The sequence below is a fragment of the Meiothermus sp. genome (genome assembly GCF_025060375.1).
Lineage (GTDB): Bacteria > Deinococcota > Deinococci > Deinococcales > Thermaceae > Meiothermus.
Genome location: NZ_JANXCG010000093.1, coordinates 54,448 through 107,302 on the forward strand (window position 1 = coordinate 54,448; position 52,855 = coordinate 107,302).

Sequence of the window (52,855 nt, forward strand, 5' to 3'; positions counted from 1 at the left end):
AAACCTCCACCCCATCCTCCAACAGCCTCAGGCGGCCCCGCAGCAGGTAATGCCCCAGGCTCTCCATATGGGGCAGTATAGGCCAACTGAATTAGGCGCCTTAACTCAAAAGCGCCTCCCGGGCAAAGCCCAGGGCCATAGCCCAACCCAGCTGCTCATACACCCGCACCTGCTCAATCACCGCCCCCGCCTGCTCCAGGGAAACCCCACCAGGCAGCTCAACCACCAGGCTCCTCAGGTCGCGGGCCAAGGCTTCCAGCTCAGGGGCTGACCAGCGAAGGAGGGCCTGGTGGACCAGGCTGGGGCCTCCCTCCAAACCCTGCTCGCCAAGCCACCCCCAAGCGTCCAAAAAAACCCGCTGGCGCGCCCAACAGGCCGCCACCCCAAGGCCATAAGGCTCCTCGGCCAAGGCCCGCAGATACCGCAAATAGCCAGTCCGCAAAGGGTGTGGCGGCTCCTCAGGTGGTGCCACCACAGCCAGCCAGTCCAGCTCCTCGACCGCAAACCAAAGCCCGTTTACCCAGATCAGGCGGTGGGGCTGGGGGGCCTTGGAGAGCAGGCGGGCCTCGAGGGTCAGCAGGGCTTCCAGAAGGTGGCGTTCTTGGGACAACCAACGGACAAAAGCCCGCTCTGAAACCCGCCCTTGCCGTAGAAGCTCCAGAAAGGGCGGCTTTTCAAAGCGCAACTCCAGCACACCTTAAGCCTGGGGGCCAGACCCAAGAAAAGGTGTGCTAAAGGCCCAAATTCGGCTACGGCCTCAGCAGCCCGGAGAAAAAGCCTGACAAGGCCAGAAGCAGCGCCAGCCCCCAAAGCACCTGGGCTGTGCGGCGGCTGGCCGCTCCCTGAAGGGCCATGGCCCAGACCAACAGGCCCAGCAACCCGGCCCCCAGGGCCAGCGCGAAGAGCAAAGCGGGCAGATGGGCAAAGATAGCCTGGAACATCTAAACCCCCAGCATAGCCCTAACCTCGGCGGCCACCCGCTCTTTGGTAAAGCCCAACCTGGCGTACACGTCGGCAAACGGGGCGCTTGCGCCGAAGCGGTCCAGGCCCACGACCCGCGCCGCGTACCGCTCCCAGCCCAGGGTAACCCCAGCCTCCAAGGCCAACACCGGCAGGCCCCTGGGTAAAACGGCCTCGCGGTAGGCCTGGGGCTGCTCCTCAAAGGCCTCCCAGCAAGGGAGCGAGACCACCCGCACAGGAATTCCCTCCTCAAGGAGGAGGCGTTGGGCCTCAAGGGCCAGCGCAACCTCCGAACCGGTGGCCAAAACAACTGCCCGGGCCCCCTCTGCATCGGAAATCACATAGCCTCCCCGGAGCACCCCCTCCGGCCTGACCCCCTCCAGAACCGGCACCGGCTGGCGGGTGAGGATGAGGGCGGTGGGACCAGCCGTGCGCTCCAAGGCCATCTTCCAGGCTATGGCGGTCTCCCCCGCATCGGCCGGGCGGACCACCCAAAGGTTGGGGATGGCCCGCAGGCTCATAAGCTGCTCCACCGGCTGATGGGTGGGCCCATCCTCCCCCACTGCGATGGAGTCGTGGGTAAAGACGAAGATCGTTGGGGTCCCCATCAGGGCTGCGAGGCGGATGGCCGGGCGCATGTAGTCAGAAAAGACCAAGAAGGTGCCCCCATAAGGCCTCAGGGCCTTGCTGAGGGCTATGCCGTTCATAACCGCCCCCATGGCGTGTTCCCGCACTCCGTAGCGGATGTAGCGGCCTGCAGGATTCTCGCGGGTAAAGTCCTGCATATCGGGGGTGCGGGTGTTGTTGGAGGGGGTCAGGTCAGCTGAACCGCCCACCAGCTCAGGCAAAAGCGCAACCAACCGCTCCAGCACCTTCCCTGAAGCCGCTCGGGTGGCCATCTTCTCGCCAGGGGCGAAGCGCGGAAGATGGTCTTCCAAGCCCGCTGGAAGCTCCTGGGACATCCTGCGCCGAAACTCCGCCGCCTTTTCAGGATGGGCTCGAGCAAAAGCCTCAAACTGGGCCTGCCAGGCCGCCTGGGCTTCTTGGCCGCGCTCCCGCACCCGCCGGAAATCGGCGTAAACCTCTTCGGGAATCTCAAAGGGCGGGTAAGGCCAGCCCAGGTTTACCCGGGTAGCCGCCACCTTCTCTGGACCCATGGCGTCGGAATGGGCCTTGGGCTGTCCGGCCAGGGGGGACCCATAACCGATGATGGAGCGCACCGCGATCAGGCTGGGCCGAGGGTCGGCCTGGGCTTCCTGCAGGGCCTTGCGGATGGCCAGCAGGTCCTCCCCATCCACCCCGGGGACCACATGCCAGCCATAGGCCTCGTAGCGCTTCAAGACATCCTCGGTAAAGGCCAGCTCCGTGCTGCCGTCAATGGAGACCTCGTTGTCGTCGTACAGCACGATGAGTCGGCCCAGGCCCAGGTGCCCCGCCAGCGAGCTGGCCTCCGCGCTTACCCCCTCCATCAGGTCCCCATCAGAGGCAATCACGTAAGTGTAGTGTGCGGCAACCTCACCAAACTCAGCCACCAGCTTGCGCTCTGCAATAGCCATGCCCACCGACGTGGCAATTCCTTGGCCCAGCGGCCCGGTGGTCACCTCCACCCCAGGGGTGTGCCCGTACTCAGGGTGGCCAGGGGTCTTGGAACCCCACTGGCGGAAGCGCTTGAGTTCTTCCATGGAGAGATCGTAGCCTGAAAGGTGCAGGAGAGCGTACAAAAGCATTGAACCGTGGCCTGCCGAGAGGACAAACCGGTCCCGGGCAGGCCAGGTGGGATCGAGGGGATTGTGCCTTAGAAACTCGGTCCACAGGATGTAGGCCGCCGGGGCCATGCCCATGGGCATCCCCGGGTGCCCTGAGCGGGCCTGCTCCACCGCGTCCAGGGCCAGCATCCGAATGGCATTGATGGAAAGCTGAGCAATGGAGGTCATCTGGGTCATACCCCGCAATCATACCGCCTAGAGCTGGGCCCTAGGAAAGCGGCCGGGACATTTTTCCCTAGGACACATGTACTCTCACAAGACTCTTAGACTCCCTTTAGGGAGGAGGCCTATGGAGGAAAAAGAGCAGCGACCCATTGGGGCGGTTTTGGTGGTCACGGTGGTGGCCGTGTTCATCCTGGCCTTCTGGTTCTTTCACTTCTTCATGCACCTGGCAAGGAGCTAGATCATGGAGCACCAAGAACACGTTATTGAACGTTATGAGCGGGCCTGGATTTTCTTCGGGCTGGCCATGATTGCGGTCTTCATCATCCTGATCGGTTACATGATGATGACCATGGGCAACACCAACCCGGTGGGCGCGGGGCGAATTGACCCCACCAAGGTCCGCACCGAAGGGGAGTTTGCTAACCCTAGGGTGGAGCAAATCGGCAACGAGTACGTGGCCTACGTCCAGGCTTTCTCATTCGGCTACCTGCCCAACGAGATGCGCTTCAAGGTGGGGCGGAGGGTAACCTTCTACATCACCGCCCCAGATGTTCAGCACGGTTTCCAGGTAGAAAACACCAACATCAACGTGCAGGTGATCCCTGGGGAAATAGCCAAGGTGAGCTACACCTTTAGCCGACCCGGGGAATACCGGATCATCTGCAACGAGTACTGCGGCATCGGCCACGCCAACATGATCAGCAAGCTGATTGTGGAACCCTAGCAAGGAGTCAAGATGGCGGTCCAAACCCTTATCCGCTTTGATGCCTACGCCGACGCACCGGAGAAAAAGTACGCCCTGTACATGATGATGCTGGGCTTCTCAGCCCTAGCCCTGGGCACCTTTTTTGGCCCGCTTCAGGCCTTCAACTACGGGGGCTTGGACCTATACCCCCTCTTGAAGCCGGTCTTTCAAAACTACTACCAGGGGCTAAGCCTGCACGGCGTGCTCAACGCCATTGTCTTCACCCAGCTCTTTGCCCAGACCATCATGATTTACCTACCTGCCCGGGAGCTGGGCCTGCGCCCCAACATGAAGCTGGCCTGGGCCTCCTTCTGGATGGCCCTGGCAGGACTCCTAACCGCTGCCGTACCCCTCCTTCTGAATGAAGCCTCCGTCCTCTATACCTTCTATGCTCCCCTAAAGGCCAACTGGGCCTTCTACACGGGCGCAGCAATATTCGTGCTCTCGAGCTACATAAGCATATACGTCGCCCTCGAGCTGTGGCTCCGCTGGCGCAGGGCCAATCCCGGGAAAATCACCCCTTTGGCCACCTTCATGGCCGTCACTTTCTGGCTGATGTGGTTTCTAGCCAGCCTGGGGTTGGTGGTGGAGATGCTCTTCCTCATTCCCTGGTCGCTGGGCATTCTACCTGGGGTTGACCCTCTCCTGATGCGCACCCTCTTCTGGTACACCGGGCACCCCATCGTCTACTTCTGGCTCCTCCCAGCCTATACCCTGGCCTACGTAACCCTCCCCAGGCTAGCCGGGGGCAAGCTGGTCTCAGACCCTCTGGCCCGGTTGGTCTTCGTCCTCTTCCTGCTCTTCTCGGTTCCGGTGGGCTTCCACCACCAATTTGCCGACCCCGGCATCGCCCCCTACTGGAAGTTCATCCATACCGTGCTGACCATGATGGTAGCGGTACCCAGCCTAATCACCGCTTTCACCATCGCAGCCTCCCTCGAGGTGGCCGGACGAACCAACGGGGGCAAAGGCCTCTTGGGTTGGATCACCTCGTTGCCATGGCACAACCCCACCGTGCTGGCCTTTCTGTTGGGCTTCCTGGCCTTCATCCCAGGTGGGGCAGGGGGAATCGTCAACGCTAGCTTCAACCTGAACCAAAACGTCCACAATACGGTCTGGATTCCCGGCCACTTCCACCTGCAGGTGGGTACCCTGGTCACCATGGCGGCCATGGGCACGGCCTTCTGGCTCATCCCCCACCTCACCGGCAAGCCCTTGGTGGCCCGCGGCCTGGCGGTAGCCTCCCAGTGGCTCTGGTTCCTGGGTATGTTCCTCATGACCTTCGCCCTGCACTGGATGGGCTTCCTTTACGCCATACCCCGGCGAGCCCACATCGCAGGCAGCCCTGTGGCTATGGAGGCCTTCAAGGAAAGCTCAGCCTGGATGGCGCTCAACATCGTGTCTGGGGTGATTCTCCTGGTCGCCGCAGTCCTCTTCTTCTACGTAATCTTCGCTACCGCATTGCAAAATCGCCGTGAGCCCGAAAAGGTGTTGGGCGAGGTGCCCTTCAGCGAGGCCATTTCCAAGCCTGAGGGCAGCAGCCTGGCCCGCCTCACCGAGCGGGTAGGGTTCTGGTTTGGCCTGGCGGTGTTGCTGGTGGTGCTGGCCTATGGCCCGGTGCTCTACCAGATGTTTACCAACATGCTCCCCGTCCCTGGGGTACGGCTCTGGTAGCCCTCCCCTGTTCTAGCCCCGGCCGCTGGCCGGGGCCCCCAAAAGTGCGTCCGGGGCTCTGGCCCCGGAACGCAGCTGTGCGCAGGGCTACTTTTTGGCTTTTTTCCCGTAGGTTCCAGCGAATTTCTTCTGGAACTTCTCCACCCGGCCCTCGGTATCCACAAAACGCTGCTGGCCCGTCCAGAAGGGGTGGTTCCCGCTCCAGACTTCCACGTGTATCTCGGGCTTGACGCTGTAGGTCTGCATGATCACCTCGCCGTTGCAGATGATCCTGCAGGGAACCAGCTTGGGGTGAATCTTTTCCTTCATGGGCGCTCCTCAGCACGGACCCGGCCGTGCGGTCAACCCCTGCACTATAGCAGGTCTAGGCGAGGAGGGCAAGACAAATTAAAATCCCAGCCTATGGTGAGAGGGGTTCGCGGCGCCATCACGGTTGAGGAAGACACCCGGGAGGCAATACTAAGCGCCACCCGCGAGCTTTTGCAGAAGATGCTCGAGGCCAACCACATCACCGACTACGAAAGCATCGGAGCGATGATCTTCACCCTCACCGACGACCTAAAAGCGGCCTTTCCCGCAGAGGCGGCCCGTCAGCTCGGAATGCAGATGGTTCCCCTCATCAACTCCCGCGAAATTCCCGTACCCGGGTCGCTGCCCAGGGTAATCCGGGTGATGATACTCTGGAACACCGACATCCCTCAAAAGCAGGTCAAGCACGTCTACCTGAGGGAAGCGGTGCGGCTGCGCCCCGATCTGGAAAGCGCCCAGTAGACACCCCCTAAAAAGCTCAGCCCAAAGGGCAGAAACCCTCAGCGCACCTTGGCCCCGGGAGGGAGGTCTCCCTCCGGCGTGACGACGACCACCCTCCCGTCCGGCCCCTCCCCAGCCAGGATCATCCCCTGCGACTCCACCCCCCGCAGCACCGCAGGCTTGAGGTTGGCCACCAACACCAGCTTTTTACCCAGGAGGCTTTGGGGCGTGTAGAACTGGGCGATTCCAGAGACCACCTGCCGGGTGTGATCGCCCACGTTCAGGGTGAGTACCAGCAACCTATCGGCCCTGGGGTGCTTTTCCGCTGCCACCACCTCAGCCACCCGCAGGTCCAGCCGGGCAAAGTCTTCTAGACCAACCAGTTCGCTCCCGTTCGCCCCCTTGGCTTCCCTCTGCTTTGGCTCGCCCCCGGCCTCGAGCTTGGGGAAGAGAATCGGCGCTTCCTGGGGAATAACCGTTCCTGCAGGGGTTAGCCCCCAGGTCTCGGTCTCGGCAATGGTGTAGTCCCCCAGCCCCAGCGCGGCCCGAAGCTCCTTGGCCTTGGTAGGCAGGGCTGGCTCTAGAAGCACGCTGGCAATTCGCAGACCTTCCACCACGGTGTACAAAACGTCCTCCAGCTCCTTGCGGCGGGAGGGGTCGCGGGCCAGCTCCCAGGGCCGGGTCTCGTTGATGAGCTTGTTGAGGCTGCGCACGTACTGCAGCACCTCTTCCAGGGCCAGATGAATCCGCAAGGCCTCCACCTCACGGCGCACCTTGCCAGCTAGGGACACCCCGGCCCTGGCCGCCTCAGCGTCGGGTGGGGAAGGTTCCGGCACAACCCCCCCGCAGTACTTGAGCAGCATCGTACGGACCCGGGAGAGCAGGTTGCCCAGGTCGTTGGCCAAATCGGCGTTGAGCCGCTGGGCCACCACTTCCTCGCCAAAAGGGCTGTCCGCACCCAGGGTGGTGTCCCGCAGCAGGGCGTAGTGCACCGCATCCACCCCAAACTTATCGGCCAGCGCCAACGGGTCCACCGCGTTGCCTAGGCTCTTCCCCATCTTGCGACCGTCCATAGCCAGGATATGACCGTGGACCACCAAGCGCTTGTAGACCGGCAACCCTGCGCTTTTGAGCATGGTAGGCCAAAAGATGGCGTGGGGCTTGAGGATGTCCTTGCCAATCACGTGCCAGGCGTGCGGCCAAAACTTCTCAAAGAGCCCTCGGCTTACCAGGGAGGAAACGTAGGCCAAAAGCGCGTCAAACCAAACATAGGTCACGTGGCTCTCGTCCCAGGGGATGGGGATACCCCAGGGGACCCGTTCACGGGGCCTCGAGATGGACAGGTCACCAATGGGCTCCTTTAGGATTTCCAGCACCTCGTTGCGGTAGGCCGGGGGCTGGATGAGGTCGGGGTGCTCATGGAGGTACTCCACCAGCCAGGGTCGGTACTTCTCCATGCGGAAAAAGTAGTTGGCCTCCTTGCGCAGGACAGGGGGCTCAGAGTCGCCGGGAAGAACGCCGTTCACCAGCTCCTTCTCGGTGACAAAGCGCTCCGCCCCCACCGAGTAAAGCCCTTCGTACTCAGCGTAGTAGATGTCCCCCGCCTCGTAGACCCGGCGCAAAATTTCCTGCACAAAGCGCTTATGACGCTCCGAGGTGGTGCGGATGTAGTCGTCGTAGCTGATAAGGAGCCGCCTGTAGGCTGGTTGGAAGAGCTGCTCAGAAACGTAGTCTACGAAAGCCTGGGGCTCCTGACCCGCGTTCTTGGCGGCTCGAGCTATCTTTTCCCCGTGCTCGTCGGTGCCGGTAACGAAATTGGTCTCGTAGCCGTCTAGGCGGTGAAAGCGAGCTAGGAAGTCGCAGATGATCTTCTCGTAGACGTGGCCGATGTGGGGGGCCGCATTGGCGTAGTCAATGGCAGCGGTTTCGTAGAAAACCTTGCTCATGGGAGGTTCCTCAAAAAAGCCGGGGCGCGGCGCGCCCCGGCGGTAGCTCCGTTGGCCACCGCAAGGGGCCTTCGCGCCATTCGAAACCGGGCGCACCCGTGCATAGAGGTTATTCTATGCGCTTGCGAAAGCGGTTGGCAATATCAGGGAGCGTGCAGATGCTCGAGCCCCGCAGGGCCAGCGACGATTGCCAAGGAGGCCAGCCCCACGAACAACCCCACCTCCACCACACCAGGAATGCGCTTGAGGGCGGCCTCGAGCCCCGCCGGGTCCGGTACGGGGCCAAAGCGCACATCAACGATCAGGTTGCCCCCATCGGTCAGGTAAGGCCCCTCCCCATCCATCCGCAGCACCGGCTCACCCAGGCGGGAGAGGGCCTTTAGGGTGGCGCGGTAACCAAAACGGACCACCTCCACCGGTACCACCCCCCGCCCCAGACAAGGCACCTTTTTGGTATGGTCGGCCACCACGATAAACTGGCGGGCCGCAGCCTCCACAATCTTCTCCCGCAGGAGAGCCCCTCCCAGACCCTTTATTAAGGAGAGGTCAGGCGCGATCTCATCTGCCCCGTCAATCGCTAGGTCCACCCCTTCGGGGCCCAGCTCCACCAGGGGAATCCCCTCCTGGCGGGCCAGGGCCGCAGTGGCCTCCGATGTCGGCACCGCCACCACACCCCTGAGCTCCCCTGCCCGGAGCCTACGGCCCAGCTCCAAAACCACATGGCGGGCGGTAGAACCGGTGCCCAAGCCCACAACCATACCGGGCTCAACCCGCCGGACGGCCTCAACAGCCGCTTGGCGCTTATAGGATTCCAGGTTCTCCATCCCTCAGGCCCCTCGCCGCAGCTCGAGCAGGGCCTCGGCCACCTCAGCCGCATGGCCTTCGGGCCTCACCTTCTCCCAAACCCGGGCCACCCTCCCCTCGGGATCGATCAGGTAGGTCTGGCGCATAACCCCCTCGTAAACCTGACCGTACATCCGCTTGACCCCCCAGGCGCCGTAGGCCCGGATCACCTCCTTTTGGGGGTCGGAAAGCAGGGGAAAGTTTAGGGCATACTTGCTGTGGAAGCGAGCATGGCTCTGCACATCGTCCGCAGAAACCCCTAGCACCACCGCCCCCAGGGCCTCCAGGTTCCCCTTCTCATCCCGGAAGCCACAGGCCTCCTTGGTGCAGCCCGGGGTGTCGTCCTTTGGGTAGAAGTAAAGCACCACCCACCGGCCGCGGTAGTCCTCCAGCCGGTGTAAACGCCCCTCCTGGTCGGCCAGGGCAAAGGAAGGGGCCTGCGCACCCACCTGAACCCCCATGCTTACCCCCTTAGCATCAGGAGAGGGCCACCTTGTAGCCCAGCTTCCGCAAAAGCTCCTTCCGCCACGCCACATCCTCCTCGGCCTCCACCCCCAGGGGCTTGTGCCCATCCAGGACACCCAGGATTCCGCGCTGCTCGCCTTGTTCCACCACCACCACCGAGAGGGGGTTGGCGGTAGCGGCGAAAACCCGCACCACCTCGGGGCAGGCCTTGACCGCGTGCAGAACGTTGATGGGGTAAAACCCCTCCCCCAGAACAATCAGGAAGGAGTGGCCTGCCCCGATGGCCAGGGCGTTCTGGACCGCCAGCTCCACCAACGGCCCCGAGGTGCCGCTTTTGCGCACCAGGCGCTTTCCCGAGGCCTCGCAAAAGGCCAGGCCAAACTGAATTCCGGGGACCGCTGTGACCAGGGCCTCGTGGAGGTCCTCCACGGTTTTGATGAAGTGGGCCATGCCCAAGATCACGTTCAGGCCGTCGGGTTTTTCCACCGGGACGATTTTCAGCTCCATACCCTCATTTAGGCACACGGTAGCGAACCAGGTCAACCGTGGCCCCATCCAGCGTGGCGTAGCGGACCACCCCAACCCCAGGGACAAAGTAGACCTCCATCACCTGGCTACCTCCCTCGCTCGTCACGGTGGAGGTGCGAATCACGTAGGCGTTAAAGCGGCCTGCCGGAACGCTCACCCCCTCAATTCGCAAAACCTTGCCCACAAGGGCCACGCTCTGCCCTCCGAACCGGCTTCGCCCACCCCAGGCCTGGCCCAGCTCCAAAGGGGGGGGCGGGTAGAGCAGCAGGGGTGGCTCGTAGCGCTGCACCGCCTGGCCTACCGCAAGGCCCTCGAGCCACACCCCCTCCGGGGTGTAGCGGAGCACATCGGCGCTCACCGGCCGCCCCACCAGCCGCCGCTCCAAAAACAATGCCCCCCCCTGCTCCCGGGTGAAGACCTGCTCCATCCCTGTGGAGTAGGTCCACGAATAGCCCACCCCGTGGGGGTAGTAGCCTGGGGAGAAGGCCAGCCCTATGCAAAGAAACAACCAGGCCAAAGACCACCGTACGGCCCTCATCCATCCTCCCGGCCCAAGGCGTGCCCCCGCTGGGTGGCCGCCTCCACCGCCTCAATGAACGCCGCCCGCACCCCTCGAGCCTCCAGCGCGGCCAGGCCGTAAATGGTGGTACCCCCTGGGCTGCTCACCTCATCCTTGAGCACCGCAGGGTGCTTCTTGCGCAGCAATTCCCCAGTAGCGATGAGCACATCGGCCGCCAGGCGGAGCGCCTGCGCCCGGGGAAGGCCCTGCTTGACCCCCCCATCGGCCAGGGCTTCAGCCACCAGGGCGATGTAGGCCGGCGCTGAGGCAGACATCCCCGTAAACGCGTCAAAAAGCCGCTCGGGCAGCTCGTAGACATCGCCAACCGTTTCAAAAAGCTGCCGGGTAAAGGCCAGATCCCCGGCCTCCTCGGCCTCGCGTGGGCCGGTGATGGCGGTGGAACTCCTGCCGATGGTGGCCGCCAGATTGGGCATGCAACGCACCACCCGCCGGGTGCCCAGCCGGCGGGAGAGAATGGCCGTGGAGACCCCGGCCATAATGGAAATGTAGCCGACGTTGGGGTGGGCCACCTGCGGGGCTAAAGCCGCGATGTCCCTCGGCTGAACGCTCAGCAGAACCCGCTCGGCGTACCGAAGGTCGGACAGGCTTAGGGGCCGGGTACCAGTCTCCCCGGCCACCTCCAAGGTGCGTTCGGGGGTATCCAGGACACCAATATCCTCCGGTGCGAACAGCCCTGCCCGCAAAATTCCGTCCAGGATGCTCCGTCCCATCTTCCCCACGCCCACGATGGCCAACTTCATGGCCCCAAGTCTAAGGAGCCGCAGGGAGGCTTGGCAACACGCCGCCACCTCTCCAACACTGCTATACTCCACAAGGTGCGCGTACTGGCACTGGACACCGCCACCCCTTACCTTGTGCTGGGTCTGCCCCATGCCGAGAGGGCCCTGCGGTTGGAGCGCCGCCACGCTGAGGCGCTGTGGGCTGAGCTAAAGCGGTTTCTGGAGGAGGCCCAAACACCTCTGGAGTCCCTTCAAGGCATCGCGGTAGGGCAAGGACCGGGTTCCTACACCGGGCTTCGGATAGGCGTTGCCGCCGGGCTGGGGCTGGGCCGCGGACGGGCAATCCCAGTGGTGGGGGTGGACACCCTGGCAGGAGTGGCCCTGCGCTACCAGGGCACGGTTACCGTGGCCCAGCAAGCCCGGGGCGAGTGGGTCTACGCCGCCACCTACCGCCTGGAGGGAGGGCAGGCCATTCCCGTTGTCTCCCCACACCGGGTCCACCGGGCGAAGCTTGTCCCCCAAGGCCTGCTGGTGCTGGATGAGCCCCCTTCAGGGCAGGCCCTGGCCCGCCTGGGCGCAGCCCGACTGCAAAGCGGTGCCCGCGGGGTGGAACCGCTGTACCTATGACCCTGGAAGCCTACCACGCCCTGCGCCCCTTCTCGGCTCCTGAAGGGCATCTTTTCGTCAAGGCCGGGGCCAGAGGCCTAGACGACCCGGCCTACGAGCTGCTGGCGCAAAGCCTGGAGCCCTACGGAGAAGAAGCCCTGGACCTGAACCCCGGGGTCGGCCGGGTTACCCTAGCCCTGCTGCAACACGGCCTCCTGGTGCGGGCCATTGAGACCTCCCGGGCGGCCCTGCGCTGCCTGGAGGCCGGACTTGCCAAACGGGCCGAGATTGTCTGCGGACTCCCTTGGGAAGCCCCCAGCGAAAGCGCAGACATGGTGGCCTTGGTCCTTCCGGCCGAGCGGGGAACCCGCTACGTGACGCTATCCCTGCTGGGGGCAGCCCGGGCGTTGCGGATGGGCGGGCGGTTTTACATTGCCGGCAACAAGAGCAGGGGCTTTGACCACTACTTCCGGCTGGCCCAGGAAATCCTGGGTTTTGGTGTGGTGCTCGAGCGAAAGGGACCCCTGCGGGTGGCCGTTTTGGAGAAGGAGAAGCCCCCTCCGCCTCTACCCCCAGCCTGGGCGTCGTTTAGCTGCTGGGTCAGGGGTAGGACCTTGGAATTCGCCTACCTACCTGGGGTCTTCTCTGCAGGCGGGCTAGACCCGGGCAGCACCTTGCTGTTGGAAAACCTGGAGGGCGACCTGGGTCAGGTGCTTGACCTAGGGGCCGGTTACGGGGCCCTCAGCCTGCCCCTGGTGGGATGGGCAGAGGGCTTGGTGCTGCTCGAAGACGACTGGCCCAGCGTGCTCTCGGCAAGGCGCAACCTAGGCGAAAAGGCCACCGTGCTCCACTCCGACGTAGACGAGGCCTTGACAAAGGGGCGCACCTTCGCTACTATCGTGGCGAACCCCCCGTTCCACGTGGGGGGCCTTGTCGTGTTAGAAACCGCAGTAGCGTTCATCGAGGCCGCCTACGCCCGCCTGGAGAGGGGCGGGAAGTTTTATCTGGTGGCCAACCGCTTTTTGCCCTATGAGCCGTTGCTGCTGGAGCGTTTCGGTCGGGTGCGCACCCTGGCCGAAAACAGCCATAAGGTTCTCTTAGCCCAAAAGCTCGGTTAACCAGCCCGCTAGGAGGTGAACTGTTTGAAGTCCAAGGCTAAAAACACCCCGCAGAGCCCATCCACCGCAAGCCCTACCCCAAGGAGCAAGACCAAACCCTCTGACAAGGCCGAGAAGAGCACCCCCAAACCCCAAAACACGGCCAAGGGAGCGGCGAAGAAACCCCTGGCCAAGGCCGAGGCTGCGCCCGCTACCCAGGCACCCCCCGCTGAAACCAAGGCCAGGCTCAGCAAAAATTCCAAGGCCAGCGCACGGAAGGAGGCGGCCGAAAAACCCTTGGTGGCTGAGGAGCTCGAGGTGCCGGGGCTGGAAGGGCTGGGGGTTGAACCCGACCTGGACGACCTGGTGGCCCCAAACCCCAAGGAGGACAAGCTGATACCTCCCCTTGTGGACGAGGAGCTTGGCGACGAGATTCTAGAAGGCGACCTAGAAGACCTTGACCTGCTCGAGCCGGACTTCGAACTGGGCACCCTTCCGGTAGAGGAGCTGGAGGAGGAAATCGAGGACGACCTCCCGCTGCCCCGCATCTCCACCTCCGACCCGGTCCGGCAGTACCTCCACGAAATCGGCCAGGTTCCCCTCCTCACCTTGGAGGAGGAGATCGACCTGGCCCGAAGGGTAGAGGAAGGGGTGGCGGCGGCCCAGCGCCTGGCGGAGGAGACCGGTTTGGACGTGGAGCTCATCCGGCACGTCCTCCGCAGCCAGGTACAGGGCAACAGCCGCATCGCCCACATCCCCGGCACCGAGCTGCGGCTGGACCCGGAGACCATCCAGACCGTGGATGCCCGCCTGCGGGCCCTCCCGCGCGAGGTCAAACGCTACTTGCACATCGCCCGCGACGGCGAAATTTGCCGCCAGCACCTGATCGAGGCTAACCTGCGGCTGGTGGTTTCCATCGCCAAAAAGTACACCGGGCGGGGGCTTTCCTTCCTGGACCTCATCCAGGAGGGCAACCAGGGGCTTATCCGGGCGGTGGAGAAGTTCGAGTACAAGCGCCGCTACAAGTTCTCCACCTACGCTACGTGGTGGATTCGCCAGGCCATCAACCGGGCCATTGCCGACCAGGCCCGCACCATCCGCATCCCGGTGCACATGGTGGAGACCATCAACAAGCTCACCCGCACCGCCCGCCAGATGCAGCAGGAGCTGGGCCGCGAGCCCACCTACGAGGAGATTGCCGAGGCCATGGGGCCTGGCTGGGACGCCAAGAAGGTAGAGGAGACCTTCAAGATTGCCCAGGAGCCGGTAAGCCTGGAAACCCCCATCGGCGACGAGAAGGACAGCTTCTACGGCGACTTCATCCCCGATGAGCACCTGGCCTCGCCGGTGGACTCGGCCGCCCAGAGCATGCTTTCGGAGGAGCTGGAAAGGGCCCTGGGCAAGCTTTCCGAGCGGGAGGCGATGGTCTTGAAGCTGCGCAAGGGCCTAATCGACGGGCGCGAGCACACCCTGGAAGAGGTGGGGGCCTACTTCGGGGTGACCCGGGAGCGCATCCGCCAGATCGAGAACAAGGCCCTGCGCAAGCTCAAGTACCACGAGTCCCGTACCCGCAAGCTGCGGGACTTCCTGGACTGAGGGTGCCAACTTTCCCCTTCCAGCCGCGCGAAGCGCTTATTGGCAGGCCAATTCGGGGGATGGGCTCAGCGGGTATGGGTCACCTTGGTCAGGTGCCGGGGTGCATCAGGGTCCAACCCCCGGGCCACGGCAAGCTGGGCGGCGAAAGGGTAAAAGGCCTGGGCAGCCAGAACCGAGTCCAGCACCGGGTGAAGCCGGGTCGGCAGGGGCAGGGGGGTATGGGCTAGCGCCAGGGCCTCGGCCTCGGTGGAGACCACCAGGAGGTGACCCCCCTTGGCCCGCAGGGCTTCCAAAAGCTCGAGCATTCCGGGCAAAGGCCTGTCCTTGGGGACCAGAACCAACAGAGGGAAGTCAGGCTCCACCAGGGCCACCGGCCCATGTAGAAGCTCAGCCCCGGAAAGGGCCTCCGCATGAAAGGCGCAGGTCTCCTTGAGCTTCAGGGCCAGCTCGTGGGCCACCGCAAAGGCGTAGCCGCGGCCTACCAAAAGGCCGTTCTCGGCCGACAGAAGGGGCTCGAGGCCTACCTGCCAGTCCACCTCCAAAGCGCTGTGCATAGCCTCGGGTAGCCTTTCCAAGGCTTCTTTGAGTTCCCGGTCCTCGGTCCAGGCTGCCACCACCTGCACCAGCGTGGCCAGGGCGGTCAGGTAGCTCTTCGTAGCTGCCACCGCTTTTTCCGGCCCAGCCCACAAGGGCAAGACTACCTCGGCCGCCCGGGCCAATGGGGAGTCCACCTGGTTCACCAGGGCCAGGGTCAGAGCCCCATCGCGCCGGGCCTGGCGGGTCACCTCCACCAGGTCAGGGCTCTGGCCCGATTGGGAAAGGGCGATGAGCAAAGCCCCCAGAACCGATAGGCGCTGCCCATAGACAGTGTAGACGGAGGGGAGCACCGAGGAACAAACCAAGCCTAGACGGCCCTCAATCAGATACTTTCCAAAAAGTGCGGCGTGGTCGGAGCTGCCCCGGGCCACCGTAAGCGCGAAGGGCGGGGGGTGGCGGCGCAAGAAGGTACCCAAGAGCTCCACCTCGCTTCGGTTCTCCCTCAGAGCCCGTTCTACCGCCGCAGGGGCCTGGCGGGCTTCCTCGACCATCTGGGTGTTCGCAGCGCTCACAGTCAGGATTTTCGCACGCCTTTGGGCAGCCGTCACGTTCTCGGGACTGGCCGACCCGCTATGTAGACCTCCTCAAGGTCAAAATTCTCGTCCAGCACCAGCATATCCGCAGGCCCTCCCACGGTTAGCCCCTCAGCCAGCCCCAGGTAGCGGGCCGGTCGGAGCGCGGTCATGTCCACCGCCTCCACCAGGGAAAAGCCCCAGCGGAGCAGGTTTCGCAGGGCCTGGTACTGGGTCAGGGTGCTCCCGGCCAGAGCACCGTTGGGGAGGAACACCCCCCCAGCCCGCCGGATTACCCTAAGCCGTCCCAGGCGATACTCCCCCTCTGGCATCCCAGCAGCGGCCACCGCATCGGTCACCGCATAGACCTGGGGCAAGGCCCGGGCCAACAACCGGAGCACCGCCGGGTGCAGATGCAGACCATCCGGAATCACCTCGGCCCAAATGCCGCGCTCCAGCGCCAGACCCACCACCCCAGGGGCGCGGTGGTGCAGGGGAGACATGGCGTTGAGGAGGTGGGTAAAACCTTCCGCACCGGCCTCCAGGGCGGCTCGAGCCTCCTCATAGGTGGCCCGGGTGTGGCCCTGCTGCACCCGAACCCCCCGGGCCCGCAGGAAGGCAATCAGCTCCAAGGCACCGGGCAGCTCAGGGGCCAGGGTCACGACCCGGACGGGGGCCAAGGCCAGCAGGCGCTCCATCACCCCTAAATCCGGCAGAAGGGGGTAGGGCGGCTGGGCCCCTAGCCGCTCGGGGTGGATAAAGGGACCCTCGAGGTGCACCCCCACCACCCGAGCCTCGCCGGGGCGCGGCTCCTGCATCACCGCCCGAACTGCCAGCAAGGCGGCCTCCAGGTCCTCCAAAGGGGCCGTCACGGTGGTTGCCAGAAGGGCTGTGGTGCCGTGTTGGGCATGAAAGCGGGCCATCCGCCGCAACGCCGCCTCACCCCCCATCACATCAGCCCCACCCCCTCCGTGCACATGGAGGTCCACAAGCCCAGGCAGAATGCGACGCCCCGAGGGCCCCGAAGCCCCTAGGGGTACAATCGCCCGAACCATGGCATCAAACTCCACCCGTGCATGGAAGCACCGCCCGGCAGCAAGAACCAGCCCCTCTAAAACCCTCATTCCTCCCCTTCCCGCACCAGGCGCCACGATGGGCATAGCCCCAAAAGGTCTGGGCCGCACAGCTTAGGGGGGGCCCACTCCAGCTTCACCCCAGGCAGGCTAGGGGCAAAAAAACGCTGCCACAGCCCCTGGGCCAAAGGGGTGAGGCGCTGACCCACAAGCCGCTCGGCCACCCACAGGAAATCGTCCAACCCCCCGCCGCGAGACGGCGCCCCCAGCTCCCGGGCAAGCTCGGCCTCCACCTCCGGCCGCACCCGGCTGGCGTAGAGCCAGTCTTCCACAAGCCGAAAAAAGTGGGCCTCGGCCAGGGGCACCGGATCGTCGCCGAAAAGAGCGCAGACCCCCACCGCCAGGGCACTGCCCAGGCTGTTGGCCGCACTGCCCCAGGCCGCAAAACCGGCCAGCCCGGGTAGGCTTATGGAGGGCAGCAAGAACTGAACGAAGCGGTGTTCAGCCTGACCATAGTAGGCCAAGTCAGCCACCGCCACCATCCGGCCGGTGGCCTGGTCGGCCACCAGCCGGTCCACCAGCTCCGGCAGGTAGCGCTCGGGCGTGTCCACCCCCTCGTAATCGGGCTGACGCAGCCCCTGCCGAAGGGCTGGAGCATTCACCGCCAGGACCAGGTCAGCCTCCTCCAGCGACCCCGCCTGCACCCCCCCCAGCGCCCGAAGCTGGGCCCTAACCAGCCCCCCAAGGCTTCGGTCCTGGAACAGGAGCTCAGCCTGCTCAGCCCGCGAGCTGGGGTAGCGCAGCAGCACCTTGGTCTTCCGCCCCGCCTGCTGCAGTAGGGCTCGAGCCAAAAGGAGAAGCGGCGCCTCGGCCCCACCTGGGTAGATATCGGCCTCCCCCCAGAGCCCCAGCTCGTCCAGACGGGCCGAGAGGCGGCGGGCCTCCTGGTGGGGCAGGCCGTAGGGGGTGGGGTTGTCCAGGGTTAGGGCCAGGTACTCCAGCACCCCTGCGTGGAGCAAATCTATGGCCGCCTGGTGCAGGGCGTGGTTGCGCTCCCGCGCCTGCAACCAGCTCTGGAGGGCCTCTTTGTGCAGATGCAGCCTGGCCCGGTCCAGTTCGGTCAGGGCCTCACGGGTGTCCTTGCCCATGGCCTGAAGGCGCTCCAGGCGGTCGGCCCACTCGGAAAAGCGCGCCCGCACAGGGTCTGCTTCGGCAGAAGGGTGCCTCGCAAAAGCGACGCCGGGCTGGACCACCGCAGGCCCCACCACACCGTGGGCCAGGATGCGCAGGTGGGGGTAGCTGCGCTTGAGGTCGCGCAGTACCTCGAGCCGGGCTAAAACCTCCTCCAGCCTGTCGGCGGCACCCTGAGGGGAGCCTGGCCCGCCCAGGCAGAGGGCCTCCAAGGAGACCAGGGCCACATCCGCCGCAGGGGCCTCCCGCCACAACCACTCGGCCAAGGCCATCAGGTAGCTCGGCCCTTCCCCACGGCCCAAAAGCTCCGAGGGAGGCACGTGCAGGAGGAGCCCAGCTACCCGGGCCACCACCTGAGGGAACTCCAGGTGCACCGGGTCCGAAGGCAACAACAGCACGCGCCTCATAAGGTTCTCCCCCAATCTACAGGCCGATTCCCACCAACGAAAAGGCCAGGCCGCCCGCCTGGCAAAAATGCCTCCGCGCGAAGCCTCAGACCCGGATGTTAACCCGGGCCCCGCTCTCAAAGAGGTGAATGGAGTCAATGAAGCGCACCACCCGGGTTTTGTAGCCCATCACAATCGAGTGGGTGCGGGCTCCGCCGCCAAAATAGCGCACCCCTTCCAGAAGCTCGCCGTGGGTGATGCCGGTCGCCGAGAACACAATTTGCTGGCCGGGGGCCAGATCGTTGGTCCGGTAGATTCTACCCTCGTCTACCCCCATGGCCCGAAGCCGCTGCCGCTGCTCCTCGTTTTCCGGCAGGAAGCGCCCTTGTATCTCGCCCCCCATGCACTTGAGGGCCGCAGCGGCCAGGACCCCCTCCGGGGCCCCCCCGCTGCCCATCATGGCGTGCACCCCGGTACCCCGCACAGCCACCGCCACCGCCGCCACCACATCGCCATCGGCAATGAGCTTCACCCTGGCCCCGGCCTGCCGCACCTCCCTGATGAGCCTTTCATGTCTGGGCCTGTCCAGGATGACCACCACCAGGTCCTCCACCTTGCGCTGCAAGGCATCGGCAATGATGCGCAGATTGGCCTCCACCGGGTAGTCCAGGCTCACCTTGCCCGCAGCCGGGGGGCCTACCACCAGCTTCTGCATGTACATGTCGGGCGCGCCCACCAAGCCCCCCTTTTCGCTGATGGCAATCACCGTGATAGCGTTGGGAAGTCCCTTGGCCGTGATGTTGGTGCCCTCCACCGGGTCCACCGCAATGTCCACCTCAGGTCCGCCCCGCCCCAGCACCTCGCCGATGTAGAGCATGGGGGCCTCGTCCATCTCCCCTTCGCCGATGACCACCCGGCCCCGGATGGGCAGCTCCGAGAGAACCTGGCGCATGGCCTCGGTTCCGGCTGCGTCCACCGCCTCTTTATCCCCCATGCCGGCCAGGCGGCTGGCGGCCAGAGCAGCTTGTTCCGTGACCCGGGCCACCTCGAGCACCAAAAGCCGTTCAATATCCATGTCCACGTTGACTTCCATGCCTCGAGCTTACCAGGCCTGGCCCAGGCGCGGCCTTGGTAGCCCTTCCAAGGCGACCTCAGGGCCGGTGGCGGTGCCAGAGGGTCTGGGCCAGGTCGGAAGGCGAGACCCCCCGCTCGGCCAAGGCGAACAGCAGGTGAAAAACCAGATCAGCAGCCTCCCAGACCAGCGCCTCTTTCTCCGAGTTCTTGGCCGCAATGATGACCTCCCCCGCCTCCTCACCCACCTTCTTCAGGACACGATCCAACCCAGCCTGGTGCAGCTTGGCCACATAGGAGCCCTCGGGCAGGGAGGATATGCGCTCCAAAATGGTCTGGTAGACCCTCTCCAGCACCTCGCCCAAAGGAGGGTGGGCGGGGCCTCCCTCCTCCCCCAGGGGGTGGTGGAAGCAGCTCTCCGCCCCAGTGTGGCAGGCCGGCCCGTGGGGCACCACCCGGTACAAAACCGCGTCCTGATCGCAATCCAGGAGCACCTCCAGCACCTCCTGACCGTGGCCCGAGGTCTGGCCCTTGACCCAAAGCGCCTGTCGGCTGCGGCTGAAGAAGGTGCTCCTGCGGGTCCTCAGCGTCCCCTCCAGGGCCTCCCGGTTGGCGTAGGCCAGGGTTAGCACCCTCCCCGTGCGGGCGTCCTGGACGACCACCGGAACCAAGCCATCGGGGCCAAAGCGAACGTCGTCTAGGTTCATGCGGTTAGCATATCGCCTAGCGCCGCACGGGAATGCCCCGCCGGGCCAGGTAGGCTTTTAGCTCGGGAATGGCGATTTCCCCAAAGTGGAAGACGCTGGCCGCCAGGGCCGCATCGGCCATACCTTCCTGGAAAACCTCCGCAAAGTGCTCCATGCGACCGGCCCCACCCGAAGCGACCACAGGCACCCCCACAGCGGCCGAGACCGCCCGGCAAAGCTCCAGGTCAAAGCCGTCCTTGGTGCCATCCCTGTCCATGCTGGTCAGGAGAATCTCCCCAGCCCCAAGCGCCGCCCCCCGCTCAGCCCAGGCCACCGCGTCGAGCCCGGTAGGCACCCGCCCCCCAGCCACGTAGACCTCCCATGAGGAGCCCCTTCTGCGGGCGTCGATTGCCAGCACCACCGCCTGGCGGCCAAAGTGGTCGGCGAGCTCTTGGATCAGCTCCGGCCGCCTCACCGCGGCGGAGTTGAGCGAAATCTTGTCAGCCCCGGCCATGAGCAGGGCTCGAGCGTCCTCCCGGCTGCGAACACCCCCCCCCACCGTGAAGGGGATGAAGACCTGCTCAGCCACCTGGGCGGCGATATCCAGCATGATTCCGCGCCCCTCGTGGGTTGCGCTGATGTCCAAGAAGACCAGCTCATCGGCCCCGGCCTGGCCGTAGGCCCTGGCCGCCTCCACCGGATCGCCCGCGTCGCGCAGATTGACAAAGTTAACCCCCTTGACCACCCGTCCAGCGTGAACGTCCAGGCAGGGGATGATGCGCCGGGCCAGCACGAGGGTGATTCTGGACTCTTGGGGGCCGCGGGTCAAGGGCCCAGCACCAGAAGGCTCAGCACCTCCACGTGGTGGGTGAAGGGGTAGAAGTCGTAAGGACGGGCAAAGGCCAGCCGATACCCCCCCTGAACCAGACGCCCTACGTCGCGGGCCCAGGTAACGGGGTCGCAGGCAATGTAGAGAACACGCTCGGGACGCCCCTCGAGCAACGCTCGAACCACCTCCGCCGACAACCCCGCCCGGGGCGGGTTGACCGCCACCAGCTCCGCTGGAAGGAGGCGGGGCAGCACCCTGGCATCGTCCCGATGAAAAACCAGGTTCTCCACCCCCATCCGCCTTCGGTCGGCCTCGCCCCGCCCTACCGCGTCGCGGCTGATCTCTACCGCCACCACCTCCTCAAAGCGAGGGGCCAGGTGCAGGCTCAACACCCCGCTTCCCGCATACAGCTCCACCGCCTTGCGCCCACTGCCCGCAAGGCGGGCGGCCTCCTGGTAGAGCCTTCCAGCCGCTCTGGGGTTGACCTGGGCAAAGCTTTGGACGCTGACGGTGGCGCAAACACCCCCGAACTCCTCCAGCAGGCCCACCTCGCCCCCCAGGGGGCGCACCAGGCCGCGGAAGCGTCCCTTGGGGCTTGCCTCAGCCCAGACCACCCCGGCCACGCCCTCCCGCAGGAGGGCCTGGGCGTCCCTCCTCAGAGGGCGCGGTGCTCCGCCAACCAAAGCTACCAGAACGCGGCCCTCGTAGAGCGAGGCCCGCAACGCCACCTCATCCAAGCCTCCCAGGGGCCAGCCCCTTAGGAGGTGAAAAACGGGCTCCATGGGCTTTGCGATAAGGGGGTCGTAATCAACCCGCAGGAGCTCGTGGGTGCCAGGGTACCGGTAGGCCAGCCCTCCTAGGGGGTGGAGGGCGTACTGGGCTGCGGTGCGGTAGTGGAGACCCAGCTCAGGGCCGTAAGGGGGGCTGGGCTCTATGGGGGCTGGCTCGAGATCCAGCTTAGCGACGCGGGCCAGCGCCTCCCGAACCAACCCCTGCTTCAGGGGAAGCTGGGCCGGATAGACCAGGGGCAGGTCGGCAGAGGGGGGGAGGAAACCGGTGTAGCGCTCGGGGTGGGCCTCCAGGATGCGGGCCACACGCCCTTCAAGGTGATTCTTGCTCGGCCGTAACTCGGCCTCCACCACCTCCCCGGGAAGCCCCCCACGCACCAAAGCGACCCCCCCTGGGGTCCGGGCCAACCCCAGTCCGCCAGGCACCAGCTTCTCAATGTGTAGCCTGAACACCAGTCTACCTTACCCTAACCAGCGTATACCTAAGCCCCAAGGGGAAGGTTGACGCAGACCGTCCACTGGGGAATAATCAACCCGGTTGAGGAGGGAGATTCATGAGAAGACGGCTCCTTTTCTTGGCCGCGCTGGCCCTGGCGGGCCCGGCGCTGGCACAAACCTTCATCACCATCGGTTCGGGAAGCACCACGGGGGTTTACTTCCCCGTGGCCACCGGAATTGCCAGGCTGGTCAACGACGCCAACATCGGCGTGCGGGCCAACGCCCGCTCCACCGGCGGTTCGGTCTTCAACATCAACGCCATCGCCTCCGGGGAGTTGCAGATGGGCCTGGCCCAAAACGACATCGCCTACTACGCCTACCAGGGCTGTTGCATCCCCGCCTTTGATGGGAGGGCGGTCCGGTCCATCCGGGCAGTGGGTATCCTCTACCCCGAGGTGGTGCACGTGGTGGCCCGGGCTGGCGCGGGAATCAACACCATCGCCGACCTTAGGGGCAAGCGGGTGGTCATCGGCGATGTGGGCTCTGGCACCGAGCAAAACGCCCGGCAGATTCTGGAGGCCTACGGCCTCAGCCTGAGCGACCTCCGCGAGGCCATCCGGGTCAACCCCAACAACGCCCTGGCCCTGATGCAGGACGGCCGCGCCGACGCTTTCTTCTTCACCGGGGGGCTGGGTGCTTCCGTAGTTGGCCAAGCCGCTCAGACCCTCCGCATCCAGCTCGTTGAGGTGGAGTACCGCCGGGTCCAGGAGCTGGCCAGGAAGTACCCCTTCTACCGGGCCTTCAACATCGACGGAGGGGTCTACCGGGGCGTGGACGTGACCACCCCCTCTGTGGCGGTGCTCTCAATGTGGCTGGCCGCTGAAGGCGTGAGCGCGGACGTGGTCTACAACATGATGAAGGCCACCTTCGACAACCCCGAGTTCAAATCCATCCACCCCAACCTGCAGCGCTTCTTCAACCTGAACACCGCAGCGCGCAACCTCCCTATCCCGCTCCACCCTGGGGCCGAGCGGTACTACAGGGAAAAGGGCGTCATCCGCTAAACCCTTCCCCCAGCGGGGCCGACCTGGGTCGGCCCCTTTCTTTTGGCGGTTTGGTGTAAAACAGTGCCAGTTTTGCTCGAGCCGCCCCCCTCCTGGGCTCGAGCCGGAGGTTCCGCATGAGAGACAACGAGCAAACCCAGGCCCAGCAGATGGTGGAGGAGGTTGAGCTGGGTGGGCGCAGGCCCACCGGCGTAGCCCGCTGGATTATCCTGGGCCTGGCGGTGGGCTGGAGCCTTTTTCAGGTCTGGGCCACCTGGGTGGGCTCCCTCGACGCCCTGTTCTTCCGGGCAGCCCATCTGGCCTTCGCCTTCGCCCTGGTCTTCCTGGTATACCCCTTCAGCAGAAAAAGCCCTCGGGAACGCATCCCCCTTTTTGACTGGGTGCTGGGCCTCACCGCCACCCTCTCCGCAGGCTACGTAATGTGGCAGTACAAGGAGATGATAGAGGTGCGCGGCGGCCTGGCCAACCAGACCGACCTGGTGGTGGGCAGCGTCACCATCCTGATGCTCCTGCTGGCTGGCTGGCGGGCCCTGGGACCCGCCATGCCCATCATCACCGTGCTCTTTATGCTCTTCGCCCTCACCGGTCCGCAAGGGCTTCTGCAGGGGCAGCTCCCGGGCCTGCTGGGCCAGCTCCACGCTGGGGTTCAGTGGCGCTCCCTGGTGAGCCAGCTTTTCATGAACGCTTCGGACAGCATCTGGGGAACCCCCCTAGGGGTGGCCGCCCGCACGGTCTTTGTCTTCGTGCTCTTCGGCGCGATTTTGGAGCGGGCTGGGGCCGGCAAGTGGTTTACCGACCTGGCCTTTAGCCTCCTAGGTGGGGTGCGGGGCGGCCCGGCCAAGGCCTCCATCGTTTCCTCGGCGCTCACCGGCGTGGTCTCGGGCTCCTCCATCTCCAACGTGGTGACCAGCGGTACCTTTACCATTCCAGCCATGCGCCGGGCCGGCTATTCGCCGGAGAAAGCCGGTGCTGTGGAGGTCGCGGCCAGTTCCAACGGCCAGCTCATGCCCCCTGTAATGGGGGCAGCCGCCTTCATCATGGCTGACTTCCTGGGGGTACCCTACTCGGCCCTGGTGCTGATGGCGATGGTCCCCGCGCTTCTGGCCTACCTCACCCTCTTTATCCTGGTGGACCTGGAAGCGGCCAAGCTGGGGCTGCGGGGCCTGCCCCGTTCAGAGCTACCCCGCTTCGGGCCAACCCTGCGGGCTGGGGTCCACTATGTCCTGCCGCTGGGCTACCTGCTCTACGCCCTGCTGGTGGCTGGGCTGTCCCCCGAGCGGGCTGCGCTCAACACCATCTTCATGATGATTGGGGTGGTCCTCGTGCAGGAGCTCTACCGCGCCTGGAAGCGCGGGGCGGGTTGGGCGGCGGGCCTGGGCTCTTTCTTCCGAATCCTCGTGGACGGCTTTGCCAATGGGGCCCGCAACATGGTGGGCATTGCCGTAGCCACCGCTCTGGCGGGCATCATCATTGCGGTGGTCCTCATCACCAACATCGGCTTTGGTCTGGCCGACCTCCTGCAGACCATCTCCGGAGGAAACCTGCTCCTTACCCTTTTCCTGGCCCAGATCATCAGCCTGGTGCTCGGAATGGGTCTGCCCACCACTGCAAACTATGTGGTCATGGCCAGCCTGGTGGTTCCGGTGATCACCAGAATCGCCCAACAGAGCGGCGTGGACTACGGCGCTTTGGTCTTCTCAGGAATTGAGGTGCCTGTCCTCAAGATCGTAGCCCACATGTTCGCCTTCTACTTCGGCATTATGGCCGACTCCACCCCCCCAGTAGCGCTGGCGGCCTACGCCGCCTCGGCAATTGCTCGGAGCAACCCTTTCCAAACCGGGGTCCAGGGGTTCGTCTACGAACTGCGCACGGCCCTCCTGGCCTACATGGTCTTCTTCAACCCCGGCCTGCTGCTCATCGGGGTGGAGGGCTTCCTCGAGGGAGCCCGCATCATTCTCACCGCCCTGATAGGGCTTGCGGCCTTCTCCGGGGCCACCCTGGGCTACCTCTGGGGCCCGGCCAACCCCCTCCAGCGCCTGCTCTACCTGGGTGCAGCCTTCTTGCTGATACCCAACAACCCCCAGCTGGAAGTTATAGGGCTCCTGCTGATGGGGCTGGCGCTCCTATGGCAGAGGTTCTCCCAAGGGCCCGCACGGGCATGAGGCTCTACATAGGAGCGCTCCTCGACCCTGCCGCCCCAGTGGCAGCGCGGCGTCTGGGCCTGCTCCAGCTCAGCCTTCTGGCCCTGGTCCCGCAAGCCTTCCACCTGCTCCTGGCGGCTTGGGCCCTCCCCGACCTGAGGGGCCTATCGGAGGGAGCGGTCTGGGGGGTAGGGGGTTTTTCCCTCCTCCTGCTGGGGCTTATCCTGGCGCTTAGGTGGCGGGCCCGGGGGAGCAAACTGGCCCTGGCCCGGCGGGTCTTTCTAGACGCCCTGTGGCTGGGAACCGCTGGGCTTTGCGCCTTGGTCCTAGGCCGGATGGGGCAGGAAGCGGCTGCGCTAGGGCTTGGAGGACTGGGCCTGCTCGGGTACGGAGCGGGTTGGCTTAGGCTTTGGTTTGCGCTGGGCCAGGCGGAGCCACCAGGGCGAGGCCCCTGGAGGAGGCCCTAGAAGCTGCTGTATCCGGGGCAGGGCCTCCTCAGCCCGGATGCGGCCCAGCTCGTAGGCTCGCTCGGCCTGGGTGGGGTCGAAGGTCTCAATGGGGGGATCGGCAGCCAGGGCAATGCTCAGGTCAGCCTGGGCCAGGGCCAGGCTCAACAGGCGGCGGCGTGAGGCCTCACCGGCCTGGAGGGCCGCCTCGAGCGCACTTCTGGGCTCGCTCGCCGCCGGCTTGTTGGAGACATCCACCGCCACCACCGGCCCCAGCCCCAAGGCTCTGGCAGCGGTGACCGGAACCTTCTCCGCTACATCGCCATCCACCAAACACCGTCCGTGCCAGCGCACCGGGGGAAAAACACTGGGAACCGCGCTGCTGGCGGCCAGGGCTTCCGCCACCGGCCCGGTCTTGAGCATGACCAGCTCACCGGTGTGAAGATCGCAGGCCTGGATAACCAGAGGAATAGGGCTCTCCTCAATGCGCAGGTCGCCAAAGAGGGCACGAAAGCCCTGGCGAATCTTACTCCCCTCGGCCAGGTAGGGCCTGCGCAGGAACTCCACCAGGCGGAGCACCTGGTGAAGGGCATCGTTCTTCTGCAGCCGCTCGAGCTCGGGGTCTCTAAGCCACTCGGCTAGCTCCACAGGGCGCATCTGCCGGCCAAAAGCGTACATCGCGGCGGCCAAGGCTCCAGCCGAGCTTCCGGCCAGGCCCACCACGGGTATCCGGGCTTCACGCAGCACGTCCAGAAGCGCCAGATGGGCAATACCCCGCACACCTCCTCCCCCCAAGGCCAGCACGATACCTCTCATAGGGGCCATGGTAGCAGAAGCCCAAGCCTGGTGGGGCAAGGGTCTTTTCATTTCGGCTCCACCCCCAAGAAACTGGGGTAGCATAAAGCCGCTATGGTTCCCGACCTGTCCCAGGTACCTGGGGTCCTAGGGGAGATTTGCCGGCGGCGCTACACTGAGGTGGTTGCCCTGGAAAAAGGCATCCCCAACCCGCCCACACCAGCCCCTCCCTCCTTTGCTCGAGCCCTAAGCGAACCCGGCCTCTCCCTCATCGCGGAGGTAAAGCGGAAAAGCCCCTCCCAGGGGGATATCGCAAACCTGGACGCAGCCCAGGTAGCCCGGGCCTACGCCGCGGGTGGGGCCCAGGCCATCAGCGTCCTCACCGAACCCCATTACTTTGCCGGCTCCGACCAGGACCTGATTGAGGTGCGGCGGGCGGTTGAGCTGCCCATCCTGCGCAAAGACTTCACCGTGCACCCCCTACAGGTAGCCCAAGCCCGTGCGCTGGGGGCTTCGGCAGTGCTGCTGATTGTGGCGGTGCTGGGGCGGCTGACGGAAGCCTACCTGAGCCTGGCCCGTTCAGAGGGTCTGGACGCGCTGGTAGAGGTTCACGACGAGGCCGAACTCGAGCTGGCCATGGCCGCAGGGGCCTCCATCATCGGCATCAATAACCGCAATCTGGCCGACTTGAGCGTGGACCGAAGCAACGCCCCTCGGCTGGGCCAGCGGGCCCGAGCGGCGGGGTTTCGGGGGCTTTTGGTGGCGGAGTCGGGCTACAGCGAGCCCGGCCAGCTTGTCGAGCTGACCGGCCTCTTTGATGGGGTGCTCATAGGCACCCACCTGGCCCGGAGCAAAGACTGGAGGGAGGCGGTGGCACAGATCCGGTCTGCAGGGGCCTAAGCCCCCTCCCAGGGTCCGGGCGGCTGGTCGGGAATTTCCAGAACACGGGTTTCCGTCCTGTAGAGCCGCATCCCGCGGGCTAGGTAGTTGGTCAGGGCCCGGGGGCTGTCCAAGGAGCAGGTGCGCACCCAAACCCGGCAGGCCCCAAGCCGCCAAGCCTCCTCCAAGGCGCGGGTAAGCAGGTACCCTCCCAGGCCCATCCCGCTGAACTGGGGAAGCAGGCCGAAGTACGCGATCTCCACATTGCCCTCGGCCTGCAGCTCGAGCTGAAAGTACCCCGCCGGCGTACCCCTAAGATAGGCCACCCAGGTATGGAGGTTGGGGTTTTGCGCGTAGGCCAGCCACTGCTGGTAGTCCCAGTGGGCCTTCTCATACCAGTACCAGTTTCCTCCCACGCTGCGGTACAGGAAGCGCTGCAGCTCTGCGCTGGGAATCTCAGCCTTCATCAGCAAAAAGCCCTCTGGAGCACCCTGCTTGGGGCGCATTTCCTCGGGCGAACCCATCTCCAAATAGTAGGTGGTGACCTCGGCCTGCACGCTAGCGGAGCTTTTCCAAAAGGTCCTCCCGAACGGGGTGAAAGGCATCAAAGGCCACCGTATCCTCCAGGAAAACCGCCTCGTGCTCAACCCCCCCGGGCACATGGGCCACATCCCCTGGGCCCAGCTCGAGCCACACCTCCCCCACCCGAAGCCGCACCCGCCCCGAGAAGACCAGGGTCATCTGCTCGTGCGGGTGGGCATGGGCTGGCAGAACCGCCCCAGCCCTGGCCTCGGCCCGGAGCAACATCAGCTTCTCCCCCGCAAAAGGCCTGAGGAGGGCAGCAGGGGTTTGGATGGCCGGCAGTTCCGCGGTACGGGCGAATCTGGTCATAGGCCGATTTTACCGGTCTAGCGCCCACCCAGATAGGCCTCCTGAATCTCCGGTCGGGCCGCCAGCTCCCTGGCCGGGCCGCTCAGGGTGAGCTGACCGGTCTGAAGCACATAGCCCCGGTGGGCTATCTGAAGGGCAAGGCGGGCGTTCTGCTCCACCAGGAGGATGGTCTTACCCTGCTGGTTGAGCTTCTGGATAATCTCAAAGATGAAGTCCACCAGAACCGGGGCCAGCCCCATGGAAGGTTCGTCCATCAGGAGCAGCCTGGGGTCCTGCATCAGGGCCCGGCCAATGGCGAGCATCTGCTGCTCCCCCCCAGAGAGGGTGCCACCTTTCTGATGGCGCCGCTCGGCCAGGCGGGGAAAGAGGGTGAAAACCTGCTCCTTTCGCTCCTGAAGTACCCGGGGGTCCCTGATGAGAAACCCCCCCATGTCCAGGTTCTCCTCCACCGTCATGCGGGGGAAGATGCGGCGCCCCTCCGGGACATGGCCCAGGCCAAGGGCCACGATCCTGTCCGCCGGGAGCTTGTGGATGGGCTGGCCCTGGTAGATGACCTCACCCTTACGGGGCCTGTTCATACCACTGATGGTGCGCAGGGTGGTGCTTTTACCCGCACCGTTGGCCCCAATCAGGGTGACAATTTCCCCCTCCTCCACGGTCAGCGAAACCCCCTTCAGGGCGTGGATGTGCCCGTAGTAGGTGTGAATATCCCTGACCTCAAGCAGGGGCATGGGTCCCTCCAGCCTGCCCGGCCGCGCCTTTGCCCAGGTAGGCCTCGATAACCCGAGGGTTGCTGCGCACCTCGTGGGGTAGCCCCTCGGCAATCTTGCTGCCGTACTCGAGCACCGCAATCCGGTCGGAAATGCTCATCACCATGGCCATGTCGTGCTCAATCAGAACGATGGTCAGCCCCAGCTCATCGCGGAGCCTGCGTACCCGGGTCTTCAGGTCCTCCGTCTCCTGCTCATTCATGCCCGCCGCAGGCTCGTCCAGGAAGAGCAACCGAGGCTCCAAGGCCAGCGCACGGGCAATCTCGAGCCGGCGCTGCTCCCCATAAGAAAGCGCCGAGGCCAGCTCCTCGGCCCGCCTATCCAGGTTCATGTAGGCCAGAAGCTCCATGGCCCGGGCTTTGGCCTTCCTCTCGGAGGCGTGGAAACGAGGGGTATGCAGAAGCACATCAAAGTAGCTCTGCTGGGTATGGGTGTGGTGGCCCACCAGCACGTTCTCCAGGACCGTCATGGCCTTGAAGAGGCGGATGTTCTGAAAGGTGCGGCCAATCCCGTTGCGGGCCACCCAGTCGGGCGAGCGGCCGGTGATGTCCTGCCCAAAGAAAACCACCCGGCCCGAGTCGGGCTTGTAGATGCCGGTGAGCAGGTTGAAAAAGGTGGTTTTCCCGGCGCCGTTGGGGCCAATTACCGAGAAAATCTCTTTGGCCCGCACCTGTAGACTCACCTCGCTGACCGCCACCAGCCCGCCGAACCTTTTGGTCACGCCCTGCACATCCAAGGCCAACTCGCTCACTTGCTCCCCCCTTCCTTGGCCTCCTGGCGGGCTTCCTGCATCTCCACCCGGTGTCTTTGCTCGGGTATCAGCCCCTCCGGCCGGAAAATCATCATCAGGATTAGGATCAACCCGAAAACCAAACGCTCGTACTTGGCCGGGTTAAGCTGAGGCGGAAGGTTGGCCATATTGTACCCGAGGATGGTGACCCCGGTCTGACGCCAGGTGTTGAGCAGGTCGGAGAAGTCCTTCAAAAGCCCGATGTTGAGCACCGTAACCGCCGCCGCCCCCACCACCGCTCCCCCAATTGAACCCATGCCACCCAGGATGACAAAGGCCAGGATGTTGATGGAAGCCTGAAGGGTGAAGGACTCCGGGCTCACAAAGGTCTGCTTGGCCGCGAAGATGGCGCCCATAATGCCGGAGAAAGCCGCGCCGGTGGCGAAAGCTAGCAGCTTGGTGGGCAGCAGGGGGATACCCATAGCCTTGGCCGCAATCTCGTCCTCGCGGATGGCCACCCAGGCCCGTCCAAACCGGGAGTTGGCCAGGCGGATGTTGACCAGAATGACCACCCCAATGACCAGAAGCACCAACAGGTAGAAGAAGAAGGCGTAGGTGATGTAGCTGTCAATCGGTTTGCCGTATACCTGTTCAGCCCCAATGGCCTGCAAAAACTGGGTGAGGAACCCTACCTCAGGCCGGTTCACGGGCGTAATGCCCTGAGGACCGTTGGTGATGTTGAGGGGTTTATCCAGATTGTTGGCGAGGACCCGCACCACCTCGCCCAGGCCCAGGGTGACGATGGCCAGGTAGTCTCCCCGCAGCCGGAGGGCCGGCAGACCGATAAGCACACCGGTAATCGCTGCGGTGATGATGGCCAGGGCCATGAAGAGGTAGAGGTAGTTTCCGGGAAGGCCGCCAGCCGGAAAACCTTCGATGAACTGGGCTGCCTGCGGAGAACCAAAGATGCCCCAGGTGTAAGCACCTATGGCGAAGAAGGCCGCAAAGCCCAAGTCCAGAAGCCCGGCCTGCCCCACCACCACATTGAGGCCCAGGGCCAGAGCAGCGAAAATTCCAATCTGGATACCCAGCTCAAACAGGAAGGAGTTGGTGAGCCCTGCGATGGGGACGGAGATAAAAAGGATGGCCGTACCCAAGGCAACGCGGACCAAGGTGGGGAGGTTGGGCAACAAAAAGCAGGCGATAAGGACACCCAAAAGGCCATAGAAGGCCAGCTTGTCGCCCGGGTTGAGGCGCAGGAGGAGGGTCAGGGTCAAGGCCAGCACCGCCAGCAGGCCTGAGCGCCAAGAAGTGGGAATCCGGCCCAGGCTGACCAGGGCCACCGACGCCAGAAGGGCCAGGTTGACCAGGTCGCTGGCAGGCCTAAGGAGCGCGCCCACCACCGAGAGCGCGGTAAAGGCCAGGGTGAAGGGAAAAATATAGCCGTTCATACCTTCTCGCTCACGTTCTGGCCAAAGATGCCCTGGGGCCGGAACAGCAGAAGCAAGACCAGTGTCAGGAAGGCGAAGACGTCCTTGTATTCCGTACCGAAATTGCCGTTGGTTAGAAAGGGCAGGTAGGTACCTGAAAGGGTCTCGAGCTGCCCCAGAATTAGCCCCCCCACCATGGCCCCGGGGATATTTCCGATACCGCCCAGAACCGCCGAGGTAAAGGCTTTCAGCCCTGGGAGCACACCAGAGTAGGGGGTAATGTTGGTGTAGAGAAGACCAAAAAGCACCCCCGCCACTCCTCCTAAAGCACCGCCAATCAGAAAGGTGCGGGAGATGATGACGTCGGGGTTAATCCCCATCAGGGCGGCAGTCTGCATGTCCTGCGAAACCGCCCGTATGGCCTTGCCCAGCTTGGTACGGTTGACCAGGTAAGTAAGGCCAATGAGCATCAGGACGGAGACCGCTATGATGAGCACCCCCTTCATCTGGATGGTGGTCTGGAAGGGCAGCTCGAACACCTGGTTGAGGGCCTCGTAGGTGCGGTACTGCATGTTGAACTCGTTGTGGCGCAACGCCGCATAGATGCGGGTCAGGTCCTGCAACAAGAACGAGACCCCAATGGCCGTAATCATGGGCACCAGGATGTTCTTGCTACCCCGCTTACGCAGAGGGCGGTAGGCGAAGCGCTCCACCAAAACGGCCATAAAGCCCGAACCCACTGCGGCGAACAGCAGGGCCACCAGCAAGAGAAGAAAAGGGTTGGCGATGACCGGGGCTGCAGGGTTGCCCCAGAAGCGGAAGACCTCGAGCCCAATCACTGCCCCTATCATGAAGACCTCGGAGTGGGCGAAGTTGATCAGGCCCAGCACCCCGTAAACCATGGTGTAGCCCAGGGCCACCATGGCATACACAAAGCCCAGCAAGAGGCCCTCCAAAACGGTCTGCGGCAGGATGGCGACCAGGTCACCCAGCGTCAAGCAAACCTCCTACGCGTAGGGTAGGCGCACCAACACGGCGCGCCGAGCCCCTTGCGCTTTAGCTTGCAAGAGTATAAAGGCTACCCTGGCTACTGACAACAGGGCACCTAGCCGACTGGGGCAGTAAGCCTCGAGCTCAACCATTCCCAAAAGCGATCCAAGGGGTTCTTGTGGACCCGGGAGCGGGCCGAGCGGGTGGCTTCCGCCGGGCCTATATCGTGGCCCAAGGCCTGGGATAGGAAGTAGCGATGGTCGGAGACCCAAAGGTACAAGTCGGCTTCTGTGCGCCCAGGAAAATCCTTGAGCACACCGTTCTCGCGAATCTGCAATACCGTGGGAAGGTAGAGGTTGTCGTACCAGTCGGCTACCGCCTCCTCCCAACTCACGGAGCGCTTCTGGTCCAGCCCCATGAAGTATTGATGTGTGCGGATGTGGTCCAGCAACACATCGTAGCGACCTGGCTTGCTAAAGAGGATGGGCTCGTGCCCAGGCCGCAGCTGGGGAAGCCGGGTCTTTTCCAGGAACTGGGCGTACTCACCCTTCAAGATAACGTCCCTTAGGGTGTCCTTGGGATTCAGCTCCACCGGCACATCCAGCTCAATGACGTAGGCATCGATGTAGCGCTGCCCCAAGGCTTTGGCCAGGGCGGTGCGGTGGTTGCCGTCCTTCACAAAGTAGGCCTCCCCCACCTTGTAGACCTCTATCGGAGGAAACTCCACCCCCTGGAGCTGGGCCTGCCGAAGCCTGGCCCAGCGTTCCAGGGTATGGGGTTCTTTGGGGAGGAACTCGGCGTCAAAGTCGCCGTAGCGGTCCACACTGCCTATAATCTTGTCTACCTCAATGGTCTGCAGCCCCTTGTAGGCCTCACCCCGGGGCCGCAAGGCTGAGACCACGCTGTAGGGCAGAAGATCGTTGGGCTTTCCCCGCAACCTGCGCAGGATGTCGTGCAGAAGCACCCGGCGCGAAAGAACTTCAGCCTCGAACTGGGCTTGGCGCTCCAAATCCATGGTGGGAAACCCCCGAAAGGACCAGCTTGTGCACCCAGGAGCCTGGCCGGGAACAGACCGGCCCGCCCCTATGGTAGCACCCAGATCATGACGGCGATGAAGGGCAGAGGTTACCCAAAACCCCCTGGGCACCAAGTTGCGAGTTTTAGAGAATGAGCAGCACCTTGCCGGTGGTTTCGCGCCCCTGCAGGGCCTTGTGGGCCTGGACAGCCTGCTCCAGCGGAAATTCAGCGCCGATATGAATTTTCAGCCTACCCTCTCGAGCCCAACCCATCACCTCTGAAGCCCGCCACTCGAGCTCCTCGCGGGTCTGGGTGTAGTGCCAAAGGGAGGGGCGGGTTAGGTAGAGACCGCCCTTTCGGTTCAGCACCTGCGGGTCAAAAGGGGCCACAGGGCCGCTGCTTTGGCCATAGAGCACCAGCATCCCCCGCACCCGCAAGCTGTTGAGGCTGCCTTCCCAGGTGGCCTGCCCTACCCCGTCGTAGACCACATCTACCCCTCTTCCTCCCGTGAGTTCGCGCACCCTTTGGTCGAAACCTTCGTAAGGCAGGGTATGATCGGCCCCAGCCTCCTTGGCCAAAGCCTGCTTGGCCAAGGAGGAGGCTGTGGCAATCACCGTGGCCCCAGCCATCTTGGCCATCTGGATAAGGAGCAGGCCAACCCCACCCGCTCCAGCGTGCACCAGGCAAGTCTCCCCGGGACTAAGGGGGTAGGTACTCTTGACCAGGTAGTGGGCGGTGAGGCCTTGAAGCATTCCAGCCGCCGCCACCTTAGGGTCCAGCCCTTCAGGAATACGCACCAGCTTGTCCGCAGGCACCAAAGCGTATTCCGCATAGCTGCCCTGAACATTGCAGTAGACCACCCTATCGCCGGGCTGAACCTGAGAAACCCCTGGGCCCACCGCCTCCACCACCCCTGCAGCCTCCTCGCCTACCGTAAAGGGAGTGGGCACAGGGTACAGGCCCGAACGCTTGTAGGTGTCGATGAAGTTGACCCCAGCAACCTGGAGCCGCACCAGGGCCTGACCCTCCCCTGGGGTAGGGATGGGCACCTCTTCCAGCACCATGGCCTCAGGGCCGCCCGGCTGGTGAACACGGATGGCTTTCATGCTGCCCATAACACCCCGCATAGGGCCTCAAAAGCCCAGGTTGACCCCTATCGCCCCTCCCAGACCGAAGGCGTTGGAGCCCAAAAAATACATAGGATGAAGCTCTACGAAAACCCCTACCAGCGGAAGCCCCACGTTCAGGTAAGTTCCCACCACCCCTCGCAAACCCAGCCCCCCAGCGGTGGGCCCCTGGTTCAGGAGGGCAACGGTGGTGCCGGTGGCGTAGAACAACCCAACCCCCGCGTAGAGGTCGGTCAGGGGCAAAGAGGCCAGAAGGTCAGCTCCACCCCCCAGCGAGGCCGGCCCACCGGTAAAGAAGTTGGCCCCAGCGTAAATCCGCCCATCCAGCAGGGGCACCAGGGGGAAGCGAACCCCGATGTTCAGGCCAAAAGCGCTCCCCGCAGTTCCCTGAAGGCTTTGGGCGAAGCTGGGAGCCAGCAAGACCAGAAGGAGCACACCCCACTTGCGCATTGTGGATACCTCCAGGCTGAGTATAACAGCCTATCCGGGCACCGACGCCAACAGCTCCGCAATCTGCACCGCGTTGAGGGCGGCTCCCTTTAGAAGCTGATCACCCGCTACGAAGAAATCCAGCCCATTGTCAAAGGCCAGGCTCCTGCGAATCCGCCCCACCTCCACGTTGAACTTCCCCGTGGCCGTGATTGGCAGAGGATAGCGCCTCTGCGCCGGGTCGTCCACCAGGTCTACCCCAGGAGCCTGCCTGAGCACCTCTCGAGCCGCCTCAGGGCTCACTGGGCGCTCAAACTCCACCGTGACCGCCTCAGCGTGAACCCGCAGGGTGGGTACCCGAACCGCCGTGCAGGAGACCCGGATGGTAGGGTCGCCAATAATCTTTTGAGTCTCCCACAGCACCTTCATCTCCTCGCGGGTGTAGCCGTTCTCCTGAAAGGTGTCGATATGGGGAATCACATTGAAGGGCAGCGGATGGGCAAAAACCCTGTGCTCCACAGGGCGCCCTTCCAAAAAGCTCCGGGTTCCCTCCAGCAACTCCTCCATACCGCTGGCCCCCGCACCAGAGGCACTCTGATAGGTACTCACAATCACCCGCCGGGCCCTAAAGGCGCGGTGGAGGGGGAAAAGGGCCATCACCAGGATGGCCGTGGTGCAGTTGGGGTTCGCAATGATGTTCTTATGCTTCCTTATCGCTTCCGGATTGACCTCCGGCACCACCAAGGGGACCTCCGGGTCGTAGCGGAAGGCCGAGGAGTTGTCGATGACCACCGACTCCTTAGCCCAAAGCGGGGCGTACTGCTTGGAAACACCCCCACCCGCACTGGCCAGAACCACATCCGCCGGCAAGGGGGTCTCCGGCAGGGGCTCCACGGTCACCTCCTGGCCGCGGAAGCTCAGGCTTCTGCCCGCTGAGCGCGCCGAGGCGTACAACCTTAGCTCGCTAACGGGAAATTCGCGCTGCTCCAAGACCCTAAGAATCTCCCGGCCCACCGCGCCGGTCGCGCCAACAACCGCAACTCGCATCTCAGCAACCTCCTCTCAAACAAAAAACCTGCCGCGCTGGCAGGCAAGGCGGCGGACTCCAAAGCCGCCGCCTAGGGAGTAGTGGTATACCAAACCATCCGCCCCCAGCATAAGCTGAGCTTTGGCCAAAGTCAACAGCGACCGGGCTTGACGAGAGGGGATTGTCCCCCTATACTTTCCCTTGCTGTTTATGGGGCTGTGGCGCAGTTGGGAGCGCGTCTGAATGGCATTCAGAAGGTCAGGGGTTCGAGTCCCCTCAGCTCCACCAGAAAAAGCTCGAGCCGGTTGGCTCGAGCTTGCCTTTTCCCCCTACCCCTGCACACGATGGGCCAGCAGCCGGAGGCCCATCAGGACCACAAAAACTGTGCCCCCCTCGTGGGCCACCACCCCTAGGGGCAGGGGTACTTTTCCTGCCAGGGCGAAGGCCCCCACCACTCCAATCACGCTCAGGGCAAAGGCCAGGTTGAAGTAGACCGTGCGGGCCGTATCGCGGGCCAGTCGCTGAGCCCCAACCAAGCGGGTGAGGTCGTTTCGCATGAGCACCAGGTCAGCGCTCTCCAGAGAGACATCCGAGCCAGCAGCCATGGAGACCCCCACGTGCGCGGCGTTGAGGGCCGGCGCATCGTTAATGCCGTCCCCCACCATGACCACCGTCCCCTCTTGAGCAAGCTGCTGAACGCGAAGAAGCTTTTGCTCTGGCAACAGCTCGGCGTAGACCTCTTCAATGCCCAGCTGCTTCGCAACATGCTCAGCCACCGCCCTGCGGTCGCCGGTAAGCATAACCACACGGGCCCCTCGAGCCTTGAGCCCGGCAATGGCTCGAGCCGCCTCGGGCCGGGGGGCATCCGCCACCCCCAAAAGGGCCACAGGGCGGCCCTCCACCCCGAGGACGGCTGTGGTCTTCCCCTCACGCTCGAGCTCCTCCAGGCGCCTATCCAAGGCCTTGGGCAGTTCGGCACCCAGCTCCCGCAGCAACCGGCGGTTGCCCACCCAAACCCGACGGCCATCGCTCAGTACCCCCACCACGCCATGCCCGCGAATGGCCCGGATCTCCCGCACCTCCGCCGTCGGGCCCCGGTGGGCCTCCACAATAGCCTGGGCAATGGGGTGTTCGCTGTACCGCTCGATTCCCGCCGCCAGGGCCAAGGCCTCTTCCTCGCTCCCGTGCAGCACTTCCAGGTGCACCAGCCGCATTCGCCCCTCGGTCAGGGTGCCGGTCTTATCAAAAACAAAGATGCGGGCCCGGGCGAGGGACTCCAACGCCGCCCCGCTCTTGAAGAGCACCCCGGCTCGAGCCCCCGCAGCCATAGCCGAGAGCACTGCCGCAGGCGTGGCAATGACCACCGCACAGGGGCTGGCCACCACCAAAAAGGTCATCGCCCGGTACCAGGACTCATCCGCACCCAGCCCAAGGACAAAGTGGGTCAGGGCGAAGATCACTGGGGCCGAGAGCAGAACCGCCATCGTGTAGGGCCCCTCAAAACGTTGGGCAAAGCGCTCGGTGCGGCTTTTGCTGGCCTGGGCACGCTCAACCAGCCTGATGAGCTGGGCCAGCGTGCTTTCGCCCGCCGGGCGCTCAACCCGCACCCGCACCACCCCGTGCCCATTCAGGGTGCCGCTTTTTACCTGGTCGCCCGGCTTCTTATCCACCGGCACACTCTCTCCGGTGAGGGCGCTTTCGTCCACGTCGGTATAACCTTCCAGCACCGTACCGTCGGCAGCAAAACGCTCCCCCGGCCGAACCAAAAGAACATCCCCCGGCCGAAGCGCTTCCAGGGGCCTCCACTCCTCCCGCCCATCGGGCAGCAGAACACTGGCCCCCTCTGGATGAAGGGTCATCAAGGCCTCAATGGCCCAGCGGGTGCGCCGCATAGCCCAGCTTTGCAGGGCATTCGACAGGCTGAACAGGAAGAGCAGGATGGCCCCATCCCCTGCCCGCCCCACCGAGGCGGCCCCTAGGGCCGCCACCACCATCAGGAGGTCTACATCAAGCTTGCGGTCATCCACCAGGCTGCGCGCGGCTTTGAGGGCAGCGGGAACCCCCCCAGCTAAAAAGGACAGCCACCAGCAACCCAGCTGAACCGCTGGCAGCTCGAGGCCCTCAGCCACAAAACCGCCCACCACCCCCAGAAGGGTCATACCGGAGAGCAGAAAACCCCGGGCTACCTCATCCATCCAGAAATAGCCCCAGGGTTTTCTGGAAACCTCAACAGGCATCGAAAAGGTGCTCATGGTGATACCCTCTATTGATAATAATAATCATTTTCAAAAATGATCGCAAGCTCCACAGCCCAGTGCCATACCGGTGCCATAAGGGTATGTATCTAACCGCCTACGTGCACCACTGGCCGGAAGCGGGGGTCAGGCTCGGCCCGGCGCAGAATCTCGCGGGTGAGGCTGGCTACGTCCCCCTCACCCCAAAAGAGAAACCGCAAGGCTTGTTGAAAAGGGCTCTGCTCCCCCCACTCCAGGTAAACGTGGGGCCGCTTACCGGTATGGTCGCGCAGGTAGAGGAGGATGGCCGCAATGGCGTTGGGAACACTGGCCGACTGGGTGCGCAAAACCCGATAAGGACCTACCTGCACCCCAATTACCCGCACCCGGCTGGAAAACTCCGAAGGGTCCAGCACCGCCACTTCCAAAAACAAAAGCGTGCCCTGACCAGGCAAGTGGGTTTCCAACCGGACCTCCTGCTCCTTTTGGCTGTACTCAAAGACGCTACCCCGCTCGCGGTGATGGGCAATCAGGCGCAGCTCACCTTGGGCCTGTGCAATGAAGCGCTGGGCTTCCTCATCCAGCTCCACCTCTGCTACCCGCAGTTCAAAGGCCCGAAATACCCTCGAAACAAACGAAACAACCAAAACAGCAGCGATAAAAAGCAGGGCGATCCAGAGCCCGGCAGGACGCTCCAGGACGTTCATTACCCAGGTATAGGTAAAAACCAGGCCGACGAGGCCAAACCCGACTGCACCCCCCCAGGCCCTCCGGCGCAGCAGGGTGAAGAGGACCGCCAGGGAGGCCGAGGTCATCAGGGCCAACACCCCGGTAGCATAGGCCGCACCCTGAGCGTCCACATCGGCCCGGAAAAGTAAGGTGATGGCAAAGGCCACAGCGGTGAAAAAGAGCACCAAGGGCCGGGGCATACGGGTCCACTCAGGGGCCATACCGTAGCGAGGAAGGTAGCGCGGCACGAGGTTCAACAGGCCCGCCATGGCGCTAGCCCCGGCAAACCAAAGGATGAGTATGGTGGACAGGTCGTACAACGAGGCCAGCCCCGACCCTAAGTAGGCGTGAGCTAGGTAGGCTAGGGCCCGCCCATTGGCCGCCCCACCCGGCTGGAATTCCTCAGGAGGGATAAGCAAGGTGGTGACCAGGCTGCTGGAAAGAAGAAAAACGCTCATGATAAGGGCCGCAACCAGGAGTAACCTGCGGGTGTTCCGCACCCGTCCCCAGGGCTGAACCCCAGTATCCCCTGGCGCTCCTCTTACGTGGGGCATCACCGCTACCCCAGTCTCAAAGCCCGAAAGGCCCAGAGCCAGCTTGGGAAAAGCCAGAACCGAGGCCAGGATCAGCTCAGCAGGGCTAGGGTAGCGCAAGGCCACCGCCTCGAGCCAGCGGGACCAAAGGCCAGGCAGGTTCAAAATCTGCACCAGCGAAACCCCAACCACCAAGGCCGAAAGACCCAGGTAAAGCACCACTAAGACCACCGCCACCCCAATAGCCTCGCGGAAACCCAGCAAAAAGATCCCTCCCAGAAGGGCAATAAGCGCTAGGGTCAGGGCCACTGGGTGGTTAAGCCAGAGGGGGACAAGAGGATTACCAACAAGGTGGGCGGTGGCGTCTGCCGCGGAGAGGGTGATGGTAAGGATGAAGTCAGTGGCGGCAAAGCCCAAGAGCACCAGCACCACCAGTTTGGCGGTCCAGCCACTAAACAGCCGCTCTATTATCCCCACAGACCCCTCTCCGTGGGGGCTTTCGGCGGCCACCCGCCAGTACACCGGCAAGGCCCCCAAAAGGGTGAAGAGCACCAGAAAGAGCGTAGCCCAGGGCGAGAGCAGCCCTGCAGCCAAAGCCGCAATGCCTGGCTGGTAGCCCAGGGTAGAGAAGTAGTCCACCCCCGTGAGGCACATTACCTTGTACCAGGGCTGCGAGGTGTGGGCAACTGCCTCAGAGGTGCTAAAAAGCCAACGTCTAGAAGGTTTCGGGTCCGTCTTACTGGGAATTGTCCTATCCATGTAGAAGCACGAGCCGCCCCCCTCTCGGTTACAAGGCTAAGCAGAATAAGGTAAAGGCCAGGTAAAAACGGCCGTCAGCAGTTGCCTCACAAGAGACCCTCAGCGTAAGCGTGAGAAGCACGGGCATTTTTTGCATAACCTGTCCGGGGCCGCAACTCCTGCAGACGGCGGAGTGAGGGCCTGCCCGACAGCACCCGAAGAAGCGATTGTCTCAGCCTAGTGCAACCCGCCTGTCCTAAAAAAGCCAGCCCCTTGACACCCCCTCAAAACCGATAGAAAATAGCCCGGGTTTACTCTTCTCATTGCCTTGAAGGGAGCCGAAAAGCCATGGAAGACAGCGGCAGTCATAGGTTGAAGCCCGGCTCCCGGGTGGTGCGCGCCCGATTCTGAGGGAATCGCCTCCTCGGGAGCCCCTGCGCCCCGAGGAGGTTGCACTTTGTTTCGTCCAACCCGTCCTTTCCCCAAGGAGGCCCCATGAGGCGGCTTTTCCCCTCGCCCGAGGCCCTGCGCCGCCGGGCCCCCTTTTCGCGCTGGGACTTGCTGGTGATTCCCGGCGTGCTGGCCCTGTTGGCCCTACTCACCCTGGCCCTGGAGGGGGCCACCGCGCCCTACGCCCCCACCTCACCCGATCTCACGGTAAGCCTAGACCCCGTCCACCTGCCCTACTACGGCCTGCGCAGTCTGTTTCGCATGCTGGCAGCGCTCTTGCTGTCGCTGCTTTTTACCTTTACCTACGCTACCGCAGCCGCCAAGCTACCGCGGGCCGAAAAGGTGCTGATCCCGCTGCTGGACTTTTTGCAGTCGCTGCCCATCCTGGGGTTTCTGACTGCGACCACCGGCATCTTCCTGGGGTTGTTCCGCGGTAGTTTGTTTGGCCTCGAGGCCGCCAGCATCTTCGCCATCTTTACCTCGCAGGTCTGGAACATGGCCTTCAGCTTCTACACCTCCTTGCGCACGGTGCCCAAAGAGCTGCAAGAAGCTGCGGCCATGCTCAGGCTCTCCTCCTGGCAGCGCTTCTGGAAACTCGAGGTGCCCTTTGCTATGCCGGGGCTGGTCTGGAACGCCATGATGTCGGTCTCGGGGGGCTGGTTCTTTGTGGTGGCCTCCGAGGTGATCAGCGTGGTGGGGCGGGAGCGGGATCAGTACCTGCCGGGGGTGGGCGCCTACGTGGCCTTGGCCATCGAGCGAGCCGACTTTCGGGCCATGCTCTACGCCGGGCTCACCCTGTTTGTGCTGGTGCTGCTCTACGACCAGCTCCTCTTCCGCCCGGTGGTGGCCTGGGCCGAGAAGTTCAAGTTCGAGCAGTCGGCACCAGAGGAGACCGCGCAGTCGTGGGTGCTGACGCTCCTCCAGCGGGCCCGCCTGACCCGGCGCATCGCCCGCCTACCCCAGCCCTTGTGGGAGTGGCTGTGGCGCCAAAGCGCCCGCAAAAACCGGCCCGGTGCGGCCCTCGAGCCCCCACCCAGGCTGCGCTCGCGGACCCGGCGGGCCGACCTCGCGTTCAACCTGGCGGTAATGCTGGGTGCGCTGGGGCTTCTGGGGGTGCTCTTGGGATACCTGTTTGGCCCGGGCCTGGGCTTTGGGGGCGGGCAGATGCTCCAGCCCAACCCCAACCTCAACCCCGCGTTTTCCCCCGCCATAGCCCGGCGCTTTGCCGGTTTAGGGATCCGCCCCGACCCCGACCAGGCCGTCTGGCTCTCCCGCCTGTGCGCCGCTACCCAAGGGGGAACGGTGCTGGAGGAGGGCCTGAAGATGCTGCTGCGCGAGCCGGGGGTAAAAGCCCCTCCCGACCTGAAGCAGGCCTGCCAGAAGCCCTTGGCCCCGGAGGGCAGGGTGGCCTGGCCGGAGGCGCTCGAGGTACTCCGGCTCGGCCTCTTCACCGCCCTGCGGGTGACGTTGGTGGTCCTGTTGGCCACGCTTTTCTGGCTGCCCCTGGGGGTGTACATCGGCCTACGGCCCCGCCTGGCGCGCTTTGTCCAGCCGCTGGCCCAGTTCGGCGCAGCCTTCCCGGCCAATCTGCTGTTTCCCCTGTTTGTGGTGGCCATTGTGCACTTCCGGCTCAACCCTGAGGTCTGGGTCTCGCCCCTGATGGTGCTGGGAGCCCAGTGGTACATCCTCTTCAACGCGGTGGCGGGGGCTGCCGCCATCCCCAACGACCTCAAGGAAGCGGCCCGGCTGTACGGCCTGCGGGGCGGGCTGGCCTGGCGGCGGCTTTTGCTCCCGGCGATGTTTCCTGCCCTGGTCACCGGGGGCATCACCGCTTCGGGCGGCACCTGGAACGCTTCCATCGTGGCTGAGGTGGTGCGCTGGGGCGACACCACATTGGTAGCCACCGGGCTGGGGGCCTATATCGCTCGCTGGAGCACCGGGGCCTTTAACCCTCATGTGGGGCTGGGGATGCTGGCGATGGGCCTGCTGGTTTTGGCCTACAACCGGCTCCTCTGGCGGCCCCTCTACCGGCTGGCCGAGGAGCGTTTCCGGCTGGACTAAACGGAGGTATACCATGACAACGGCCCAGACCTTGCTGGAAGCCAAAGAGCTGAGCAAAACCTTCACCACCCCTGAGGGCAAGCCCTTCACCGTTTTAGACGGCATCAACCTAACGCTCCGAGAAGGGGAGATTGTGGCCCTTTTGGGCCGCAGCGGTTCGGGCAAAAGCACCCTTTTGCGCTGCCTGAGTGGGCTCATCCGGCCCAGTGCGGGCGAGGTGCGCTACCGGGGCCAGGAAGTACCGGGGCCCATGCCAGGCATGGCCATGGTCTTTCAGAGCTTCGCCCTGTTTCCCTGGCTCAGCGTGCAACAAAACGTGGAGCTGGGTCTGGAGGCCATGGGTATTCCCGCTCCCGAGCGCCGCCAGCGGGCCCTGGAGGCCCTCGAGCTCATCGGGCTAGACGGGTTTGAAAAGGCTTTTCCCAAGGAACTCTCGGGGGGGATGCGCCAGCGGGTGGGCTTCGCCCGGGCGCTGGTCACCCGGCCCGAGGTGCTCTTCATGGACGAGCCTTTTAGCGCGCTGGACGTGCTCACCGCCGAGACCCTGCGGGAGGAACTGCTGGAAATCTGGCACGCCCAGCGCATGCCCCTGAAGGCCATCCTGCTGGTCACGCACAACATCGAAGAGGCGGTGCTCCTGGCCCACCGCATCCTGGTACTCTCGTCCAACCCCGGGCGCATCCGGGCCGAGGTGCCGGTACCCCTCGACCACCCCCGCGACCGCGAAGACCCGGCCTTCCAGGGGCTGGTGGAGCAGGTCTACCGTATCCTGACCGCCAAGCCCGCTTTGGAGCCCCCGCAAGAGCCCATCGGCATCGGCTACCGCCTGCCCAAGGCCCCGATAGAGGGGCTGGTGAGCCTCTTGGAGCGGGTGGCCGAGGGCCCCGACTTTGGCCGGGAAGACCTGCCCCGCTTGGCCGAGGAGATGCGCCTCGAGGTAGACGACCTCTTCCCCTTGCTAGACGCCGCCGAACTGCTGGGGCTAGCGGTTTTGCAGGAAGGGGACATCCGGCTGAGCGCCGAGGGCCTGCGCTTTATCCAGGCAAACCCGGAAGGGCGAAGGCAAATCCTGGCCGAGCGGCTGCTCCTCCACGTGCCCCTGCTGGCCCACATCCACCGGGTGCTGCACACCCGTCCCAGCGGCCAGGCCCCTGAGGAGCGCTTTTTGCGCGAGCTGGAAGACTACATGTCCGCCGAAGACGCCGAGGGTGTGCTGGCTATTGCGACTGACTGGGGGCGCTACGCCGGGCTATTTGAGTACGACTACAACCGGGGGGTGCTGATGCGGGAACCGGTGCCGGGCTAGCCTCCTTCATAACGGCAGCACCAGGACCAGGTGCACCACCGCGCGCCCCAACCAAGGAGCCCAGAGAAGGCTCGTCCAGCGGGTGTACTCCCGGAAACCCAGCTTATGGTAGAGCCCCAGGGCTGCCCGATTTTCCTCGGTGGTGGACAGCTGGACGCCGGGCAGACCCCTTTGCTGAAGGCAGGTCAGATGCGCACGCAGGAGCCGCTCACCCCAGCCCTGGCCCCGCACCCCGCCCAAAAGGTTGATGTGCAGATGGGCGGGGAAAAGCCCCTCGGGGGCGGCTTTACTGGGGTAGCGCAGGGCACGCAAGAGGAAGCGCAAGCTGGTGCCGAGCCCTGGGTAACAGCCCTGGGCAGCCTGGCGCAACCAACGGGGTAGCCCTCTCAGGAAGTACCAGCGGTAGGCGATTGGGTCTTGTGCACCCAGCACGTAGCCCAAAATCTGGCCTTCTTCCTCGAGCACCAGGCCGCATCCCCCCGCAGGCCCCAGGTAGGGCCTCACCCAAAGCTCGCCGAAGAGCACCTTGGCGGGGAAATAGACCTCTGCTGAACGGCCAAAGAAGCCGGTAGCGTAGGCCACCTCGGTTAGGGCCGCAAAGTCGGCGGGCAGGACAGGACGGATCTGGGGATTCACCGCCGATTCTCCTCCGGCAGCTCCAACCGGGCCAGCAGCCCCCCCTCGGGGGCTTTCTCTAGCCGGAGGCGCCCCCCGTGCTGCTCGGCAATGGCCATGACCAAAGTCAGGCCCAGCCCGGCCCCCCGCACCCCCTGGGTGCCCGCGCCGCGCTGGAAGGGCTGCAGGAGGCGCTCGAGCTGCCCCTGGGGGATACCCGGGCCTTCGTCGGCTACCTCCACCACCGCGCACGCCCCCTCGCGCCGGGTGCGCAGCCAGACCCGCCCACCCACCGGCCCGTATTTGATGGCGTTGGAGAGCAGGTTGGCGATGGCGGTGCGGAGGGTAAGGGGGTGGCCCCGGTAGGGGGTGGGCTCGAGCTCGAGCATCACCCTCACCTGTTTTTCCTTAGCCAGCCCCTCCAGCTGCTCCTGAACCTCCAGGGCCAGCAGGTCGAGCTCCACCGGTTCGGGTTCGAAGGGCACGTGGGTGCGGGCCAGCAACAAAAGCGCCTCAATGACCTGGGCCAGGTCTTCGGCGGTGCGGGCGATCTCCGCGAGGGCCTCACGGTACTGCTCTGGAGTGCGGGGCCGCTCTAAGCTCAGGCTGGCCCGCCCCTGTAGCAGGCTCAAGGGGGTGCGCAGCTCGTGGGCCGCGGCCAGGGCGAAGGCCTTTTCGCGCTCGATGGTGCGCTCGAGGCGGCCCAGCATGGCGTTGAAGGTGCGGGTCAGCCGGGCCATCTCGTCTTGCCCGGGGCTCTCCGGCACCCGTTGCCCGTACCGTTCCGAGGCCGCGATGGCCTCGGCCAGCCGGGTAACCTGGTCCACCGGACGCAGTGAACGGTCAGCCAGCAGATACCCCATCCCCAGGGCCAACACAAAGAGCACCGGTAGCCCCATCAGCAAGGTTTTCTGGGTTTTGTCCAGGGTACTCAAAGCTTCCTGCTGTGAACGCATCACCTGAACCACCCCACCGCCCGGCAGGGGGTGGTTGTAGACCCGCGTCCCCTGTACGCTCAGGAAGCCTGTTTTGAGCTCAACCTCCACCCAGGGCTGCCCCAACTGCCAAAGCGGCCTTCCCTGAGCATCGTAAACGGTGAGTGCGATGGCCCCCGGCAGACGGTTTTGCAAATGACCGGAATCCCTGATGCGGAGCTCACTCACGGCAATGGCTGCCGCTTCCCGGAGCGACTCATCCAGGATCTGGTGCAATGCTCTGTGAAAAACCCCATAGACCACAGCCCCGCTCAGCAACAAAAAGGCCCCCAGCACCAGCCCGTAGTACAGGGTCAGGCGGAGCCGCAGGCTCAAGGGCCCTCCTCCACTCGCCCCAATCGGTAGCCCAGCCCGCGCACCGTCTCGATAAAGTCCTCCCCCAGCTTGCGCCGCAGGCTCGAGACGTAGACGTCCACCACCTTGGTGTCCACCTCGCTCTCCCCCGGCCAGACCCGCTCGATGAGGCTGTTGCGGCTATAGGCCCGGCCCGGGTTCAGCCCGAAGCACTCCACCAGGGCGTACTCCCGTGGGGTTAGGGGCACCGGCTGGCCATCCTTGAGCACCTGGTGGGCCGCCAGGTCGAGGGTGTAGCCCCTGGGCAGAGGGATCAGGTTGGTGGCCTCGCCTCGAGCCCGCCGCACCAGGGCGCGGATGCGGGCCCGGAGCTCGCGGAAGTCGAAGGGTTTGCTCAGGTAGTCGTCGCCCCCGCTGTCGAGCCCGGTGAGCTTGGAGTCCACATCCCCCCGGGCGGTGAGGAAGAGGATGGGGGTTTTGTCCCGTCGGCCCCGCAACACGCGGGCCAGCTCGAAGCCGGCCTGGGGCCCTTCGGGCAGCATCACGTCCAGAATCAGGAGGTCGTAGGTCTCCAGCTCGGCCATACCCCGCCCGATGGCGGCGTTGGGGGCATGGTCCACCATGAGCCCATCGTCGCGCAAACCCTCGGCGATGAGCGCGGCCAGCCGGGGGTCGTCTTCTACCAGCAGCACCCGCATAGGCCTCCTCTAGCATGGCAGGCTACGCCGCGAGGGTAAAGATGGGGTAAAAGCCGGCCTCGAGTCGGCCAAAGGCCCCCGCCAAGAGAATGGCTCCCTCCACCTCGCAGCCACAACGTCAAAGAACCGCTCGTAGACGTCCTCGGCCATGCCTATAAAGGCCATCAGGCTTAGAAACAGCAGCCCTAGAAGCCAAAGAGGCGCCAGGCGAAGCCCCTTTCCCCAGATGCCGGATATCCTTTGGATCACGCTGCTTCTCCTCAATTTTATCGTAACCGGAACGGACCCTCGGAACCGAGCAGTTCCGAGAGCTTGACGAAAGCAAACCCCCGCGCCCGCAAGGCCGGTATCAGCTCCCTGAGGGCCGGAAGCGTGGCGGGGAGACGGGGGCCGCCCTGGCTGTGCAGAACGACGATGGAGCCGTTACGCACCCGGCCCAGCACGTTGCGCACGATAACCTTGGGGTCGGCCTGGCCCCCATCCTCCCCCGCCACGTCCCAGTGCACCACCTGTAGCCCCAGCCGCTCCACTAGGGCCAGGTCCTCTGGGGCGTAGCAGCCCCCGGGAAAGCGAAAGTAGCGGTTTTTGACCCCCAGCCCCTCCAGCAGGGCCCGGGTCTTCAGCACCTCATCGGCCTTGCGGGCCGGGGCCACCCCAGGCAGCCCGTAGCAGGGCTGGGCAAAGCCAGGGTGGCTGTAGCTGTGGTTCTCCAGCTCAAACAGGGGGTTCTGCGCCAGGGCGCGGGCCTGCTCGGGGTAGGCCTCGATCCACAGGCCGCTCAGGAAAAAGGTGGCCCTGACCTGGTTTTGCTCCAACAGCCGGTAGAGCTCGGTGGGGTTGTAGCTTCTGACCTTTCCCATGCGTAGCATCTGGAGCATGCCCGGGGTCATGTCGGCGTCAAAGGTCAGGGCGATCTGGGGGGACTGGCGAGGGCCGTGGAGAACGGGAGCGGCCAGCCCCAACCCCCCGAGCAGTACCGCCAGGGCCCACATCCTCACCGCATCACCCCGGTGTGCCCCAGGGAGTAGCGGCCCGGCTGGGGGTAGATAGCCAGCCCGTGGGGGCTTTTGCCCACCTTGATGCGCCGGATCAGGCCACCTTTTTGCAGGTCGGTATCAAAGACGTACACCTCGCCGTGGTAGCGGCCGGAAAGCCACAGCCTCTTGCCGTCCGCCGAAACCCCGCCCATGTCCGGGCTACCCCCGCCGGGGATTCTCCACTTCGCTACCAGCTTGCGGGTGGCGAACTCCAGCACGCTCACCGAGCCCTCCCCCCGGTTGGAGATGTAGAGGTACTTGGCGTCGCGGCTGGGGTAGAGGCCGTGGGCCCCTTTGCCGGTAGGGATGAAGCCGACCTTCCGGAACCCCAGGGCGTCGATCAGGTGCACCCCATCGGCCATCATGTCGGCCACGTAGAACACCTGGCCGTCGGGGGAGAGCTTCACGTCCTGGGGCATCCCCCCCAGGTGCAGCTTATCCCGCACTTTCCGGGCCGCCACGTCAATCCGAAGCAAATCCCCGCTGAACTCGCAGGCCGCCACCAGGGTGCGCCCATCGGCGCTGTAGTCCATGTGATTGATGCCCTTGCAGGGGACGCTCAGGCTCCCCTGGGGCTTCCAGGTCTTAGGGTCGAAGAAGTCCAGGCGGCGCTGGTACTCGGCCACCACGATGGCCGACTTTCCGTCCGGGGTGAAGTAGAGGTTGTAGGGGTCTTTGACCGGGATCCGCTTCCCCAGGGTTCCGGTCTTGGGATCGATGGGGATGAGGGTGTTGCCCACATCGTTGGCCACGTAGAGGGTCCTCAGGTCGTAGGCGGGCACCACGTGCTGGGGTTCTGCGTCCACCATATAGCTGGCCATCACCCGGTAGGTCTTGGGGTCGATCACGTACAGCCGGTTGGTCTTGCCATCGGGCACGTAGACCCGTTCGGGGAAATCCCTGACCACAGGCGAGAGCATCCCCGCCGCGGTGAAGGCGTAGACGTTCTTGGGGTCGTAGGGCGGCATCCCCGGCAGGCCCGCCTTCAGCCCGGGGCTGGCGGCGATGGGGGGCGGGCTCGAGGCTCCCTGCCCCGCTGGGCCGAGGGCCTCTGCCTGCGACCGATAGACCATCAGGGAAAACAAGAGCAACACCGCCCGCCAGCCAGGGTGTATTCCACTCATCACAGCCCTCCGTTTGGTATGCATGGGGCACTCAGACCTCGAGGGAGCACGTTAGAGCGCTTAGGTAAAGCTCTGGTAAAAAGCTGCCGGGCAGGCCTGGCAGCCCCCAGGTTCGGGGTTTCCTTGCAGGAAGGTTGCGCGCTTTGAGGGGAAGGTGAGGGCTGGCGCCTTTTACCAAACCTTTACGCGGCCTCCATAGCCTGAGGCGTGCTCGAGGGCCTGCGCTTGCTGTGGAACAACCCCTACGTGCGGGGGGTGGCCGGGCTGCTGCTGCTTCTGGCCTTGCTACGGCTTGTGTACCTCACCGCCGACCTCTTTGGGCTGTTCCTTTTGGCCCTCCTGCTCGCAGCCCTGCTACGCCCGTGGGTAGACCGGCTGGAGCGGCTCCGGCTGCCGCGCCCGGCCGCTTTGGCGCTGGTGTTGCTGCTCCTGGGCTTGGGCCTGGGCCTCCTGGGTGTGGGGCTGGTGCGGGTCAGTGAGGAACTGGCCCACTTCGCCCGAACCCTTCCGGGGACCGCAGACAGCCTGGCCGTTTGGTGGAGGCACCTACCCGAGCGGCTGCACGCCTCGGGGCTGCCCCCCTGGCTGGTGGGGGCCCTCGAGCAGGCTTACGGTTCGGTGGGCGAGTTCTTGCAAAGCCTCTCCGCCGAGCTTATCCCCCGCCTGGGCGGCTTCGCCCAGAGCGGGCTGCTCCCGGCCCTGGCCCTTCTGTTTGGCGGGGCAGTCAAGCTGGCGGCCTTTGTGGTGTTCTTCGTCTACCTGCTGGCCGATGGGCCGCGCATGGGCCAGGGCCTTTTGCACAGGCTTCCCCCCGACCTGCGGGCCTGGAGCGAGCGGATGGTGGGCTACCTCGAGCGGGCCGTGATGGGCTACTTTCGGGGGCAAATTCTGGTGGCGGCCAGCCTGGGGCTCTTGGTGGGGCTGAGCCTGGGCGTTCTGAAGGTGCCGCTGGCCCTGCCGCTGGGGATGCTGGTGGGCGTGCTGGAGCTCATCCCCTATCTGGGCATTGCTTTGGGGGCGGTGCTGGTCTTTTTCGCGGCCCTGCCCATGGGCTGGCCGGTGGTGCTCAAGGCCCTGCTGGTGCTGTTGGGGGCGGCCCAGCTCGAGGGCCACCTGCTGGCGCCTTTGCTGATAGGCCGCAGCACCTCGCTCCACCCGGTTACGGTGCTCCTGGCCCTTTTGCTGGGCGAGCGGCTGGGCGGCATACCGGGTATGTTGGTGGCTGTACCCTTTGCGGCTCTCCTCAAGCTGTGGTTGGAGGACATCTGGCCCTTGGGGGAAGGCCGCACCAGGCAAGCACCGGAGGACTCAAAATGGAAATCCTGAACAGTCTTTTCTGGCTCTTCCTGCTCATCTCCTTCCTGAGCCCGCTGTTCCAGCGGCAGGTGCTGGAAATGGCCCGGGCCCGCAGCATCCAGGCCCTGGAACGCCGCCGCAACAGCCGCCTCATCACCTTAATCCACCGGCAGGAGGCCATCGCCCTGCTGGGCCTGCCCCTTTCCCGCTACATCGACATCGACGACTCCGAGCAGGTCCTGCGGGCCATCCGCCTCACCGACCCCCAGGTACCCATCGACCTGGTGCTCCACACCCCGGGGGGGCTGGTGCTGGCCGCCGAGCAGATCGCCGAGGCCCTTTTGCGCCATCCGGCCAAGGTGACGGTCTTCGTGCCCCACTACGCCATGTCGGGCGGCACCCTGATCGCCCTGGCCGCCGACGAGATCGTCATGGACGCCAACGCGGTGCTGGGCCCGGTAGACCCCCAGCTGGGGCAGTACCCGGCGGTCTCCATCCTGAAGGTGCTGGAGCAGAAGCCCATTGAAAAGATTGACGATGAAACCCTAATCATGGCCGACCAGGCGCGAAAGGCGCTGGCCCAGGTTAAGGCCACCGCACAAAACCTCCTGCGCAAGCACCTGGACGAGGCCCAGGCCGAGGCCATCGCGGCTAGGCTCTCTCAGGGTACCTGGACGCACGACTACCCCATCAGCGCCGAGGAGGCCCGGGCTATGGGCCTGCCCATCTCCACCGAGATGCCCCCCGAGGTCTATGCCCTGATGGAGCTCTACCCCCAACCCCGCGGCAACCGGCCCAGCGTGCAGTACGTGCCCCTGCCCTACCGACGCGAAGGGCCTAGGGCGAGGTAGTCGTGCTCTCGGGGCCCCTGAGCGACCAAACCACCCAGGCCGAAGCCCTGAAGGTGCTCGAGCACCGCTCAAAGAAGCGCGGCCTGGCTCGAGTGCTCCCCTTTATGGGCCCGGCTTTCGTGGTCAGCGTGGCCTACATGGACCCTGGAAACTTTGCTACCAATATCCAGGCTGGAGCCCAGTTCGGCTATCAGCTCATCTGGGTGGTGGTGGCCTCGAGCCTCATCGCTATCTTTATCCAAAGCCTTTCGGCCCGGCTGGGGATTGCCACCGGCCAAAGCCTGCCCCAGGTGGTGCGGCAGGAGTTCCGTCCCTGGGTACGCTACTTTTACTGGGTGCAGGCTGAACTCGCGGCCATGGCCACCGACCTGGCCGAGTTCATCGGGGCTGCCTTGGGGTTTCACCTGCTGTTGGGCCTCCCCCTTTTCTGGAGCGCCGTGCTGGCGGCGCTGGCCACCTTCCTCCTGTTGGCCCTGGAGCGTTTTGGCTTCCGCCCGCTCGAGGCCGCCATCACCGTGCTGGTGGGGGTGATTGCCCTGGCCTATGTGCTGGAGCTATTCATTGCCCATCCCGATGTTGGGCTTTTCAAAGGCTTCGTGCCGGGCTTTGCGGGAAGCGAAAGCGTGCTTCTGGCGGTGGGCATTCTGGGAGCCACGGTGATGCCCCATGTCATCTACCTGCATTCAGCCCTCACCGAGCAGCGCATTCCCCTGCAAGACCCCGCGCTCAAGCGCCGCCTACTTTACTTCAGCAACCTGGATGTGGGAGTAGCCCTTTCCATCGCCAGCTTTGTGAACATCGCCATGCTGGTGGCGGCCGCCGCAACCTTTCACCGCACCGGCCAAAGCGAGGTGGCCGACATTACCACGGCCTACCAGACCCTCTCCCCTCTGCTGGGCCCCCTGGCCGCCGGGGCCTTTGCCGTGGCCTTGCTGGCCTCAGGGCTTTCCTCCACCACGGTGGGCACCATGGCCGGCCAACTGGTCATGCAGGGCTTCGTAGGCTTTGGCATCCCCCTCTGGCTGCGCCGCCTAGTGACCCTGGGCCCGTCCTTTGGGGTGATTCTTCTGGGCCTCGACCCCACCCGGGTCTTGGTGCTCTCGCAGGTGGTGCTTTCCTTCGCCATCCCCTTTGCCCTGGTGCCGCTACTGCTCTTTACCGCCAACCGGCGGCTGATGGGTGAGCTGGTCATTGGACGAACCCTAATGGTCGTGGGCTGGATAGTGGCAGGGGTCATCGTGTGGCTCAATCTCTACCTGCTTGTACGGAGTCTGACCTAGGAGTTTCCAGGATATCCCCATCGCGCTAGGTCAAGGCAAACCATATCTCACCGACTCGGGCGGCCCCTGGGGAACCGACGACCACCAGCGGGCCAGCCAGGCCCTCCTGGCCGAGGCCGAAGGGGTGCTGAACGAAGCCCTCCAGGCCGCCGGGGAGGTGCCGCTTTTGCGGGCCAGGGCCTTGCTTAACCTGGGGGTGGTGCGTAAGCGCCAGGGCCGCACCGAGGAGGCCCAGGAGTCCTATCGGCGCTCGCTCGAGGCTGAGGCTGAACCTGGAACAACCTGGCCGAGCTCAAGGGTGACCCGGAGAGCCTCGAGGAGGTTGGCCCTGCTGCAAGGGGCGCGTTATAGCGTGCTGGCCGAGCGTTACCAGGATCGCCTGCGGGCGTTCAGACTGCGTTAAGGGGGGTTTTGCTACAGTCCTGCCCGTAAGGAGGGAAGATGAAAAAGGCATCCCGACTCTGGCTCCTGGCTTTCGGTTTTCTGCTCGTAGCCTGCGGTGGGGGCAGCAGCCCGCCCCCCAGCAGCATCACCCTTACCGTGGTAGACGCCCAGAACGTAGGCTACACCGCCGCCTACCAGGTGGGCAGCGGGGCCTGGGCGGCCTTTACCCCCAGCAGCTCCAACACCTATACCTTCAACCTGGGCAGCAGCACCACCTACGGCGTGGCCGTGCGCTGCAACCCTTTGGCTCCAGGCATGCCTACCCAGGTCCAAGTGATCCAGGCTACCTCCAGCGAGCTGGCCAACCCCAAAGTGACCTGCAGCAGCCCCAACCCCAGCACGGTGAACTACACCCTGAACGTGAGCGTATCGGCGGTGCCTGGGGTGGTGTCGGGCGACACTGTGAAGGTGAGCGGAAAAGGC

At 64.6% G+C, this 52,855-nt stretch carries 53 protein-coding genes, 1 tRNA gene and 1 pseudogene (1 of these 55 cut by a window edge); 19 read left to right on the forward strand and 36 right to left on the reverse strand.

The window, feature by feature from the left end:
* The 4 genes in view from NZ849_RS11530 to tkt are tightly spaced (at most 55 nt apart) and all read right to left on the reverse strand, a layout consistent with a single transcriptional unit that may run on beyond the window.
* Positions 1–67, reverse strand: partial view of a hypothetical protein gene (locus NZ849_RS11530; protein WP_295407616.1) — the beginning only. It extends 1,022 nt beyond the left edge of the window; the window shows 67 of its 1,089 coding nt (coding positions 1–67); the start codon lies at positions 65–67; its stop codon lies beyond the left edge, outside the window.
* A 33-nt stretch (positions 68–100) separates the two neighbouring features.
* Positions 101–694, reverse strand: a complete 594-nt coding sequence (locus tag NZ849_RS11535; protein WP_295407618.1) for a hypothetical protein — start codon at positions 692–694, stop codon at positions 101–103.
* Between the two features lie 55 nt (positions 695–749).
* Positions 750–941, reverse strand: coding sequence for a hypothetical protein (locus tag NZ849_RS11540; protein WP_295407621.1), 192 nt, complete (start codon positions 939–941; stop codon positions 750–752).
* Complete coding sequence (gene tkt, locus NZ849_RS11545) at positions 942–2,903, reverse strand: transketolase (protein WP_295407624.1); 1,962 nt, start codon at positions 2,901–2,903, stop codon at positions 942–944.
* Between the two features lie 112 nt (positions 2,904–3,015).
* Here tkt and NZ849_RS11550 point away from each other — a divergent pair, with 112 nt between their 5' ends.
* Genes NZ849_RS11550 through NZ849_RS11560 form a run of 3 tightly spaced genes read left to right on the forward strand, consistent with a single transcriptional unit; the run spans position 3,016 to position 5,310 of the window.
* Entirely contained in the window at positions 3,016–3,129 is a 114-nt protein-coding gene (locus NZ849_RS11550; protein ID WP_295407627.1) for a cytochrome c oxidase subunit 2A, read from the forward strand.
* Positions 3,130–3,132: 3 nt separating this feature from the next.
* Positions 3,133–3,615, forward strand: a complete 483-nt coding sequence (locus NZ849_RS11555) for a cytochrome C oxidase subunit II (protein ID WP_295407630.1) — start codon at positions 3,133–3,135, stop codon at positions 3,613–3,615.
* A gap of 12 nt (positions 3,616–3,627) precedes the next feature.
* Positions 3,628–5,310, forward strand: a complete 1,683-nt coding sequence (locus tag NZ849_RS11560; RefSeq protein WP_295407633.1) for a b(o/a)3-type cytochrome-c oxidase subunit 1 — start codon at positions 3,628–3,630, stop codon at positions 5,308–5,310.
* A gap of 87 nt (positions 5,311–5,397) precedes the next feature.
* Here NZ849_RS11560 and rpmE read toward each other — a convergent pair whose 3' ends face one another.
* Complete coding sequence (gene rpmE / locus NZ849_RS11565) at positions 5,398–5,619, reverse strand: 50S ribosomal protein L31 (RefSeq protein WP_295407636.1); 222 nt, start codon at positions 5,617–5,619, stop codon at positions 5,398–5,400.
* Positions 5,620–5,712: 93 nt separating this feature from the next.
* On the opposite strand from rpmE, the gene aroH reads away from it, so the two are divergent.
* Positions 5,713–6,081, forward strand: a complete 369-nt coding sequence (aroH, locus tag NZ849_RS11570) for a chorismate mutase (RefSeq protein WP_295407641.1) — start codon at positions 5,713–5,715, stop codon at positions 6,079–6,081.
* A 38-nt stretch (positions 6,082–6,119) separates the two neighbouring features.
* On the opposite strand, the gene metG is transcribed toward aroH, so the two are convergent.
* From metG to proC, 6 genes are all read right to left on the reverse strand, one after another.
* Positions 6,120–8,006 carry a methionine--tRNA ligase gene (metG, locus tag NZ849_RS11575; RefSeq protein WP_295407644.1) on the reverse strand — a complete coding sequence of 629 codons (1,887 nt, stop codon included), beginning with the start codon at positions 8,004–8,006 and terminating at the stop codon, positions 6,120–6,122.
* 143 nt (positions 8,007–8,149) lie between these two features.
* On the reverse strand, positions 8,150–8,830 hold the full coding sequence (gene rpiA, locus NZ849_RS11580) for a ribose-5-phosphate isomerase RpiA (RefSeq protein ID WP_295407647.1): 681 nt from the start codon (positions 8,828–8,830) through the stop codon (positions 8,150–8,152).
* A gap of 3 nt (positions 8,831–8,833) precedes the next feature.
* Positions 8,834–9,310: a thioredoxin-dependent thiol peroxidase gene (bcp, locus tag NZ849_RS11585; RefSeq protein ID WP_295407650.1), complete on the reverse strand. Its 477-nt coding sequence runs from the start codon at positions 9,308–9,310 to the stop codon at positions 8,834–8,836.
* A gap of 16 nt (positions 9,311–9,326) precedes the next feature.
* Entirely contained in the window at positions 9,327–9,821 is a 495-nt protein-coding gene (locus NZ849_RS11590; RefSeq protein WP_295407653.1) for an adenosine-specific kinase, read from the reverse strand.
* A 4-nt stretch (positions 9,822–9,825) separates the two neighbouring features.
* A complete protein-coding gene (locus tag NZ849_RS11595) occupies positions 9,826–10,359 on the reverse strand; it encodes a hypothetical protein (protein WP_295407658.1) in 534 nt (177 codons plus the stop codon).
* A gap of 17 nt (positions 10,360–10,376) precedes the next feature.
* Positions 10,377–11,162, reverse strand: coding sequence for a pyrroline-5-carboxylate reductase (proC, locus tag NZ849_RS11600; protein WP_295407661.1), 786 nt, complete (start codon positions 11,160–11,162; stop codon positions 10,377–10,379).
* 75 nt (positions 11,163–11,237) lie between these two features.
* Here proC and tsaB point away from each other — a divergent pair, with 75 nt between their 5' ends.
* The 3 genes from tsaB to rpoD are packed head-to-tail and all read left to right on the forward strand — an operon-like array spanning position 11,238 to position 14,440.
* Positions 11,238–11,768: a tRNA (adenosine(37)-N6)-threonylcarbamoyltransferase complex dimerization subunit type 1 TsaB gene (gene tsaB / locus NZ849_RS11605; RefSeq protein ID WP_295407664.1), complete on the forward strand. Its 531-nt coding sequence runs from the start codon at positions 11,238–11,240 to the stop codon at positions 11,766–11,768.
* Complete coding sequence (locus NZ849_RS11610; protein ID WP_295407667.1) at positions 11,765–12,865, forward strand: methyltransferase; 1,101 nt, start codon at positions 11,765–11,767, stop codon at positions 12,863–12,865. Before tsaB ends, NZ849_RS11610 begins: the two co-directional genes overlap by 4 nt.
* A 24-nt stretch (positions 12,866–12,889) precedes the next feature.
* The gene (rpoD, locus tag NZ849_RS11615) at positions 12,890–14,440 is read left to right on the forward strand and encodes an RNA polymerase sigma factor RpoD (protein ID WP_295407671.1); all 1,551 of its coding nucleotides are present in this window, start codon (positions 12,890–12,892) and stop codon (positions 14,438–14,440) included.
* A 65-nt stretch (positions 14,441–14,505) separates the two neighbouring features.
* On the opposite strand, the gene NZ849_RS11620 is transcribed toward rpoD, so the two are convergent.
* From NZ849_RS11620 to NZ849_RS11650, 7 genes are all read right to left on the reverse strand, one after another.
* Positions 14,506–15,549: an SIS domain-containing protein gene (locus tag NZ849_RS11620; RefSeq protein WP_295407676.1), complete on the reverse strand. Its 1,044-nt coding sequence runs from the start codon at positions 15,547–15,549 to the stop codon at positions 14,506–14,508.
* A 32-nt stretch (positions 15,550–15,581) separates the two neighbouring features.
* Complete coding sequence (nagA, locus tag NZ849_RS11625; protein WP_295407794.1) at positions 15,582–16,604, reverse strand: N-acetylglucosamine-6-phosphate deacetylase; 1,023 nt, start codon at positions 16,602–16,604, stop codon at positions 15,582–15,584.
* Positions 16,605–16,669: 65 nt separating this feature from the next.
* Positions 16,670–18,220: a DUF4127 family protein gene (locus tag NZ849_RS11630; RefSeq protein ID WP_295407679.1), complete on the reverse strand. Its 1,551-nt coding sequence runs from the start codon at positions 18,218–18,220 to the stop codon at positions 16,670–16,672.
* Positions 18,221–18,305: 85 nt separating this feature from the next.
* A complete protein-coding gene (gene glpX / locus NZ849_RS11635) occupies positions 18,306–19,274 on the reverse strand; it encodes a class II fructose-bisphosphatase (protein WP_295407798.1) in 969 nt (322 codons plus the stop codon).
* A 76-nt stretch (positions 19,275–19,350) separates the two neighbouring features.
* Complete coding sequence (gene hisIE / locus NZ849_RS11640) at positions 19,351–19,977, reverse strand: bifunctional phosphoribosyl-AMP cyclohydrolase/phosphoribosyl-ATP diphosphatase HisIE (protein WP_295407682.1); 627 nt, start codon at positions 19,975–19,977, stop codon at positions 19,351–19,353.
* Positions 19,978–19,993: 16 nt separating this feature from the next.
* On the reverse strand, positions 19,994–20,749 hold the full coding sequence (gene hisF / locus NZ849_RS11645; protein WP_295407685.1) for an imidazole glycerol phosphate synthase subunit HisF: 756 nt from the start codon (positions 20,747–20,749) through the stop codon (positions 19,994–19,996).
* Positions 20,750–20,781: 32 nt separating this feature from the next.
* Positions 20,782–22,026, reverse strand: coding sequence for an RNA methyltransferase (locus tag NZ849_RS11650; RefSeq protein WP_295407688.1), 1,245 nt, complete (start codon positions 22,024–22,026; stop codon positions 20,782–20,784).
* A 101-nt stretch (positions 22,027–22,127) separates the two neighbouring features.
* On the opposite strand from NZ849_RS11650, the gene NZ849_RS11655 reads away from it, so the two are divergent.
* The 3 genes from NZ849_RS11655 to NZ849_RS11665 all read left to right on the forward strand — a co-directional run bounded on the left by NZ849_RS11655 (position 22,128) and on the right by NZ849_RS11665 (position 25,683).
* Positions 22,128–23,075, forward strand: a complete 948-nt coding sequence (locus NZ849_RS11655; RefSeq protein ID WP_295407692.1) for a TAXI family TRAP transporter solute-binding subunit — start codon at positions 22,128–22,130, stop codon at positions 23,073–23,075.
* 116 nt (positions 23,076–23,191) lie between these two features.
* Positions 23,192–25,237 carry a TRAP transporter permease gene (locus NZ849_RS11660; protein ID WP_295407695.1) on the forward strand — a complete coding sequence of 682 codons (2,046 nt, stop codon included), beginning with the start codon at positions 23,192–23,194 and terminating at the stop codon, positions 25,235–25,237.
* Positions 25,201–25,683, forward strand: a complete 483-nt coding sequence (locus tag NZ849_RS11665) for a hypothetical protein (RefSeq protein WP_295407698.1) — start codon at positions 25,201–25,203, stop codon at positions 25,681–25,683. The genes NZ849_RS11660 and NZ849_RS11665 overlap by 37 nt, the downstream gene beginning before the upstream one ends.
* On the opposite strand, the gene NZ849_RS11670 is transcribed toward NZ849_RS11665, so the two are convergent.
* The gene (locus NZ849_RS11670) at positions 25,573–26,478 is read right to left on the reverse strand and encodes a patatin-like phospholipase family protein (protein ID WP_295407702.1); all 906 of its coding nucleotides are present in this window, start codon (positions 26,476–26,478) and stop codon (positions 25,573–25,575) included. The genes NZ849_RS11665 and NZ849_RS11670 overlap by 111 nt on opposite strands.
* A gap of 93 nt (positions 26,479–26,571) precedes the next feature.
* Here NZ849_RS11670 and trpC point away from each other — a divergent pair, with 93 nt between their 5' ends.
* Complete coding sequence (gene trpC, locus NZ849_RS11675; protein WP_295407705.1) at positions 26,572–27,357, forward strand: indole-3-glycerol phosphate synthase TrpC; 786 nt, start codon at positions 26,572–26,574, stop codon at positions 27,355–27,357.
* Here the strand turns inward: trpC and NZ849_RS11680 are convergent.
* From NZ849_RS11680 to NZ849_RS11725, 10 genes are all read right to left on the reverse strand, one after another.
* The gene (locus NZ849_RS11680; protein WP_295407709.1) at positions 27,354–27,893 is read right to left on the reverse strand and encodes a GNAT family N-acetyltransferase; all 540 of its coding nucleotides are present in this window, start codon (positions 27,891–27,893) and stop codon (positions 27,354–27,356) included. The two genes, trpC and NZ849_RS11680, sit on opposite strands and share 4 nt — an antisense overlap.
* Before the next feature lies 1 nt (position 27,894).
* Positions 27,895–28,227: a cupin domain-containing protein gene (locus NZ849_RS11685; protein ID WP_295407713.1), complete on the reverse strand. Its 333-nt coding sequence runs from the start codon at positions 28,225–28,227 to the stop codon at positions 27,895–27,897.
* Between the two features lie 17 nt (positions 28,228–28,244).
* Positions 28,245–28,958, reverse strand: a complete 714-nt coding sequence (locus NZ849_RS11690) for an ABC transporter ATP-binding protein (RefSeq protein WP_295407717.1) — start codon at positions 28,956–28,958, stop codon at positions 28,245–28,247.
* Positions 28,945–29,748 carry an ABC transporter ATP-binding protein gene (locus NZ849_RS11695; RefSeq protein WP_295407721.1) on the reverse strand — a complete coding sequence of 268 codons (804 nt, stop codon included), beginning with the start codon at positions 29,746–29,748 and terminating at the stop codon, positions 28,945–28,947. Before NZ849_RS11695 ends, NZ849_RS11690 begins: the two co-directional genes overlap by 14 nt.
* Complete coding sequence (locus NZ849_RS11700) at positions 29,745–31,178, reverse strand: branched-chain amino acid ABC transporter permease (RefSeq protein WP_295407725.1); 1,434 nt, start codon at positions 31,176–31,178, stop codon at positions 29,745–29,747. Before NZ849_RS11700 ends, NZ849_RS11695 begins: the two co-directional genes overlap by 4 nt.
* A complete protein-coding gene (locus NZ849_RS11705) occupies positions 31,175–32,155 on the reverse strand; it encodes a branched-chain amino acid ABC transporter permease (protein WP_295407728.1) in 981 nt (326 codons plus the stop codon). The genes NZ849_RS11700 and NZ849_RS11705 overlap by 4 nt, the downstream gene beginning before the upstream one ends.
* A gap of 107 nt (positions 32,156–32,262) precedes the next feature.
* The gene (locus tag NZ849_RS11710; protein WP_295407732.1) at positions 32,263–33,162 is read right to left on the reverse strand and encodes a DUF4032 domain-containing protein; all 900 of its coding nucleotides are present in this window, start codon (positions 33,160–33,162) and stop codon (positions 32,263–32,265) included.
* A gap of 145 nt (positions 33,163–33,307) precedes the next feature.
* Positions 33,308–34,270, reverse strand: a complete 963-nt coding sequence (locus NZ849_RS11715; protein ID WP_295407802.1) for a quinone oxidoreductase — start codon at positions 34,268–34,270, stop codon at positions 33,308–33,310.
* 27 nt (positions 34,271–34,297) lie between these two features.
* The gene (locus NZ849_RS11720; protein WP_295407735.1) at positions 34,298–34,741 is read right to left on the reverse strand and encodes a hypothetical protein; all 444 of its coding nucleotides are present in this window, start codon (positions 34,739–34,741) and stop codon (positions 34,298–34,300) included.
* A gap of 30 nt (positions 34,742–34,771) precedes the next feature.
* Positions 34,772–35,767 carry an aspartate-semialdehyde dehydrogenase gene (locus NZ849_RS11725; protein ID WP_295407738.1) on the reverse strand — a complete coding sequence of 332 codons (996 nt, stop codon included), beginning with the start codon at positions 35,765–35,767 and terminating at the stop codon, positions 34,772–34,774.
* Positions 35,768–35,959: 192 nt separating this feature from the next.
* Here NZ849_RS11725 and NZ849_RS11730 point away from each other — a divergent pair.
* A tRNA-Ala gene (locus NZ849_RS11730) sits at positions 35,960–36,035 on the forward strand.
* A 41-nt stretch (positions 36,036–36,076) separates the two neighbouring features.
* On the opposite strand, the gene NZ849_RS11735 is transcribed toward NZ849_RS11730, so the two are convergent.
* Positions 36,077–37,999, reverse strand: a complete 1,923-nt coding sequence (locus NZ849_RS11735; protein WP_295407739.1) for a cation-translocating P-type ATPase — start codon at positions 37,997–37,999, stop codon at positions 36,077–36,079.
* Between the two features lie 92 nt (positions 38,000–38,091).
* Positions 38,092–39,897 carry an amino acid transporter gene (locus NZ849_RS11740; RefSeq protein WP_295407742.1) on the reverse strand — a complete coding sequence of 602 codons (1,806 nt, stop codon included), beginning with the start codon at positions 39,895–39,897 and terminating at the stop codon, positions 38,092–38,094.
* A gap of 579 nt (positions 39,898–40,476) precedes the next feature.
* On the opposite strand from NZ849_RS11740, the gene NZ849_RS11745 reads away from it, so the two are divergent.
* Positions 40,477–42,492 carry an ABC transporter permease subunit gene (locus tag NZ849_RS11745; RefSeq protein WP_295407744.1) on the forward strand — a complete coding sequence of 672 codons (2,016 nt, stop codon included), beginning with the start codon at positions 40,477–40,479 and terminating at the stop codon, positions 42,490–42,492.
* 13 nt (positions 42,493–42,505) lie between these two features.
* Positions 42,506–43,798, forward strand: coding sequence for a nitrate/sulfonate/bicarbonate ABC transporter ATP-binding protein (locus NZ849_RS11750; RefSeq protein ID WP_295407747.1), 1,293 nt, complete (start codon positions 42,506–42,508; stop codon positions 43,796–43,798).
* 6 nt (positions 43,799–43,804) lie between these two features.
* Here the strand turns inward: NZ849_RS11750 and NZ849_RS11755 are convergent, their stop codons facing one another.
* From NZ849_RS11755 to NZ849_RS11775, 5 genes are all read right to left on the reverse strand, one after another.
* Entirely contained in the window at positions 43,805–44,434 is a 630-nt protein-coding gene (locus NZ849_RS11755; RefSeq protein ID WP_295407750.1) for a GNAT family N-acetyltransferase, read from the reverse strand.
* Positions 44,431–45,723 (reverse strand): ATP-binding protein, encoded by a 1,293-nt coding sequence (locus tag NZ849_RS11760; RefSeq protein ID WP_295407753.1) that lies wholly within the window; start codon positions 45,721–45,723, stop codon positions 44,431–44,433. The genes NZ849_RS11755 and NZ849_RS11760 overlap by 4 nt, the downstream gene beginning before the upstream one ends.
* A complete protein-coding gene (locus NZ849_RS11765) occupies positions 45,720–46,400 on the reverse strand; it encodes a response regulator transcription factor (protein ID WP_295407756.1) in 681 nt (226 codons plus the stop codon). Before NZ849_RS11765 ends, NZ849_RS11760 begins: the two co-directional genes overlap by 4 nt.
* Positions 46,401–46,666: 266 nt before the next feature.
* Entirely contained in the window at positions 46,667–47,392 is a 726-nt protein-coding gene (locus NZ849_RS11770; protein WP_295407759.1) for a polysaccharide deacetylase family protein, read from the reverse strand.
* A 2-nt stretch (positions 47,393–47,394) separates the two neighbouring features.
* Positions 47,395–48,561, reverse strand: a complete 1,167-nt coding sequence (locus tag NZ849_RS11775) for a YncE family protein (protein WP_295407761.1) — start codon at positions 48,559–48,561, stop codon at positions 47,395–47,397.
* Between the two features lie 207 nt (positions 48,562–48,768).
* On the opposite strand from NZ849_RS11775, the gene NZ849_RS11780 reads away from it, so the two are divergent.
* The 5 genes and pseudogenes from NZ849_RS11780 to NZ849_RS11800 all read left to right on the forward strand — a co-directional run.
* Positions 48,769–49,887 carry an AI-2E family transporter gene (locus NZ849_RS11780; RefSeq protein ID WP_295407764.1) on the forward strand — a complete coding sequence of 373 codons (1,119 nt, stop codon included), beginning with the start codon at positions 48,769–48,771 and terminating at the stop codon, positions 49,885–49,887.
* On the forward strand, positions 49,875–50,708 hold the full coding sequence (locus tag NZ849_RS11785; protein ID WP_295407767.1) for an ATP-dependent Clp protease proteolytic subunit: 834 nt from the start codon (positions 49,875–49,877) through the stop codon (positions 50,706–50,708). Before NZ849_RS11780 ends, NZ849_RS11785 begins: the two co-directional genes overlap by 13 nt.
* Positions 50,709–50,710: 2 nt before the next feature.
* Positions 50,711–51,988 (forward strand): Nramp family divalent metal transporter, encoded by a 1,278-nt coding sequence (locus tag NZ849_RS11790; protein WP_295407770.1) that lies wholly within the window; start codon positions 50,711–50,713, stop codon positions 51,986–51,988.
* A 124-nt stretch (positions 51,989–52,112) separates the two neighbouring features.
* Positions 52,113–52,391, forward strand: a complete 279-nt coding sequence (locus tag NZ849_RS11795) for a hypothetical protein (RefSeq protein WP_295407773.1) — start codon at positions 52,113–52,115, stop codon at positions 52,389–52,391.
* A gap of 38 nt (positions 52,392–52,429) precedes the next feature.
* A pseudogene (locus NZ849_RS11800) lies at positions 52,430–52,855 on the forward strand (hypothetical protein); the annotation flags it as partial.

Bases quoted from the DNA above. Each gene is read 5' to 3' on its own strand.
- NZ849_RS11655 (WP_295407692.1), top strand. From the start codon at position 22,128: ATGAGAAGACGGCTCCTTTTCTTGGCCGCGCTGGCCCTGGCGGGCCCG.
- NZ849_RS11555 (WP_295407630.1), top strand. From the start codon at position 3,133: ATGGAGCACCAAGAACACGTTATTGAACGTTATGAGCGGGCCTGGATT.
- NZ849_RS11740 (WP_295407742.1), bottom strand. From the start codon at position 39,897: ATGTGCCTCACGGGGGTGGACTACTTCTCTACCCTGGGCTACCAGCCA.
- trpC (WP_295407705.1), top strand. From the start codon at position 26,572: ATGGTTCCCGACCTGTCCCAGGTACCTGGGGTCCTAGGGGAGATTTGC.
- NZ849_RS11725 (WP_295407738.1), bottom strand. From the start codon at position 35,767: ATGCGAGTTGCGGTTGTTGGCGCGACCGGCGCGGTGGGCCGGGAGATT.
- tkt (WP_295407624.1), bottom strand. From the start codon at position 2,903: ATGACCCAGATGACCTCCATTGCTCAGCTTTCCATCAATGCCATTCGG.
- NZ849_RS11665 (WP_295407698.1), top strand. From the start codon at position 25,201: ATGGCAGAGGTTCTCCCAAGGGCCCGCACGGGCATGAGGCTCTACATA.
- aroH (WP_295407641.1), top strand. From the start codon at position 5,713: ATGGTGAGAGGGGTTCGCGGCGCCATCACGGTTGAGGAAGACACCCGG.
- NZ849_RS11550 (WP_295407627.1), top strand. From the start codon at position 3,016: ATGGAGGAAAAAGAGCAGCGACCCATTGGGGCGGTTTTGGTGGTCACG.
- nagA (WP_295407794.1), bottom strand. From the start codon at position 16,604: ATGGTTCGGGCGATTGTACCCCTAGGGGCTTCGGGGCCCTCGGGGCGT.
- NZ849_RS11745 (WP_295407744.1), top strand. From the start codon at position 40,477: ATGAGGCGGCTTTTCCCCTCGCCCGAGGCCCTGCGCCGCCGGGCCCCC.
- NZ849_RS11700 (WP_295407725.1), bottom strand. From the start codon at position 31,178: ATGAACGGCTATATTTTTCCCTTCACCCTGGCCTTTACCGCGCTCTCG.
- NZ849_RS11775 (WP_295407761.1), bottom strand. From the start codon at position 48,561: ATGAGTGGAATACACCCTGGCTGGCGGGCGGTGTTGCTCTTGTTTTCC.
- rpmE (WP_295407636.1), bottom strand. From the start codon at position 5,619: ATGAAGGAAAAGATTCACCCCAAGCTGGTTCCCTGCAGGATCATCTGC.
- NZ849_RS11720 (WP_295407735.1), bottom strand. From the start codon at position 34,741: ATGCGCAAGTGGGGTGTGCTCCTTCTGGTCTTGCTGGCTCCCAGCTTC.
- NZ849_RS11610 (WP_295407667.1), top strand. From the start codon at position 11,765: ATGACCCTGGAAGCCTACCACGCCCTGCGCCCCTTCTCGGCTCCTGAA.
- NZ849_RS11765 (WP_295407756.1), bottom strand. From the start codon at position 46,400: ATGCGGGTGCTGCTGGTAGAAGACGACCCCCGGCTGGCCGCGCTCATC.
- NZ849_RS11690 (WP_295407717.1), bottom strand. From the start codon at position 28,958: ATGCCCCTGCTTGAGGTCAGGGATATTCACACCTACTACGGGCACATC.
- NZ849_RS11770 (WP_295407759.1), bottom strand. From the start codon at position 47,392: ATGTGGGCCCTGGCGGTACTGCTCGGGGGGTTGGGGCTGGCCGCTCCC.
- glpX (WP_295407798.1), bottom strand. From the start codon at position 19,274: ATGGATATTGAACGGCTTTTGGTGCTCGAGGTGGCCCGGGTCACGGAA.
- NZ849_RS11715 (WP_295407802.1), bottom strand. From the start codon at position 34,270: ATGAAAGCCATCCGTGTTCACCAGCCGGGCGGCCCTGAGGCCATGGTG.
- NZ849_RS11630 (WP_295407679.1), bottom strand. From the start codon at position 18,220: ATGAGGCGCGTGCTGTTGTTGCCTTCGGACCCGGTGCACCTGGAGTTC.
- NZ849_RS11685 (WP_295407713.1), bottom strand. From the start codon at position 28,227: ATGACCAGATTCGCCCGTACCGCGGAACTGCCGGCCATCCAAACCCCT.
- NZ849_RS11670 (WP_295407702.1), bottom strand. From the start codon at position 26,478: ATGAGAGGTATCGTGCTGGCCTTGGGGGGAGGAGGTGTGCGGGGTATT.
- bcp (WP_295407650.1), bottom strand. From the start codon at position 9,310: ATGGGGGTTCAGGTGGGTGCGCAGGCCCCTTCCTTTGCCCTGGCCGAC.
- NZ849_RS11750 (WP_295407747.1), top strand. From the start codon at position 42,506: ATGACAACGGCCCAGACCTTGCTGGAAGCCAAAGAGCTGAGCAAAACC.
- NZ849_RS11540 (WP_295407621.1), bottom strand. From the start codon at position 941: ATGTTCCAGGCTATCTTTGCCCATCTGCCCGCTTTGCTCTTCGCGCTG.
- proC (WP_295407661.1), bottom strand. From the start codon at position 11,162: ATGAAGTTGGCCATCGTGGGCGTGGGGAAGATGGGACGGAGCATCCTG.
- NZ849_RS11710 (WP_295407732.1), bottom strand. From the start codon at position 33,162: ATGGATTTGGAGCGCCAAGCCCAGTTCGAGGCTGAAGTTCTTTCGCGC.
- metG (WP_295407644.1), bottom strand. From the start codon at position 8,006: ATGAGCAAGGTTTTCTACGAAACCGCTGCCATTGACTACGCCAATGCG.
- rpiA (WP_295407647.1), bottom strand. From the start codon at position 8,830: ATGGAGAACCTGGAATCCTATAAGCGCCAAGCGGCTGTTGAGGCCGTC.
- NZ849_RS11590 (WP_295407653.1), bottom strand. From the start codon at position 9,821: ATGGAGCTGAAAATCGTCCCGGTGGAAAAACCCGACGGCCTGAACGTG.
- NZ849_RS11785 (WP_295407767.1), top strand. From the start codon at position 49,875: ATGGAAATCCTGAACAGTCTTTTCTGGCTCTTCCTGCTCATCTCCTTC.
- NZ849_RS11735 (WP_295407739.1), bottom strand. From the start codon at position 37,999: ATGAGCACCTTTTCGATGCCTGTTGAGGTTTCCAGAAAACCCTGGGGC.
- hisIE (WP_295407682.1), bottom strand. From the start codon at position 19,977: ATGAACCTAGACGACGTTCGCTTTGGCCCCGATGGCTTGGTTCCGGTG.
- NZ849_RS11660 (WP_295407695.1), top strand. From the start codon at position 23,192: ATGAGAGACAACGAGCAAACCCAGGCCCAGCAGATGGTGGAGGAGGTT.
- NZ849_RS11560 (WP_295407633.1), top strand. From the start codon at position 3,628: ATGGCGGTCCAAACCCTTATCCGCTTTGATGCCTACGCCGACGCACCG.